This window comes from Devosia sp. 67-54, assembly GCF_001899075.1.
GTDB lineage: Bacteria > Pseudomonadota > Alphaproteobacteria > Rhizobiales > Devosiaceae > Devosia_A.
This window is the reverse complement of sequence record NZ_MKVA01000002.1, coordinates 249550-307220: the sequence shown is the minus strand read 5'-3', so window position 1 is coordinate 307220 and position 57671 is coordinate 249550. Positions and strand designations below refer to the sequence as shown.

At 69.3% G+C, this 57671-nt stretch carries 52 protein-coding genes (1 of these 52 running past the window's edge); 25 read left to right on the top strand and 27 right to left on the bottom strand.

Annotated elements, in window-relative coordinates; translation table 11 throughout:
• From iolD to iolB, 3 genes are all read left to right on the top strand, one after another.
• A protein-coding gene (gene iolD / locus BGO82_RS02210) for a 3D-(3,5/4)-trihydroxycyclohexane-1,2-dione acylhydrolase (decyclizing) (protein WP_291303907.1) crosses the window boundary here: on the top strand, positions 1-512 show its end. 1330 nt of this gene lie to the left of the window's left edge; only the last 512 of its 1842 coding nucleotides appear in the window; the start codon falls outside the window, past its left edge; the stop codon is at positions 510-512.
• Positions 513-659: 147 nt separating this feature from the next.
• The gene (gene iolE, locus BGO82_RS02205) at positions 660-1577 is read left to right on the top strand and encodes a myo-inosose-2 dehydratase (protein ID WP_291303906.1); all 918 of its coding nucleotides are present in this window, start codon (positions 660-662) and stop codon (positions 1575-1577) included.
• Positions 1570-2364 carry a 5-deoxy-glucuronate isomerase gene (gene iolB, locus BGO82_RS02200; RefSeq protein ID WP_291303905.1) on the top strand — a complete coding sequence of 265 codons (795 nt, stop codon included), beginning with the start codon at positions 1570-1572 and terminating at the stop codon, positions 2362-2364. Before iolE ends, iolB begins: the two co-directional genes overlap by 8 nt.
• A gap of 147 nt (positions 2365-2511) precedes the next feature.
• Here the strand turns inward: iolB and iolG are convergent, their stop codons facing one another.
• The 7 genes from iolG to BGO82_RS02165 form a co-directional block, all read right to left on the bottom strand.
• A complete protein-coding gene (gene iolG, locus BGO82_RS02195; RefSeq protein WP_291303904.1) occupies positions 2512-3516 on the bottom strand; it encodes an inositol 2-dehydrogenase in 1005 nt (334 codons plus the stop codon).
• Positions 3517-3567: 51 nt separating this feature from the next.
• A complete protein-coding gene (locus BGO82_RS02190) occupies positions 3568-4344 on the bottom strand; it encodes a TIM barrel protein (RefSeq protein WP_291303985.1) in 777 nt (258 codons plus the stop codon).
• Positions 4345-4503: 159 nt separating this feature from the next.
• Positions 4504-5748: a DNA polymerase IV gene (gene dinB / locus BGO82_RS02185; protein WP_291303903.1), complete on the bottom strand. Its 1245-nt coding sequence runs from the start codon at positions 5746-5748 to the stop codon at positions 4504-4506.
• Between the two features lie 66 nt (positions 5749-5814).
• Positions 5815-6396, bottom strand: coding sequence for an AAA family ATPase (locus tag BGO82_RS02180; RefSeq protein ID WP_291303902.1), 582 nt, complete (start codon positions 6394-6396; stop codon positions 5815-5817).
• The gene (locus tag BGO82_RS02175) at positions 6393-7148 is read right to left on the bottom strand and encodes a glutamine amidotransferase (RefSeq protein ID WP_291303901.1); all 756 of its coding nucleotides are present in this window, start codon (positions 7146-7148) and stop codon (positions 6393-6395) included. The genes BGO82_RS02180 and BGO82_RS02175 overlap by 4 nt, the downstream gene beginning before the upstream one ends.
• The gene (locus BGO82_RS02170) at positions 7145-8158 is read right to left on the bottom strand and encodes a LacI family DNA-binding transcriptional regulator (protein ID WP_291303900.1); all 1014 of its coding nucleotides are present in this window, start codon (positions 8156-8158) and stop codon (positions 7145-7147) included. The genes BGO82_RS02175 and BGO82_RS02170 overlap by 4 nt, the downstream gene beginning before the upstream one ends.
• 11 nt (positions 8159-8169) lie before the next feature.
• On the bottom strand, positions 8170-10026 hold the full coding sequence (locus tag BGO82_RS02165; protein ID WP_291303899.1) for an adenine deaminase C-terminal domain-containing protein: 1857 nt from the start codon (positions 10024-10026) through the stop codon (positions 8170-8172).
• A 109-nt stretch (positions 10027-10135) separates the two neighbouring features.
• Between BGO82_RS02165 and BGO82_RS02160 the strand changes: the two genes are divergently transcribed.
• The 6 genes from BGO82_RS02160 to BGO82_RS02135 all read left to right on the top strand — a co-directional run bounded on the left by BGO82_RS02160 (position 10136) and on the right by BGO82_RS02135 (position 17203).
• Entirely contained in the window at positions 10136-11488 is a 1353-nt protein-coding gene (locus BGO82_RS02160; protein ID WP_291303898.1) for an amidohydrolase, read from the top strand.
• Complete coding sequence (locus BGO82_RS02155; RefSeq protein ID WP_291303897.1) at positions 11485-12441, top strand: nucleoside hydrolase; 957 nt, start codon at positions 11485-11487, stop codon at positions 12439-12441. Before BGO82_RS02160 ends, BGO82_RS02155 begins: the two co-directional genes overlap by 4 nt.
• Positions 12442-12458: 17 nt before the next feature.
• Positions 12459-13517, top strand: coding sequence for a BMP family ABC transporter substrate-binding protein (locus tag BGO82_RS02150; RefSeq protein ID WP_291303896.1), 1059 nt, complete (start codon positions 12459-12461; stop codon positions 13515-13517).
• A gap of 70 nt (positions 13518-13587) precedes the next feature.
• Complete coding sequence (locus BGO82_RS02145; protein WP_291303895.1) at positions 13588-15129, top strand: ABC transporter ATP-binding protein; 1542 nt, start codon at positions 13588-13590, stop codon at positions 15127-15129.
• On the top strand, positions 15126-16259 hold the full coding sequence (locus BGO82_RS02140; RefSeq protein WP_291303894.1) for an ABC transporter permease: 1134 nt from the start codon (positions 15126-15128) through the stop codon (positions 16257-16259). The genes BGO82_RS02145 and BGO82_RS02140 overlap by 4 nt, the downstream gene beginning before the upstream one ends.
• Entirely contained in the window at positions 16256-17203 is a 948-nt protein-coding gene (locus BGO82_RS02135; protein ID WP_291303893.1) for an ABC transporter permease, read from the top strand. The genes BGO82_RS02140 and BGO82_RS02135 overlap by 4 nt, the downstream gene beginning before the upstream one ends.
• A 356-nt stretch (positions 17204-17559) precedes the next feature.
• Here the strand turns inward: BGO82_RS02135 and BGO82_RS02130 are convergent, their stop codons facing one another.
• The 8 genes from BGO82_RS02130 to BGO82_RS02095 form a co-directional block, all read right to left on the bottom strand.
• Entirely contained in the window at positions 17560-18126 is a 567-nt protein-coding gene (locus BGO82_RS02130) for a nucleoside 2-deoxyribosyltransferase (RefSeq protein WP_291303892.1), read from the bottom strand.
• Positions 18123-19985, bottom strand: a complete 1863-nt coding sequence (locus BGO82_RS02125; protein ID WP_291303984.1) for an adenine deaminase C-terminal domain-containing protein — start codon at positions 19983-19985, stop codon at positions 18123-18125. The genes BGO82_RS02130 and BGO82_RS02125 overlap by 4 nt, the downstream gene beginning before the upstream one ends.
• Before the next feature lie 87 nt (positions 19986-20072).
• A complete protein-coding gene (locus BGO82_RS02120; protein ID WP_291303891.1) occupies positions 20073-20645 on the bottom strand; it encodes a hypothetical protein in 573 nt (190 codons plus the stop codon).
• Positions 20646-20748: 103 nt separating this feature from the next.
• Positions 20749-21933 (bottom strand): hypothetical protein, encoded by a 1185-nt coding sequence (locus BGO82_RS02115; RefSeq protein ID WP_291303890.1) that lies wholly within the window; start codon positions 21931-21933, stop codon positions 20749-20751.
• The gene (locus BGO82_RS02110) at positions 21930-23132 is read right to left on the bottom strand and encodes an OpgC domain-containing protein (RefSeq protein ID WP_291303889.1); all 1203 of its coding nucleotides are present in this window, start codon (positions 23130-23132) and stop codon (positions 21930-21932) included. The genes BGO82_RS02115 and BGO82_RS02110 overlap by 4 nt, the downstream gene beginning before the upstream one ends.
• Positions 23119-24873: a glucans biosynthesis glucosyltransferase MdoH gene (mdoH, locus tag BGO82_RS02105; protein WP_291303983.1), complete on the bottom strand. Its 1755-nt coding sequence runs from the start codon at positions 24871-24873 to the stop codon at positions 23119-23121. The genes BGO82_RS02110 and mdoH overlap by 14 nt, the downstream gene beginning before the upstream one ends.
• Positions 24874-24906: 33 nt before the next feature.
• Positions 24907-25059: a hypothetical protein gene (locus BGO82_RS02100; RefSeq protein ID WP_291303888.1), complete on the bottom strand. Its 153-nt coding sequence runs from the start codon at positions 25057-25059 to the stop codon at positions 24907-24909.
• On the bottom strand, positions 25056-26609 hold the full coding sequence (locus tag BGO82_RS02095) for a glucan biosynthesis protein G (RefSeq protein WP_291303887.1): 1554 nt from the start codon (positions 26607-26609) through the stop codon (positions 25056-25058). The genes BGO82_RS02100 and BGO82_RS02095 overlap by 4 nt, the downstream gene beginning before the upstream one ends.
• A gap of 409 nt (positions 26610-27018) precedes the next feature.
• Between BGO82_RS02095 and BGO82_RS02090 the strand changes: the two genes are divergently transcribed.
• From BGO82_RS02090 to BGO82_RS02075, 4 genes are read left to right on the top strand one after another with little or no spacing between them, the layout of a single operon-like run.
• Complete coding sequence (locus BGO82_RS02090) at positions 27019-28194, top strand: Gfo/Idh/MocA family oxidoreductase (protein WP_291303886.1); 1176 nt, start codon at positions 27019-27021, stop codon at positions 28192-28194.
• Positions 28195-28201: 7 nt separating this feature from the next.
• Positions 28202-29374, top strand: a complete 1173-nt coding sequence (locus BGO82_RS02085) for a dihydrodipicolinate synthase family protein (protein WP_291303885.1) — start codon at positions 28202-28204, stop codon at positions 29372-29374.
• The gene (locus tag BGO82_RS02080) at positions 29371-30180 is read left to right on the top strand and encodes a sugar phosphate isomerase/epimerase family protein (RefSeq protein ID WP_291303884.1); all 810 of its coding nucleotides are present in this window, start codon (positions 29371-29373) and stop codon (positions 30178-30180) included. The genes BGO82_RS02085 and BGO82_RS02080 overlap by 4 nt, the downstream gene beginning before the upstream one ends.
• Positions 30181-30209: 29 nt before the next feature.
• Entirely contained in the window at positions 30210-30854 is a 645-nt protein-coding gene (locus BGO82_RS02075) for a TetR/AcrR family transcriptional regulator (RefSeq protein WP_291303883.1), read from the top strand.
• Positions 30855-30976: 122 nt separating this feature from the next.
• On the opposite strand, the gene BGO82_RS02070 is transcribed toward BGO82_RS02075, so the two are convergent.
• From BGO82_RS02070 to BGO82_RS02060, 3 genes are all read right to left on the bottom strand, one after another.
• A complete protein-coding gene (locus BGO82_RS02070; RefSeq protein WP_291303882.1) occupies positions 30977-31756 on the bottom strand; it encodes an SDR family NAD(P)-dependent oxidoreductase in 780 nt (259 codons plus the stop codon).
• 172 nt (positions 31757-31928) lie between these two features.
• A complete protein-coding gene (uxuA, locus tag BGO82_RS02065; RefSeq protein ID WP_291303881.1) occupies positions 31929-33107 on the bottom strand; it encodes a mannonate dehydratase in 1179 nt (392 codons plus the stop codon).
• 23 nt (positions 33108-33130) lie between these two features.
• Complete coding sequence (locus tag BGO82_RS02060; RefSeq protein WP_291303880.1) at positions 33131-33841, bottom strand: GntR family transcriptional regulator; 711 nt, start codon at positions 33839-33841, stop codon at positions 33131-33133.
• Between the two features lie 131 nt (positions 33842-33972).
• On the opposite strand from BGO82_RS02060, the gene BGO82_RS02055 reads away from it, so the two are divergent.
• The 4 genes from BGO82_RS02055 (at position 33973) to BGO82_RS02040 (ending at position 38049) form a co-directional block, all read left to right on the top strand.
• Complete coding sequence (locus BGO82_RS02055; RefSeq protein ID WP_291303982.1) at positions 33973-35163, top strand: extracellular solute-binding protein; 1191 nt, start codon at positions 33973-33975, stop codon at positions 35161-35163.
• 95 nt (positions 35164-35258) lie between these two features.
• Positions 35259-36323, top strand: coding sequence for an ABC transporter ATP-binding protein (locus BGO82_RS02050; protein WP_291303981.1), 1065 nt, complete (start codon positions 35259-35261; stop codon positions 36321-36323).
• Complete coding sequence (locus BGO82_RS02045; RefSeq protein WP_291303879.1) at positions 36320-37210, top strand: sugar ABC transporter permease; 891 nt, start codon at positions 36320-36322, stop codon at positions 37208-37210. The genes BGO82_RS02050 and BGO82_RS02045 overlap by 4 nt, the downstream gene beginning before the upstream one ends.
• Complete coding sequence (locus tag BGO82_RS02040) at positions 37207-38049, top strand: ABC transporter permease subunit (RefSeq protein WP_291303878.1); 843 nt, start codon at positions 37207-37209, stop codon at positions 38047-38049. The genes BGO82_RS02045 and BGO82_RS02040 overlap by 4 nt, the downstream gene beginning before the upstream one ends.
• A gap of 138 nt (positions 38050-38187) precedes the next feature.
• On the opposite strand, the gene BGO82_RS02035 is transcribed toward BGO82_RS02040, so the two are convergent.
• Positions 38188-39042 (bottom strand): MurR/RpiR family transcriptional regulator, encoded by an 855-nt coding sequence (locus tag BGO82_RS02035; RefSeq protein ID WP_291303877.1) that lies wholly within the window; start codon positions 39040-39042, stop codon positions 38188-38190.
• Between the two features lie 111 nt (positions 39043-39153).
• Here BGO82_RS02035 and murQ point away from each other — a divergent pair, with 111 nt between their 5' ends.
• The 7 genes from murQ (at position 39154) to BGO82_RS02000 (ending at position 47583) form a co-directional block, all read left to right on the top strand.
• A complete protein-coding gene (murQ, locus tag BGO82_RS02030) occupies positions 39154-40092 on the top strand; it encodes an N-acetylmuramic acid 6-phosphate etherase (protein ID WP_291303876.1) in 939 nt (312 codons plus the stop codon).
• Positions 40093-40191: 99 nt separating this feature from the next.
• The gene (locus tag BGO82_RS02025; RefSeq protein WP_291303875.1) at positions 40192-41712 is read left to right on the top strand and encodes an ABC transporter substrate-binding protein; all 1521 of its coding nucleotides are present in this window, start codon (positions 40192-40194) and stop codon (positions 41710-41712) included.
• A 235-nt stretch (positions 41713-41947) separates the two neighbouring features.
• Positions 41948-42907 (top strand): ABC transporter permease, encoded by a 960-nt coding sequence (locus BGO82_RS02020; protein WP_291303874.1) that lies wholly within the window; start codon positions 41948-41950, stop codon positions 42905-42907.
• Positions 42907-43746 carry an ABC transporter permease gene (locus BGO82_RS02015; protein ID WP_291303980.1) on the top strand — a complete coding sequence of 280 codons (840 nt, stop codon included), beginning with the start codon at positions 42907-42909 and terminating at the stop codon, positions 43744-43746. The genes BGO82_RS02020 and BGO82_RS02015 overlap by 1 nt, the downstream gene beginning before the upstream one ends.
• Positions 43743-45470: an ABC transporter ATP-binding protein gene (locus tag BGO82_RS02010; protein WP_291303873.1), complete on the top strand. Its 1728-nt coding sequence runs from the start codon at positions 43743-43745 to the stop codon at positions 45468-45470. The genes BGO82_RS02015 and BGO82_RS02010 overlap by 4 nt, the downstream gene beginning before the upstream one ends.
• A complete protein-coding gene (locus tag BGO82_RS02005; protein WP_291303872.1) occupies positions 45467-46456 on the top strand; it encodes a serine hydrolase domain-containing protein in 990 nt (329 codons plus the stop codon). Before BGO82_RS02010 ends, BGO82_RS02005 begins: the two co-directional genes overlap by 4 nt.
• Before the next feature lie 5 nt (positions 46457-46461).
• Positions 46462-47583 carry an anhydro-N-acetylmuramic acid kinase gene (locus BGO82_RS02000; RefSeq protein ID WP_291303871.1) on the top strand — a complete coding sequence of 374 codons (1122 nt, stop codon included), beginning with the start codon at positions 46462-46464 and terminating at the stop codon, positions 47581-47583.
• Positions 47584-47866: 283 nt separating this feature from the next.
• Here the strand turns inward: BGO82_RS02000 and BGO82_RS01995 are convergent, their stop codons facing one another.
• The 8 genes from BGO82_RS01995 to BGO82_RS01960 all read right to left on the bottom strand — a co-directional run bounded on the left by BGO82_RS01995 (position 47867) and on the right by BGO82_RS01960 (position 56375).
• Entirely contained in the window at positions 47867-48292 is a 426-nt protein-coding gene (locus BGO82_RS01995) for a GNAT family N-acetyltransferase (protein ID WP_291303870.1), read from the bottom strand.
• On the bottom strand, positions 48289-49395 hold the full coding sequence (locus BGO82_RS01990; RefSeq protein WP_291303869.1) for a mandelate racemase/muconate lactonizing enzyme family protein: 1107 nt from the start codon (positions 49393-49395) through the stop codon (positions 48289-48291). The genes BGO82_RS01995 and BGO82_RS01990 overlap by 4 nt, the downstream gene beginning before the upstream one ends.
• Positions 49396-49450: 55 nt before the next feature.
• Positions 49451-50293, bottom strand: a complete 843-nt coding sequence (locus BGO82_RS01985; protein ID WP_291303868.1) for a carbohydrate ABC transporter permease — start codon at positions 50291-50293, stop codon at positions 49451-49453.
• A 470-nt stretch (positions 50294-50763) separates the two neighbouring features.
• The gene (locus BGO82_RS01980; protein ID WP_291303867.1) at positions 50764-51654 is read right to left on the bottom strand and encodes a sugar ABC transporter permease; all 891 of its coding nucleotides are present in this window, start codon (positions 51652-51654) and stop codon (positions 50764-50766) included.
• 122 nt (positions 51655-51776) lie between these two features.
• A complete protein-coding gene (locus BGO82_RS01975; RefSeq protein WP_291303866.1) occupies positions 51777-52661 on the bottom strand; it encodes an amidohydrolase family protein in 885 nt (294 codons plus the stop codon).
• Between the two features lie 165 nt (positions 52662-52826).
• Complete coding sequence (locus BGO82_RS01970; protein WP_291303865.1) at positions 52827-54065, bottom strand: sugar ABC transporter substrate-binding protein; 1239 nt, start codon at positions 54063-54065, stop codon at positions 52827-52829.
• Between the two features lie 16 nt (positions 54066-54081).
• On the bottom strand, positions 54082-55023 hold the full coding sequence (locus BGO82_RS01965; RefSeq protein ID WP_291303864.1) for a carbohydrate kinase family protein: 942 nt from the start codon (positions 55021-55023) through the stop codon (positions 54082-54084).
• Positions 55020-56375, bottom strand: coding sequence for a 6-phospho-beta-glucosidase (locus BGO82_RS01960; protein ID WP_291303863.1), 1356 nt, complete (start codon positions 56373-56375; stop codon positions 55020-55022). Before BGO82_RS01960 ends, BGO82_RS01965 begins: the two co-directional genes overlap by 4 nt.
• A gap of 132 nt (positions 56376-56507) precedes the next feature.
• On the opposite strand from BGO82_RS01960, the gene BGO82_RS01955 reads away from it, so the two are divergent.
• On the top strand, positions 56508-57263 hold the full coding sequence (locus tag BGO82_RS01955; RefSeq protein WP_291303862.1) for a GntR family transcriptional regulator: 756 nt from the start codon (positions 56508-56510) through the stop codon (positions 57261-57263).
• The last annotated feature ends 408 nt before the right edge of the window (positions 57264-57671 follow it).

The window sequence follows — 57671 nt, the reverse complement described above, 5'->3', positions numbered from 1 at the left end:
TGGGCTACGAGATCGCCGGCGGCCTCGGCGTCAAGCTCGCCAGGCCCGACGACGACGTCATCGTCATGGTCGGCGACGGCAGCTACATGATGATGAATTCCGAGCTCGCAACCTCGGTGATGCTGGGCAGAAAGCTCACCGTGGTGCTGCTCGACAATCGCGGCTTCGGCTGCATCAACCGGCTGCAGATGGCCACCGGCGGCGCCAATTTCAACAATCTGCTCAAGGACGCCTGGCACGAGGTGATGCCCGAGATCGACTTCGTCAAGCACGCCGAATCGATGGGCGCCGTGGCCCGCAAGGCCGCCTCCATCGCCGAGCTCGAATCCCACCTCAAGGCCGCCGAGGCCGACGACCGCACCTCGGTGATCGTCATCGACACCGACCCGCTGATCTCCACCGAAGCCGGCGGCCATTGGTGGGACGTGGCCGTCCCCGAAGTGAGCCCGCGGCCGCAGGTGAACGCGGCGCGCAAGCAATATGAGGACGCGGTGAAGGGGCAGAAGCTGTAATCTCGGCGACTTCGCCAGTTCCACGGTGTCATCCCCGCGAAAGCGGGGACCCAACCCACCGCTGGCACAAAACGATAAATGGATCCCCGCTTTCGCGGGGATGACATCTGAGCTGGGATCAGTGCAGATGAACACAGGGACGAAAAGATGAAAGCCAAACTGGGCATGTCGCCCATCGCCTGGTGGAACGACGATCTGGTGGAACTGAGCGACGACGTGTCGCTGGAGGAATGCCTGCGCCAGTCGCGCTCGGCCGGCTTCACCGGCATGGAAAAGGGCCGCCGCTTCCCCGACGACCCGGCGGTGATGCTGCCCATCCTGCGCGCCGCCGACGTGACGCTGTGCGGCGGCTGGTTCTCGGGCACGCTGGTCGACGAGGAGCTGGCGGCCAACAAGGACCGCATCGCCCCGATGATCGAGCTGTTCAAGGCGGTGAACGCCCCCTGCATCGTCTATGGCGAGGTCGGCCGCTCCATCCAGGGCGACCGCAGCAAGCCGCTCGCGACCAAGCCGAAGCTCAGCGACGACGAGATGCGGGCCTACGCCCGGAAGGTCACCGCCTTCGGCGAATGGGCCGCCGAGCAGGGCATGCCGCTGAGCTACCACCACCACATGGCGGCCGTGGTCGAGACCGAGCCCGAGCTCGACGCCTTCATGCGCTATTCCGGTCCCGGCATTCCGCTGCTGCTCGATGCCGGCCATCTGGCCTTTGCCGGCGGCGACGTGCTGCGCGCCATCGACCACCACCACGCCCGCATCAACCACGTGCACGTCAAGGACATCCGCCGCCCGGTGATCGACGCGCTCGACCGCACCAGACAGAGCTTCCTCGACGCCGTGGCGCTCGGCGCCTTCACCGTGCCCGGCGACGGCTCGCTCGATTTCGGCGCCATCGTCCAACGCTTCGCCGATCACGGCTATGAAGGCTGGTTCGTGGTCGAGGCCGAGCAGGACCCCAAGAAGAATCCGCCGCTCCGCATGGCGCAGGTCGGCCACAAGGAGCTGATGCGGGTGATGACCGCCGCCGGCTACGAGGTCGAAACCCAGGGGTTCCCCAATGGCTGAGCTGCGCCTCCGTCCCACCCGCGGCGACGGCGAGCGCCGCCACCACGTCACCCCGCAATCGGCCGGCTGGACCTATGTCGGCTTCGATCTGTGGGAGCTCGAGCCGCCCGACTTCGTCAGGGGCGGCAGGGACGACCGCGAGGTCTGCCTGGTGTTCGTCAGCGGCAAGGGCAAGGTCGCCGTCGACGGCAGGGAGCTCGGCGAGCTGGGCCAGCGCATGTCGCCCTTCGACGGCGCCCCCTGGGCGATCTACGTGCCCGCCGGCGCCGAATGGAACGTCACCGCCACCACCGACCTGACGCTGGCCGTGTGCACCGCCCCCGGCGGCGGCTCCTATCCGGCACGAATCATTCCGCCCGGCACCCACGCGCAGATCACGCGCGGCAAGGGCAGTAACACCCGCTACGTCACCGACATCCTGCCCGAGGGCGATCCGGCCCATTCGCTGCTGGTGGTGGAGGTGATCACCCCGGGCGGCAACACCTCGTCCTACCCGCCGCACAAGCACGACACCGACAACCTGCCGCACGAATCGCTGCTCGAGGAAACCTACTACCACCGTCTCAACCCGCCGCAGGGCTTTGCCCTGCAGCGCGTCTACACCGACGACCGCGCACTTGACGAAGCGCTCGCGGTCGAGGACGGCGACGTGACGCTGGTGCCGCGCGGCTACCACCCCGTCGCCACCGTGCACGGCTACGACCTCTACTACCTCAACACCATGGCCGGCCCGAAGCGCACCTGGAAATTCCACAACGCCAAAGAGCATGAGTGGCTGCTGAAATAGAACAATCCGGCCCCTCACCCGCCTCGCTACGCGAGGCACCCTCTCCCCGGAGGGGAGAGGGGAGTGCCGACCGATGCTCGATGCTTCCTCCCCTCTCCCCTCCGGGGAGAGGGTGGCGCGTAGCGCCGGTGAGGGCCATATGGGCCCCTACCCCAGCACCTCGCTCACCTTCACCGCCCGTCCCTCCTTCACCGACGTCACCGCCGCGTCGGCCAGCGCCAGCGCGATCAGCCCGTCCTCGCCGCTCGGCGACGCCTTGGCCTTGCCGCCGATGGCGTCGATGAAGGTCGCGATCTCGTTGGCATAGGCCTGCGTGTAGCGCGTCATGAAGAAATCGTAGAGCGGCGGCCGGGTGTAGCCGCGGGCGTTGGCAACCTCGATCGACACCGCGCGCTGGTTCTCCGCCGCCACCGAGCCGACCGAGCCGTGCACCTCGATGCGCTGGTCGTAGCCATAGGTGGCGCGGCGCGAATTGGAGATGGTGGCGTGCTTGCCGGTCGCCGTCGACAGCATCACTGAAACGCTGTCGTAGTCGCCGGCCTCGCCGATCGCCGGGTCGACCAGCACCGAGGCCTGCGCCGATACCGTCTCGATCTCCTCGCCCAGCAGGAACCGCGCCATGTCGAAATCGTGGATGGTCATGTCGCGGAAGATGCCGCCCGAGCGCTTGACGTACTCGATCGGCGGCGCCCCGGGATCGCGCGACACGATGGTCACCATCTCCACCTCGCCGATCTCGCCGGCGTCGATCGCCTTGCGCACCGCCATGAAATGCGGATCGAACCGGCGGTTGAACCCGACCATCAGCGTCGTCTTGTTGGCGGCCACCACCTTGAGGCAGTCCTTCACCCGCCTGACGCTGAGGTCGATCGGCTTTTCGCAGAAGATCGCCTTGCCGGCCGTGCTGAACTGCTCGATCAGGTCGGCATGCGTGTCGGTGGGCGTGCAGATCACCACCGCATCGATGTCCTTAGCAGCGGCGATGGCCTCGATGCTGCGCACCTCGCAGCCATACTGGCTGGCGATCGCCTGCGCCGCCGGCGCCATGGCGTCGGCGACGGCGACCAGCCTGGCCGCGGGGTTGGAGGTGATCGCCTTGGCATGAACCTTGCCGATGCGGCCGGCGCCCAAGAGGGCGAAACGGATGGTCATGATCTCAACTCTTTCGGTCGGTGGAGCGTGGATTTCCTGCGGCGGTGCCGGCTATGACAGCCAGGCGCGGATGAACTGCATGCTGTCGGCGATGGCGCGCGCCGGATCGGGCAGCGTCCGCAGCTCCGCCGCGAACGGCTCGAACGAGATCGGCCCGCCATAGCCGGCGGCGCGCAGCGCCTTGAGCTGCGCGATGTTGCCCAGCCGGTCCTTCGGCCCGACCAGCACCCGGTGGCTGTCGCGCATGTCGGATACCGGCAGCGCCGCATCCTCGACGCCCGAAATGTGCACCAGCCCGGTGCGCTCGGGAAACAGCGCCTCCTCGCCGGCCAGATGATGGTGGAACGTGTCGTGCGTCAGCCGGAACACATCGCGCCCGCCCGCGGCATCGATCGCCGCCACCGCCTCGCTCTTCTTGCGCAGCGAGCAGGCGTCGAAGCCGAGGCATTCGACCAGCCCGACGATCCCCGCGGCTGCGAAAATCGGCTTCAGCCCGCGTAGCGCCTCGATGGCGTTCGGCACCCGCTCGCTCTCGCCCCGGCCGCTGCCGTCATTGGCCGCGACTAGCACCAGCGCCTCGGCCCCGCACGCCCGGCAATACTCCGCCAGCGCCGTCGCTTCGGCGGCGCGCGCCGCGCTCCAATGGTTGAACTTCTGCAGCGCATTGATGCTGAGAATGCGGATGCCCGCGGCGGCCGCCAGCCGCTTCACCTCCGCCGGCTCGGGCAGCGGCTGCCCGGCGAGGTCGTTGCGGATCTCGACGTCCGCCAGCCCCAGCCGCCGCGCCAGCGCGAAGAACTCGGCCAGCGGCAGATGCGGCGCCACCATGTGATTGAGCGCGAAACGCAGGCTGTGCTCGGCCAAGGCGACCCTCTCCCGCCGCCCTGCGGCGGCGCCGGGGCAGTCTCTTCGCTGCTCGATGAAACATCGGTTCCGTGCGTTGTCAACTCGGAATGTTCGTTCCAAATCGCCTTGGGACGCGCGCCGCTACAAATCCTTCTCGGCCAGCGCCCGGAAGGCGTCGGGCACGCTGTGCCGCGCCTCGAACACCACCGCGCCATAGCCGATCGCCGCCCACCCGAAGCGGTCGCGGATGCGGTCGATGGCGCGATCGGCGCTCCAGCGCGCCGCGCCGGTCCGCGTCCCCGGCCGCCGCACCTCGTCTCCGCCGCCGAAGCTGAGCTCGAGCTGCAGCAGCGGCTGTCGTTCGAGCTGCGACACCGAGATGGCGAGCAGCGTGATCACCCCCTCGTCCGGATGGTCGCCGAGCACCCCCATCGCCAGCTCCTCCGCCACCTCCGACAGCGTGGTGGTCGCCGCGATCGGCGCCGGCAGCGTCGCCGCCCGGGTGACCGCGGTGAAATCGGCGAAGCGCACCCGCACCGTCACCGTCCGCCCGGCCAGCGCCTTGGCCCGGAGCCGCGAACCGATACGGTCGGCGAGGTGCCGCAGCGTCGGCCGCACCACCTTCAGGGTCGCGGGCTTCCGCCCCAGCGCCGATTGCGCTCCCGCCGAATGCGCCCGGCGCTGCGTCACGATCTCGCGCGGGTCGCGGTTCCACGCCAGCGCCGCCAGCTTGTCGCCCGCCGCCGGCCCCAGCAGCCGCTGCAGCGCATGCACCGAAGTCTGCGCCAATTGCCCGATGGTGAGCACCCCCTGCTCGGCCAGCCGCGCCTTGGTCGCCGGCCCGACGCCCCACATCAGCTCGACCGGCAATCCGTGCAGGAAGTCGAGCTCGCGCTCCGGCTCGATCACCACCAGCCCGTCGGGCTTGGCCACCTGCGAGCCGATCTTGGCCAGGTGCTTGGTGCGCGCCACCCCCACCGAGATCGGCAGCCCGACCTCCGCCTTCACCCGCGCCCGCACCTGCCGCGCGATTTCGGTCGGCGGTCCGAACAGATGCTCGGTGCCCGCCACGTCGGCGAACGCCTCGTCGATCGAGATGCGCTCGACCAGCGGCGTGTAGTCGTCGAGGATCTTGATCGCCGCATCGCCCAGCGCCTGGTAGCGGTCGAAATGCCCGCTGACGAACACCAGCTCGGGGCAAAGCTGCTTGGCCTGCCGCCCGCCCATGCCGCCGCGCACCCCGAAGCGCTTGGCCTCGTACGACGCCGCCAGCACCACCCCGCCGCCGACCGCGATCGGCCGGCCGCGCAGGCGCGGATCGAGCATCTGCTCGACCGACGCATAGAACGCATCGAGGTCGGCATGAAGGATGGTCGCGGCACCCATCGAAGCCTCGCGCTGAACGAGAACATAAAGAGAACATTCAGCGCGGGAGTCAAGTGGGCGGAGACGCTAGCTCAGCTTCCCCGCCTGCAGCGCGTCGACGATCCAGTCGCGGTATTTCTGCTCCTTGCCGGGGATCTCGGGGATCACCCGCGAGGCCTCCTCGATGAACCAGCGGTAGTCGCGGCCCATCTCGGCGCCGCGCCGCGTGTGCATGTCGAGCGCGAAGTCCGGAATCTCGGCCTGCCGCTCGCCCAGCGCCACCGACTGCTTGGCCCAGTTGACCATGTCGTCGGTGGTGCGGTCCTTCTGCCCCGAGCCCAGCACCCGGATGGCGTGCGCCGCAAACAGGAAGCGGTCGTGCTGCGGCCGGGGATAGCGCTGGTGCTGTTGGAACAGCGTTTCAACCAGCACCGGCGCGTCGAGATTGCCGTAGCCCACGTCCTCCACCGCGATGACGCACAGGCGCGACCACAGCATCGCCTCCATCTCCGGGCTGGTGAGATACATCTCCCAGCCGAGCAGCAGCGCATTCTCGACCAGCCCGCGCCGGATCGACTTCTGCAGCGCCGAGATCACCTCGTCGGCGGCGAAGCCATGCTCGGTGGTGGTGCGCTGCCACGGATCCGGCGGCTGCTTGACGGCGATCATCTGAAACTCCCTGCCCAATCGCAAATGCCGGCCCATAGCGGCGCGTAGCCGGGCCAGTCGAGAAACGGCGGCGGCGCCCAGTGCGGCGCAAGGTCCGAGGTGAACGCCACCGAGCGGCCCTTGCCGAACGTCCCCGCCACCAGCAGCGGATCGTCGCCGACCCGCGCGATCAGGCTGGCCCCGGGCCGCGCCACCACCTGGTTGTAGCCGAGCAGCGCCGGCCACGCCCCCGACGGCACGCCGGCAAGGATGGGATGGCCGGCATCGGCCACCACCGGCGCGGCGCCCTCCGGCTTTTCCATGCGGTCGTCGTGGCGGTGCAGCGTCACCGGCAGCACCGCCTCCACCGCGCTGCCGGCATACTGGCCCTTGGCGTCGATCCCCTGGAAGGTCAGGTAGCCGCCCGCCATCACCAGCCCGCCGCCGGCCCGCACATACTCCGCCAGCAGATCGAGGCGGTTGGGCAGCACCTTGCTGCGATTGAACGTCTCGGGGTGCAGCAGCAGCGTGTTGGCGCCGATGTCGCTCAGCAGAACGACGTTGTACTGCCGCAGCGCCTCGAGGCTTCCCGGAAAGTCGCGCGCCGCGTTGTGCGACGGCAGATGCTCGACGCTCCAGCCATTGCCCGCGAGCGCCGCCCGCACCCAGTGGATGCCCTCATTGTATTCGGTGGTGGTGAAGCTGTCGAAGCCCTTCACATGGATCGAATGCGTGGTCCACGATTCCCCCGCGATCAGGATGCGCTTGCTCAAAGTCTCCCCCTTGCTCTTGGACTGGCGACGGACTCGCGTTCGATCAGCGTCACCGGCAGCCGCGTCAGCTTTGGCGCCGGCTTGCGCTGCATCAGCGCATACAGCGCCTGGAAGCCGTGCCGGCCGAGCGCCTCGATCGGCTGCTGGATGGCCGTCAGCGCCGGCGTCAGCATGGCGCCGAGCGGCGTATCGTCGAAGCTGACGAGGCTCATGTCGCGCGGCACCGCCACGCCGGCGCGGCGCAGCCCGCGCATCGCGCCGATGGCGAGATAGTCGGACGAGGCGAAGAGCGCCGTCGGCGGCGTCCGCGCCGCCGCCATCGCCACCACCGCCTGCTCGGCGAGATCGGGCGAGAAGCTGCCGCGATGCAGATGCTGTCCCTCGACGCCGAGCCCCGCCTCGCGCAGCGCCGCGGCATAGCCGGCGAAGCGCTCCTCCGAGGTGAACAGCCCCAGCGGCCCGCCGAGGAAGGCGATGGCCCGGTGCCCGCGCGCGATCAGATGCTGCGTGGCGCGCCGCGCCCCCTCGGTGTTCTCGACGAACACCCGCGGCACCTTGACGCCGGGAATGTCCTCGTCGAGCAGCACCACGTTGCGCCGCTTGCCGATCTCCGCCGCCAGCGAGCCGTCGTCGGGCGTGTTGGTCAGCATGATCAGCCCGTCGACATGATGGTCGCGCAGCCGGTTGAGCGAGGCGATCTCGCGGCCGCGGTCCGAGCGCGTCGAGGAAATGAAGATGGTGTAGCCGTGCCGGTCCGCCTCGTCCTCCACCGCCGAGGCCAGCTCGGCAAAGAACGGCTCGCGGATTTCCGGCACCACGAGGCCGATGGCGTCGGTCTTGCCCGTCGACAGTCGCCGCGCCAGCAGGTTCGGGCGATAATCGTGCTTGGCGATGGCGGCGTCGATGCGCGCCGAGGTGGCGGCCGGCAGCTCGATGCGGTTGTTGAGATAGCGCGACACCGTGGTCTTGCTGACCCCCGCCGCGAGCGCCACGTCGTGAATGGTCGCCACGCCCGCCCCCGCTACCAGACCACCGGGTGCGTCTCACCCGTCGCCACGTTGACGAAGCCCTCGGGCGCCAGCGGCGTCGGCGCCACCAGCACCCAGGTCCAGGGCGAGCAGGTGAGCGTCGCCGCCATCAGCCGCTCGGGAAAGCCCGGATACCAGCGCGGCCGGTAGGTCGGCTCGTACATCCAGTCGACCTTCTCCGCGGCGCGGTAGAGTTGCTGCATCTCCGCATCGAGCACCTCGGGCGGCCGCGCCGTCATCAGCCCGCCGACCTCGAAGCGCACCGTCGCCGCGACCTTGCCGCCATGCACCAGCGCCCAGCCGCCCTGCTGCTCGATCAGCGCGTTGACCGCCATCGCCATCGCCGCATCCGACGAGCCGACGCACCAGATGTTGTGCTTGTCGTGCCCCACCGAACAGGCGAGCGCGCTGTCGGCGTCGCGCGGCCCGCAGCCGCGCCAGAACATCTTCGACACCTTCCCCTCGCCCGAGAAGCGATCGACGATGGCGAATTTGGTGAGGTTTTCGCTTTGCAGCCGCTGCACCGCGCCGTCCGCGACCGGCAGCGTCATCTCGTAGAACACCGGGTGCCAGTGGAACGGCCGGATCACCGCCGCCTGCATCGTCTCGCGCCCCGGCGCCGCCGCAATGCGGAAATCGTCGGCACTGATGCGGCGCTTGATGTTGACCGTGTGCGTCGCCCACGACGGATAGTCGATCTTCGGCGCCGGCCCGGTGTAGCGCGTCCCCTCCGACGCCGGCCTGCCGTCGGCCCACACCTTGGCGATCTTCACCCCCGGCACGTCGCTCAAGAGCACGATGTCGGCATAGCGGCCCGGCGCGATCGAGCCGACATAGGGCGTCAGCCGCATGTGCCGCGCCGGATTGATGGTCACGCACTGGATCGCCGTTTCAGGCGGCAGCCCGGCGGCGATGGCGGTACGGACATTGTGGTCCATGCCGCCATCCTTGAGCGTGTTGCTGGCCGACCGGTCGTCGGTGGTGAGGGCGACCTGCGACCAGTCTGTCAGGCCCCGCTCCAGCAGCCCCGTGATGATCTCGGTCATGGTGTAGATGCGGATCTCGACGAACAGCCCATGGCTGAGCTTGGTCCACGCCTCCTCCGCCGACACCATTTCGTGGTCGGAGGCGAGGCCAGCCGCCGCGAAGGCGCTGATCTCGCCCACCGAGGTAAGGCCCGAAGCATGCCCCTCGACCACGCCGCGTCCGGCGAGCGTCGCGCCGATCATTCCCCACAGCCGGTCGTGCGAGGCGTTCTCGGGGTTCCACACCGCCGGCCAGTCCATCACCTCGTCGAGCCCGGTGACCATGACGCTTTCGGCCATGAAGCCCGCCTGCGCCGGCCCGTCGTAATAGCCCCCGCCCCACTCCCACGCCGTCGGCGGCACCGCCGAGCCGGGCTGCGGAAAGATCTTCAGCGGCGAGCCCGCCCGCCGCGCCATCGTCCAGAAGGCGAGATTGTGCACGCCGTCGACATTGGAGAATTCGTGGCTCGCTTCGCATGTCCAGGTATTGCCGCGCGGGATCGCCAGCGCCGCCTCGTATTCCGGCGTCAGATGCGAGCTCTCGATGTGCTTGTGCACCTCGCCGAAGCCGGGCACCGCCGAAAGGTCGGGCTCGTGCACGCGCTCGCGCACCTCGCCCGCATAGGCGCCGGCCGGCCCCACCCAGGCGATGCGCCGGCCGTGCATCACGATCTCCTGGTCCTCGAGCCAGCTGCGCGTATGCACGTCGAGCAGACGGCCGACGCGCAGCGCCCGGTCGGCCGGCTTCCTGCCGAGCGCCACCAGCGTCAGCTCCTGCCGGATGGCGACTTCGCCGGCGCCGGAAATGAGGAGGTCGTCGGTCATGATTGACGCTGCTGCAAGGCTCACCGGGGGACGCAGCCCAAAGGATTTGACAAGCCCATAATGAGTGTTTTTAGTTGGCTCTGTAAACCGGTTTACTAACTGGGGTGTTATGGGGTCCTCGCTTTTCCACGGCGGCACGGTGCTGACTGTGGACCAGGACGATCGGGTGCTCGCGGGCGGCTGGGTTGCCGTGCGCGACGGCCGCATCACCGCCACCGGCAGCCGCGACACCACGCCCGCCGCCGCCGGATTCGACGAGGCCGTCGACCTCGGCGGCCATGTGCTGATGCCGGGGCTGGTCAACGCCCACACCCACGCCGCCATGGTGCTGTTCCGCGGCCGCTCCGAAGGCCGGAGCCTGCTCACCATGGACGGCTGGTACAACTCCATCCGCGAGCCCGAGCTGTCGCTGGTCGCCTCCGACATCGGCCCCGCCGTCGCCCTGAGCTGCGCCGAGATGGCGCTGAGCGGCACCACCACCTTCTGCGACCAGTACTTCTTCGCCGAGGAGATCGCCGCGGCCGTCAAGGACGCCGGCCTCCGCGCTGTCATCGCCTACGGCATCGTGCAGCTGGGCGACGTCGAGCGCGGCCAGCGCGAGCTTGCCGCCGCCACCGCCTTCCTCGAGCGGCAGCGCTCCGCCGACGGCCGCGTCATCCCCTGGTTCGGCCCGCACGCGCCCTATGTCGACAACACCGAGGAGCTGCTGCTCGAGGAAGTGGCGGTGGCCCGCGAGCACGGCGCCGGCCTGCACCTGCATATGGCGGCCGGCCCCGAGGACAACGAGCTGACCCTCGCCCGCTACGGCCTCACCGCCACCGAGGCGCTGGAGCGCGCCGGCTTCTTTTCCGGCAAGGTGCACGCCGCCCACTGCCTCGATCTCAGCGACAGCGACATCGCCATCTTCGCCGCCCATCCCGAAACGTCGGTGGCCTATTGCGCCACCGCCGGCCTCCGCTCCGGCCGCGCCGGCATCTGCCCCGCCGTGCGCTTGCGCGACAAGGGCGTCACCGTGGCGCTCGGCACCGACAATGTCGCCGCCAACAATTCCTACGACATGGTGGCCGAGATGCGCGTCGCCGGCCTCGTCGCCTCGCATCGCGAGGGCCGCGCCCAGCCGCTGTCGAGCCGCGAGCTGGTGCGCATGGCGACCATCGACGGCGCCCGCGCCCTCGGCCTCGGGCACGAGATCGGCAGCCTCGAGCCTGGCAAGGCCGCCGACCTCGTCGCGGTCGACCTCGGCGGCCCCGGCTATTCCGAGACGCCCGACATCGAGACCCTGCTGGTCTATTCCGGCAGCGGCCGCGACGTGCGGCATGTGTGGATCGCCGGCGAGCCGATCGTGCGCGACCGCGAGCTGGTGCGCCGGCCCTTCGCCGACATCCGCGCCGACTATTCGAAAACCTACGCGGCCTTCTGGGCCCGCGTCGACGACAACAAGAAGACCAGGGACGTAGCGTGACCAGACCCTTCATTTTCGACAGCGATGGCGGCGTCGACGACGCCCAGGCGCTGATCCTGCTGGTGGCCAACGGCCGCGCGCCGGACATCATCACCACCGTGTTCGGCAATGTCGGGCGCGACCAGGCGACCACCAATCTGCTCGCCGTCGCCGCGCATCTGGGCCTCGACGTGCCGGTGCATCGCGGCGCCGACCGGCCGCTGACGCAGCCGATCATCGATGCCACCGATGTGCACGGCAATGACGGCCTCGGCGGCGCCGCGCGCCCGAAGACGCAGGCCGAGCCCGCCTCCGACGACGCCGTCGGCGTCCTCATCCGCACCTTCCGCGACGCCGCCGCCAGGGGCGGCAAGGCCGACATCCTGATGATCGGCCCGCTCACCAATCTGGCGCTGGCGCTGCGCCTTGCCCCCGACATCACCGCCGGCATCGGCACGCTGACCATCATGGGCGGCACCGTCTACGGCCGCGGCAACACCACGCCGGCCGCCGAATTCAACATCTACGCCGATCCCGAGGCCGCCCACATCGTGCTCACCGCCGGCGTCGACACCATCGTCGTGCCGTGGGAGGCGTGCGTCGCCCACTACATGGACGGCGCCCGCGTCGATGCGCTGTTCGACAGGACCCCGCCTTCGGCGATCCGCGATTTCTCGGCGGCGCTGGTCAACCATTATCGCGGCGTGCGCCGCAAGCGGCAGGCGCCCGACAACATGCTCTACGTCGATCCGCTGGCCGCCGCGGTGGTCGTCGATCCGGCGATCGTCACGAAATCGGTGACCGCCTCCTCGAGCGTCGAGCTCGCGCCCGGCCTCACCCGCGGCATGACCCTGGTCGATCCGAGCGGCCGCCTCGGCACCCCCAGAATTACGTTCGTGGAACAGGTCGATCTTGCTAAGGTCGATGCCTTCTACGCCCGTTCCGTTGCCTACGTGCCTACCAAGAAGACCTAATGCCAACAGGAGTGCGCATGTCTTTCCTCTCATCCCTCAGCAAGGCCGCCGCCGGGCTCGTGCTCGCCGGCGGCATGACGGCGGCTGTCGCCGTCCCGCAGGCTTTCGCCGCCGACTACAGCAAGGACAACCCGCTCAAGGTCGTCCTCGTGCTGCACGGCAATCTCGGCGACAAGAGCTTCTTCGATAGCGCCGCCGCCGGCCTGAAGCAGGCCGCCGCCGACCTGCCCGTCACCGTCAAGATCATCGAGGCCGGCAACGACAAGTCGAAATGGCAGCCCGCCCTCGCCGACGCCACCGACGGCGACTACGACGTGGTGATCGCCGGCACCTTCGACATGCAGCCCTATGTTTCCGACATCGCGCCGCAATATCCCGACAAGAAATTCATTATCTTCGACGACGCGCCCGACTACGCCAAATGCGACTGCAAGAACGTCCTGGGCATCAACTACCAGACCTCGACCGCCGGCTATCTCGCCGGCTGGGCCGCCGCCAAGATTTCCAAGTCCGGCATCATCGGTGAAGTCGTCGGCATGGACTTCCCCACCGTCACCGACTTCAAGGTCGGCTTCGACCAGGGCGCCAAGGCCGCCAGGCCCGACATCAAGATCCTGAGCGAAGTGTCGGGCACCTTCTCCGACCCCGCCAAGGGCAAGGAGATCGCGCTGGCCCAGCTCGGCCAGGGCGCCGACATAATCTTCCCGATCGCCGGCGGCACCGGCATCGGCAGCCTGCAGGCGGTGCGTGACGCGGGCGGCGGCAAGCTTGCCGTCGGCGTCGATTCCGACCAGTACGAGATCTTCAAGGCCACCGACCCGGCCCAGGCCGCGGTGATCTTCACCTCGGTCGAAAAGAAGGTCGGCCAGTCGCTCTATCTCGCCCTCAAGAACACCATCGCCGGCACCCAGGAATACGGCAAGGCCGAGCTGCTCGGCCTTGCCGACGGCGCCGTCGGTATCGCCGAGAACGAGAACTACAAAAAGCTCGTGCCCGCCGACGTGCAGGCCGAGGTCGACGGCATCGCCAAGAAGATCGCCGCCGGCGAGATCAAGGTCGACACCGTGATGAAGTAAGCCTTAAGGCTTTCGCGTATCGGCGCCGCGGCCGAGGCTGCGGCGCCCTCCATCGGGGGACGGGGCAACAGTGGCGTTCATCGAAGCACGCGGGATCGGCCGGGTCTATCCGGGGGGCGTCGTCGCCAATGACGGGGTCGACCTCAGCGTCGAAAAGGGCGAAGTCCACGCCGTGGTCGGCGAGAACGGCGCCGGCAAATCCACCCTCATGAAGATCCTGTTTGGCATCGAGCGGCCCGACGCCGGCACGCTGTCGCTCGACGGCCGGCAGGTGCATTTCGACGGCCCGCGCGACGCCATCGACGCCGGCATCGGCATGGTGTTCCAGCACTTCTCGCTGGTCCCCTCCTTCTCCGTCTACGAGAACGTCGCCCTCGGCTCCGAGCCGCGCAAGGGCATCCGGTTCGACCGCGAGGCGGCCATCGCCCGCGTCCGCGGCCTCAGCGAACAATTCCGCCTCAACGTCGACCCCATGCCGCCGGTGCGCACCTTGCCCGTCGGCCAGCAGCAGCGCGTCGAAATCCTCAAGGCGCTCTACCGCAACGCCCGCGTGCTGATCCTCGACGAGCCCACCGCGGTGCTGGCGCCGCAGGAAGTGGCCGAGCTCTTCGTCGCCATCCGCTCGCTCATCGAGCAGGGCTGCACCGTCATCTTCATCGCCCACAAGCTGCCCGAGGTGCTGGAGATTTCCGACACCATCACGGTGATGCGCCAGGGCCGCACCGTCGGCACCGTGAAGGCGAAGGACGTCACCGAGCACGAGCTCGCCACCATGATGGTCGGCCGCGAGGTGGCGCTGCGCGTCGACCGCGCCCCGCGCGCCGCCGGCGCCGAGGTCTGCACCGTCAGCAACCTCCGCCTCGTCAATGCGCGCGGCGCCGATGTGTGCCGGGATTTGTCGCTCGGCGTCAGGGCCGGCGAAATCCTCGGCCTCGTCGGCGTCGAGGGCAACGGCCAGGCCGAGGTGATGGAAGCCATCGCCGGGCTGCGCCACGTCGCCGACGGCCGCATCGTCGTCGCCGACCAGGACATCGTGCCGTTGAGCGTGCTCCGGCGCCGCGGCATCGGCATCGCCTCCATCCCCGAGGACCGCATCGCCGAAGGCCTCGCCACCGGCGCCAGCGTCGCCGAGAACATCGTCGCCACCCGCCTCAAGGACCGCCGCTACGTGCGCAACGGCCTGCTCGACCTCAAGGCGATCAAGGCCAACGCCGTGCGGCTGATCGAGCAGTTCTCGATCCGCGTCAACGGCCCGGCCGTCCCCGTCGGCACCCTCTCGGGCGGCAACATGCAGAAGGTGGTGGTGGCGCGCGAGCTGAGCGAGCAGCCGAAACTGCTTCTGGTCAGCCAGCCGACCCGCGGCGTCGACCTCGGCGCCACCCAGTTCATCTGGAAGACCATCGCGGCGGCGCGCGACGCCGGCGCCGCGGTGCTGCTGAGCTCGGCCGACCTCGGCGAGCTGCTCGCCCTCTCCGACCGCCTGCTGGTGTTCTATCGCGGCCGCATCGTCGCCGCCTTCCACAACCGCGAGGGCCTCAGCCCCGAAACGCTCGGCACCTACATGCTCGGCCTCTCCGAGCAGTCGCCCGAAGAATTGCGAGCCGGCCTATGACCACCGACGCCACGCCGACGGCCCCTGCCGCCCTGCCCGCCGCCACCGCCGCCGGCAACATGAAGCCGCCGACGCGGCTGTCGATCGCCGGCCGCGAGCTCGGCCGCGCCGCCATCGCCGTGATCATCGCCATGATCGCGACGCTGCTGATCGTGTTCTTCGTCTCGAAATCGCCGGTCGACGCGCTGATGACGCTGCTCACCGCGCCGTTCAGCCGCGTGCGCACCTTCGGGCTCTGGGTCGACGACGTCGCCAAGCTGACCATGACTGGCCTCGCCTTCTCGCTGGTGTTCCAGGCGCGGCAATTCGCGCTCGGCGTGCAGGGTCAGCTCTATGTCGGCGCCCTCGCCGCCACTTACGTCGCGCTCTCGCCCATCGGCCAGACCTGGGCCGGCCTGCCCCTCGGCGTCCTCGCCGCCATGATCGCCGGCGGCATCTACGGCTTCCTGCCCGGCATCGCCAAGGCCAGGCTCGGCGCCAACGAGATCGTCTCGACGCTGATGCTCAACTACATCGCCATCGAGCTCTGCAATTTCCTCGTGCGCGTCTCGCTGGTGCCGCCCGGCAGCGGCCTGCTGACCACCGACAAATTCCCCAAGACCTCGCTCTATCCGGTGCTGGTCGCCAACACCCGCATCGACCTCGGGCTGATCTTCGCCATCCTGTGCGTGCTGGGCACCTGGTTCGCGCTCTACCGCACCTCCTGGGGGCTGAAGCTCCGCCTCGTCGGCCACAATGCCCGCTTCGCCGAATATGCCGGCATCAAGGCCAATGCCATCATGGTGTCGGCGATGACCGTCGCCGGCGCGCTCGGCGGCCTGCTCGGCTCGATGTTCGTGCAGGGCCAGGCCTTCGGGCAGTTGACCGTGCTGTTCGAGGGCGGCTTCGCCTTCGAGGGCATCCTCATCGCCATCGTCGCCCGCAACCGCCCGCTGGCGGTGCCGGTGGTGGCGATGTTCTACGCCTATCTCAGGCAGGGCGCGCAGTTGATGAACATCCGCACCGACGTGCCGGCCGAAGTGATCAGCGTCGTCGCCGCCCTCATCATCCTGCTCGTCGCCAGCCAGTTCGGCCTGCCCGCCTGGCTCAAGCGCAACGTACTCGGCACCCGCAGGGGAGCGACCCGATGAACGAGTTCCTGCTCACCGTGTTTTCGGCCGCCTTCCTCGCGACCGTCATCCGCACCTCGACGCCGCTGCTGCTGGCGACGCTGGGCGGCCTCATCTCCGACCTCAGCGGCGCCCTCAACGTCGCGCTCGACGGCATCATGCTGATCGGCTGCCTCACCGCGGTGATCGTCTCGCACTATGCGCCCTGGTATGTCGGCGTCCTCGCCGGCATCGGCGCCGGCGCCGCGGTCGGGCTGGTCATGGCCTTCTTCCATCTGCGCATGAAGGCCGACATCATCATCGTCGGCTTCGCCATCGGCGCGCTGGCGACCGGCGGCACCGTGTTCGCGCTGTCGCTCGCCACCGGCGGCGACAAGGGCACCTCGATCAATCTGCCCTCGGGCGCCGTCCCCGCGGTCGATCTGAGCTTTCTCGGCGCCATCCCCGGCATCGGCCCGGCGCTGGTCGCCATCTTCTCCGGCCATTCGCTGCTGAGCTGGGTCGCGGCCTTCCTGGTCTTTGCCATCTGGTACTTCCTCTACCGCACCCCCTGGGGCCTGTGGCTGCGCGCCGTCGGCGAATATCCCGCCGCCCCGGAAGCGGCGGGCATTCCGGTCAACGCCGTGCGCTTCTGGAGCCTGATCGTTTCGGGCGCGCTCGCCGGCCTCGGCGGCGCCCAGCTCGCGATGTTCAACTTCATCGGCTTCACCGCCAACATGACCGCCGGCCGCGGCTTCATCGCGCTCGGCGCCGTGCTGCTCGGCGCCCGCCACCCGGTGGGCGTGATGTTCGCGGCGCTGCTGTTCGGCGCCTTCGACGGCCTCACCAACGTGCTGCCCGGCCACTACCCCTGGATCCCGCCCGAGCTGATCCGCATGATCCCCTTCGCGGTCACCATCCTCGCGCTGCTGCTGTTCTCCTACCGCGCCCAGCGCGCCCTCGCCCTGCGCGGCGTCAAGGCCTAGCGCAATGCCTCAGTCGGGACTCCTCTCCCGTTTACGGGGGAGGGGGACCAGCGAAGCTGGTGGAGGGGGCGGCCCCCCGCTCAGCGCAAGCGGCCGCCCCTCTGTCGGCTTCGCCGCCACCTCCTCCCATGCCTGCGGCGTAGGGGAGGATCCGACTGCGGACTTTCAGCTTTCCCGTGATCTCTCAGTCAGCCTCACCTCGCCCCTCAGGGGAGAGAGCCTGCCCCGGACCCGATCCGGGGTCGGCGCCTTGGCGAGCGCAGCGAGCCTAGAAGCCGGGTGAGGGGTGCGATCCATCAGTTCGAGCGATGCTTCCCGCAACACGCAAGGTTCAGCACCGATACTACAATTTGGTTCTACTCCCGCGCCGCCAGCAGCCTGAGGCACATCTCGAACGCCGTGGTGTCGGTGTACACCCGCTCCGGCGCCGCGGCGTGCACGATCACCTGCCCGCCGCGCCGCTCGATGCCGCCCTGCATCATCAGATTGTCGGCCATGTCGACGTCCTCGACCGCCAGCCCGTCGGCGCCGCGCAGCCGGCCCGACGCATCGGCCTGCACCGCGCCCTTGTAGTAGTTGATCGTGCGCGTGCGGTGGTCGTCCGCCACATTGGTGTAGCCATAGGCGAGCTTGCCCTGCGCGCACATATAGCCGAGCTCGTAGCAGGTGCCGGTGTCGGCGTTGATGCCGTGATACGGCGTGAGGTTGGCGATGATGGCGTCGGCCGCATCCATCATCTTTTCGTCGATCTCGCTGATCGCCCGCCCGAACAGCCGCTTGGTCGGCTGCGGCGGCACCACGAAATCCCCCGGCGACACCGGGATCAGCCCCGCCGCGCGGGTGAGCGCGATCTTGATGTCGAGCTGCTCGCGCGCATTGGGCAGGAACACCTCCGGCCCCGCCAGGTACACCTTGCGGCTCATGCCCACACCACCTTGTGCGTCTCCCCGGTCTGCACGTTGACGAAGCCCTCGGGCGCCGCCTTGGACGGCGCCACCAGCACCCAGCGCCACGGGCTGCAGGTGAGCGTCGCGAATTTGAGGAATTCCGGAAAGCCCGGCTTCCACAGGTTGAGCGCCGACGGCTGGTACATCCATTCGACCTTGCCCGCCGCCCGATAGAACGCCTGCATCTCGTCGTCGAACGCCTCCGCCGGCCGCGCCGTCATCAGCCCCGCGATCTCGAGCCGCACCTCGGCGACGAGCTTGCCGCGATGCACCAGCGCCCAGCCGCCCTGCATCGCCTCGAGCCGGTTGACCGCCATCGCCATCGCCGCGTCCGACGAGCCGACGGCCCAGATATTGTGGCTGTCATGCGCCACCGAACAGGCGAGCGCGGTGTCCGGGTCGGCCGGCCCGCAGCCGGTCCAGAACATCGCGGCCACCGCGCCGTCGCCGCGATAGCGGTCGACCAGCGCCCATTTGGTGATCATCCGCGCCGTGTCGCGCTGCACCTCGCCGTCCGCGACCGGCAGCTCCTCGACCAGGAAATCCTCGTTCCAGTGGAACGGCCTGAGCACCGCCGCCTGCATGGTCGCGCGCCCCGGCTCGGCCTTGATGGCGAAATCTTTCGCGCTGAGCTCGCGCCCGACCTTGACGGTGCGGCTCGCCCAGTCCGGCCAGCCGATCCGCACCTCGGGGCCCACATAGCGCGTGCCCTCGCCGACCCGCCGGCCGTCGGCATAGACCCCGGCGATCCTGAACGTCTCCACATCGTCGAGCAGCACCAGGTCTGCGTATCGCCCCGGCGCCACCGACCCCACCCACTGCTCGATCCGCATGTGCCGCGCCGGATTGATGGTGGCGCACTGGATGGCGATCTCGGGCTTGAGCCCGTACTGGATGGCGTGCCGCACATTGTGGTCCGACGCTCCCAGCTCCAGCGTCTCCGACGCCGAGCGGTCGTCGGTGGTGAAGGCGACATCCTGCCAGTCCGGCAGGCCGCGCGCGAGCAGCCCCGGAATGATCGCGTCGTAGGAGAACGGCCTGAGCTCGGTGAAGATGCCACGCTCCAGCCGGTCCCACGCCTCCTCCAGCGCCCACACCTCATGGTCCGAGCTCAGCCCCGCCGCGGCGAAGGCCGAGATGTCGTGCGCATCGGTGAGGCCCGAGCCGTGCCCCTCGACCACCGCGCGGCCGGCCAGCGTCGCCCCGATCAGTCCCCACATCCGGGCGTAGCCGGGATTGTCCGGGTTCCACACCGCCGGCCAGTCCATCACCTCGTCGAGGCTGGTGACGTCGAGATGCTGCGAAACGAACCGCTGCTGCTCGTCGTGGCCGTAGGACCCGCCGCTCTCCTCCCAGGCGCTCGGCGGCACTGCCGAGCCGGGCTGGATGAACACCTTCAGCGGCGAGCCGGCGCGCCGCGCCTTCTGCCAGAACTCGATGTTGCGCGACCCGTTGACGTTGGCGAATTCGTGGCTCGCCTCGCACGTCCAGGTATTGCCGCGCGGCAGCACCAGCTCGGCCTCGAACTCCGGCGTGATGTGGGTGGATTCGATGTGCTTGTGCACCTCGCCCAGCCCCGGCACCGCACTCAGCCCCGGATGGCGCACCCGCTCGCGCACCGTGCCGCGATACGAGCCGACCGGCCCGACATAGGCGATCCGCCGCCCGGCGACGATGATCTCCTGCTCCGCCATCCAGCTGCGCGAATACACCGACAGCAGCCGCCCCACCTCGATGGCGAGATCGGCCGGACGCCTGCCGAGCGCCACCAGCACCAGATGCTGCCGGATGGCGATCTCCGCCTCGGCGTCGAGGATCAAATCATCGGTGTCGATCTTGCGCTCCCCCGAGCTGGTAAACCGGTTTACTAACTCTGCCGCGCGCGCCTCTCGCAGACAAGCCGGAAAATGCCGGAGGCCGCCTCAGCCGACGCGCGCGGCGGTGAGCTTGATCGAGCGCTTGCGCGTGTTGGAATCGGTCGGATCGACCCGGATCGCGTCGGGGAAGCCGAGCTCGACATCCACCGTGGCGTCGGCCGCCGGCACCGTCTCCGGCAGCGGCAGGGTGAAACGCTGCGGCGTCCCCGGCAGCACCCGCACCGTGCCCGCCTTGCGGCCATTGACCGTCACCACCACCGGCTGTCCGCGCGGTCCGGCGAAATCCACCGCCACCATCTCGAGCGTCAGCGTCCGCTCGCGCACCGGCCCGTCGAGCCGGAAGCGCAGCCGCGCGCTTTCGCCCACCGCATGCAGCCCGTCGCCGGCCGGCCCTTCCCAGCCGCAGACGCGCAGCGGCGTGATCGCATGCTCATAGCCCGAGCGGAACGGAATCTCGGTGCCGGCCGAATAGGTGCCCGGCACCGGCTCGTTGAGGCAGGTGGTGCTGCGGTCGAGATAATACGCCCGATAGTCCGCCGGCACGTGCGGATGCAGCGCCACCCAGGCGACGCCCAGCTCGAACAGCGCCACCAGCGCCGCCACGCCATAGAGCAGCACTCCACTGCGGGCGCCGCGACCGCCAGGCCCGAAGTCAGGCCCCCCTCCCCCTCGCGGGGAGGGGACGGGGGTGGGGGCCACAGCCACCTGTTCATGTACCGCGCTAGACAAGGCTCAGCGCCCCGCTGATCCAGCCGATGGTGACGAAATAGTCGGCGGCGAGGAACCCCAGCAGCGCCGCCGCGAACACGATGCGGTTGGCGCCGAGGATCTTGGCCCCCTCGATGGCGAGCGGCGCCAGCGCCGCGGTGAAGCGCAGCGTCGAGGCCATGCCGGCGAACAGCGGGATCGTCAGCGCGATCAGGCTGAACGTGCCGCCCGCCCATTTGCGCCGCCAGAACAGCACGCCGATCAGCACGAAGCCGGTGATCACCGCCGCCGCCAGCTGTTGCGGCGCGGTCGGCGTCCAGCCGCCCTTGGGCATGCTGGCCAGCGCCTCCCACAGGAACTGCAGCGGGTTGCCATAGGCCCGCGCCCAGGCGCGCTGCACGTGCACGAACGCCAGCCCGTCGCCGATCCACCAATTGAGGAACGCCATGTAGACGAACGCCCCGAGCGGCGCCAGCAGCAGCCCCAGCACCACGTCCGGCCGCCGCAGCAGATCCGGCACGAAGCGGCGCAGCGGCCTGCCGGCGGCGCGATGCTCGGCGAACAATTGCACCAGCATCGCCACCGCCATCATCACCCCGACGATGCGCGTCGCCGACAGCAGCCCGGCCACCAGCCCGGCGACCAGATAGTTCCGCCGCTCGAGCGCCAGCAGCACGCCGGTGGTGAGCAGGATGAACGCCGCCTCGCTCATGAAGGTGGTGAAGTAGACCGACCATGGCCCCGCCAGCAGGTACGCCGAGAACAGCGTATAGGCCCGCAGGTTGCGCCCCAGCAGCGGCCAGGCGAGCACCGCCGTCGCATACGACATGGCGATCGAAAGGCCGGTGGCGAGCGTCATCGTCGGCCATTGCGTCAGCCAGCGCACGGCGCCGACGAACACCGGCATCAGCGGAAAGAACGCCCAGTTCCCTGCCGCGTTCATCCCCGGCGTCGGAAACGGATGGTAGCCGTGCTCGGCGATGTAGACGTACCAGCCGCAATCCCAGCGGCAGAGCCCCATCGGAAAGCCCGCGAGCGTCTCGTCGGGCACCGCCGCGGCATAGGCGAAATAGCGGATGACGAGGCCGGCCACCACGAACGCCGCCGGGATCAGCGCGATCGTCACCGCCAGCGGCAGCCTCAGCCCGAACGGCCGGCGGAGAGCGGCAACCGCCGCATCGGTCTCGAGCACGCTCATGGCAGCCGGCTCACGGCCAGGTCGCCCGCCGCCGACAGGCGCAGGCGCGCCGCCGGACGCTTGCCCGGCTTCAGCCGGTCGAGCACGTCGGCCAGCGCCAGCATGATCAGGATGCCGGCAAGGAACAGCACGCCGTCGTTGAACGGGTCCTGCCCGATCGCCGCCTTGATCGCCTGCAGCACCATGTCGAGCACCGAGCCGGTGGCGAACACCGGCAGCCCGTGCCGGCCGAGCAGCGTCAGCGGTGCCGCGGCCGGGCTCTCGGCAATGCTGCGCACCACCGGCATCGAGCTCAGCACATAGGCCAGCGCCAGCGCGTGCAGCAGCCGCGGCAGCGCCAGCAGGCTCTTGTCGAACCACACGAAATAGTCGGGAAAGCCGAGATGGCTGAGCGGCGCCAGCACTTGGTCGCGCCCGAACGTGCCGAGCCAGTCGAGCTTCATCCAGAAGCCGACCACCACCACCAGCACCGCCGCGGCGATGAACAGCGTGCTGTCGTACGGCACCAGCGCCCGACGCTCGCGCATGGCGACGCCCGAGAACAGCCCGACGACGAAGATCAGCTGCCAGCTCAGCGGGTTGAAGAACCAGCCGCCCGGATTGGGATAGTTCGGCAGGTTGAGGTGCCACTGCCCGGCCGCCGCCCAGAGCAGGATCGAGCCGACGATCACCGGCCAGGGATGCCGCCGCCCCACGATCAGCAGCGCCGGCGCCGCCAGCAGCAGCACGAGATAGAGCGGCAGGATGTTGAAATAGCCGAGCTGGTGCGTCAGCAGCGGCAGCCCGATCATCGCCGCCAGCGGCCGCTCGAACAGCGGCGGGATGTTGTTGGTGCCGAGCGGCGCGGTGATGCCGAACCACAGCGCCGCCGCCGCGAACACCGCCAGCGCCAGCGCCGTGGTGGTGACGTGCACGAGATACAGCGTCCGCGCCCGCGCCCACACCCGCGCGATCCCCGGCCACAGCGGCCCGTCGCCCCTCAGCTGCGGCGAATAGGCGATGCCCGCCGCGATCCCCGACATCAGCACGAAGGCTTCCGCCGCATCGGAAAAGCCGTAGTTCCGGCTGGTGAAATTCTCGTACAGCGTGCCCGGCGCGTGATCGATGAAGATCATCAGCAGCGCCAGGCCCCGGAACATGTCGAGCCGCTGGTCGCGCTGCGCCGGCGCCGTGCCGAGGCGCCGCTCAGCCGAGGACATTGGCGGCCTCCCGCTCCGGCAGATGCGGCCCCATGCTGTCGGCCGCGCCGGTCCAGCGCGCCTGCACCGCCTGCCATTCGAGCAGCACCGGCGCCGGCGCGGTCTCGTGCGGCGCCTGCCACAGCACCTTGAGCACGCCCGCCGGCAGGCTGGTGACCGAGATCAGCAGCGGCGCGAGGATCATCGGCAGCGCCACCGGCAGGCTCCAGATCACCAGCGTCGGGCTGGCCCAGATCACCACCGCCAGCGCCACCCCGCCGCAGCAGCTGATCCACCAGGCGCTGGCCCAGGCCTGGCGCAGCGTCAGCACGCTGCCGGTGCGGTTGCTCGCCGGCCAGCCGCCGTCGAACCCCGACAGCACGCGCAGCACGGCGCGCACCTGGAACATCAGCACGATCGGCGCGGTCAGCGTCGACACCACCAGCTCGGCCAGCACCGACAGCAGCAGCAGCGCCCCGCCCTTGAGGCCGGCTGTGCGCCCGGCCGCGATATGGCTCAGCGCGATCAGCAGCTTGGGCAGCACCAGCAGCGCCGTGACCGAGCCGATCAGTCCCCAGCCGACCCAGCCCGGCGGCACCGAATTGCGCCCGATGCGCGCCATGTCGGCCGCCGCGATGGACACGATCAGCAGCACCAGCCACACCGGCGGCATCAGGTAGTTGAAGATGCCCTGCAGGAGCGTGATGCGGTTCCACGCATGCAGGTTCGGCGCCAGCAGCACCCGCATGTGCTGCAGATTGCCCTGGCACCAGCGCTGGTCGCGCTTGGCGAAATCGATGAGATTGTCCGGCCCCTCCTCGAACGAGCCGCCGATCCCGGGGTCGAGCCGCACCTCGTAGCCGGCACGCGACAGCAGCGCCGCCTCGACATAGTCGTGGCTGAGGATCTGTCCGCCGAAGGGCGGCTTGCCGCTGAGCTCGGGCAGGCCGCAGCTTTGCGCGAAGGCCTCGACGCGAAAGATTGCATTGTGCCCCCAATACGGCCCGTCCCGGCCCTGCAGCAGCGCCGTGCCGCGCGCGAACACCGGGGTGTAGAGATTGGCCGAGAACTGCAGCACCCGGCCGAAGATCGAATGCGCGTTGACGATCAGCGGCAGCGATTGCAGCAGCCCGAGGTCGGGCGTCGCGTCCATCCGCGCGATCATGCCAGCGATGGCGTCGGCCTCCATCAGGCTGTCGGCGTCGAGCACCAGCGCGTAGTCGTAGGCGCCGCCCGAGCGGCGGATGAAATCCTCGACATTGCCGGCCTTGCGGCCGCTGTTGCGGTCGCGGCGGCGGTAGAAGATCTGCTCGCGCGCCGCGCATTCGGTGAGCAGCGTCTCGAACCACAGCGCCTCGCGCGCCGCCGCCTCCAGCGACTGGCTGTCGGACAGAATGAAGATGTCGATGTGCTGGTGCGCGCCGGTCGCGGTGAGCCGCGCGCTCATCGCCGCGACGCGCGCGAACGTGGAGGGCGGGTCCTCATGGTAGATCGGCATCAGCAGCGCCGTGCGCCGCCCCGCCTGCATCCGCCGCGGCCCCGGCCCCCCGGCGCCGTCGGGCCGCAATGGCAACAGCCCCAGCACCCCCGACATGGTGCCCCAGGCGAGCCAGAACATGCAGAGGCTCGACAAGACCAGCCGGATGCTGTCGAGCGACGTCCAGCCGTCGGCGCGCGCCAGCAGCACGAACAGCCACGCCGCCAGCAGCGCCGCGAGGCCGCTCGCGGCGAACGCCACCCATCTGAGCGTGAGCGCCATCAGGCGACGATCCTTATGGGGTGCGGCGGCACCGCCTCACCCCCGCCGCAGGCGGACGAGCTGGAAGAGCCGCAGCACGCCGCCCCATTCGAGCCGGCGCTCGAGCACCTGCCGCGGCATCGCCAGCGGCGCATCGGGCAGGTCGCGCTGGCGCAGATGGTCGACCGGAAAATTGCTGTCGTGCTTCATGCCGCCCGCCATTGATAGAGCCAGGTTTCCGTCAATTGCTGGCCGCCGCCGACCAGATAGGCGCGCAGCTCGATCGGCGCCTTGCTGTCGATCTCGGCATCGATCGCCAGTCGCATGGCGCCATCGTCGGGCAGCTTGGTCACCGACGAAAACACGATCTTGCCGTCGCCCCCGGTCAGGGTTGCCACGGCATCGACGTCTTCCGCCTGCAGCTCCGCCAGACTCCCGCCGGCGAAATCGACGACGAATTTGCGCAGCGTCTGCTTGTTCTCAACGCCGGACACGCCACCCTGGCCGCCTCGCGTGGCTGCGACATAAGCGACCGCCCCCTTGGGGTCGGGGCTGAGGTCGCCCCACGACAGCCGGTAGCGGAATTCGGCGCTGTCGCCGGCCTTGTACTTGGTCTCGGGCACCCAGAAGGCGATGATGTTGTCGTCGGTCTCGAGCTTGGCCGGCACCTCGATCAGCCGCACCGCGCCCTTGCCCCAATCGCCGAGCGGCTCGACCAGCATCGATGGCCGCAAATCGTAGCGCGCCCCCGGATCCTCGTACGAGGCGAAATCGCGCGCCCGCTGCATCAGCCCGAACGCCTTGGGATTGGTGGCGCCGAAATAGGAATTGCCCAGCGTCGGCGGATTGTTGAGCGCCCGCCAGGCGATCTCGCCGGTGCCGGCGTCGAGCAGCAGCCCGTCGCTGTCGTGCACCTCCGGGCGGTAGTCGTCGAACTGGCTTCGGTTGGCCTCGGAATAAAGGTACATCGAGGTCAGCGGCGCCACTCCCATTTCCGGGATGTCGGTGCGGAAGAAATAGCGCGCCGTGACCTCGAACACCGTCTGCTGCCGGTCGGCATTGGCCGGATCGAGCACGAATTTGAACGCCCCGGTGAGGCTCTGCCCCTCGAGCGCCGCATAGAGCGTCAGCGGCTTCCCCCACTCCGCCCGCTCGACATAGAACTGCGAGAACCGCGGGAAATCCTCGGGGCCGCTGAGCCAGGAATTGACCACCGCGCCACGGGCGCTGCCGCCATAGGCGTTGCCGCGCCCGAGCGCCCGGAAATAGCTGGCGCCCAGGAACGCCACGATCTCGTCCATCTGGTCGGACGCCAGCATCGGCCCGTCGATGCGGAAGCCGGCGACCCCCGGCAGCGTGATCGCCGCCATTTCCTTTTCCACCGCCGGGTCGTGATAGTCGAAATCGGCGGCACTGAAGGCGATCGGCCTGGCGCTGCCGTCCGCCGCCTCGAACATCTCCACCGGCTGCTGGAACAGCCAGCCCAGATGGAACGGCTGGATGAAGTAGCCGAAGCCGTCCGACAGCGCGACCGATTTGTCGTTGCGCGCCTGGATCAGCCGGTAGCTGTCGTAGTTGAGCGCCTTCAGCACCGGCGGCAGCGGCGCCGCGTCCGCGACGAACGGCGCGGCCGCCAGCGTGCGCATGCGCTCGCTCAGGGCATCGAAGGAAAACGCGGCGGGCGCCGTGTCCTCGGCAAAACTCGGGGGAGTGAGCGCCGTGGTCGACAACATCGCCGCGAGGCCCGCCAGCGCCCCCATGACCTGGCGCCGAGACAGCACAACCCCACCGGACTTCAAGACGCTAACCTCCGACACGCGAACGCAAAATATCCTCGGCAACGCGCAAGGAAATTTGTGGTTCACGCACACCAGCCATGCATTTTCCGCAATGCGGGTGTGAGCTTTTCCATGCTTGAGCGGCCGCTGAGTCGCCTCCCCTCGCCACCGCCCCGACGCGGTCCGGCGGGCGTTCTGTTGCACCATTCTAACTCACCGTTCTAGCAATTTCGTCCGTTGCCGATCCGGGCCTCCGCATACGGAACTGCCCGGTTGCGATATCCACGCAATCCTCCAGCAATATCAGCCTTCGGCGTCGGCACCCGGTAATCCGGCTTGACGCCGGTTCCGTCCGTTTGTAACTATCCGGTTACAACTTGGGAGGAGCACAATGGCCGTTCGGCGTCTTGGCATCATCATGCACGGCATCACCGGCCGGATGGGGCTCAACCAGCATCTGGTGCGCTCCATCGTCGCCATCCGGCAGCAGGGCGGCGTCACTCTGCCCGATAACGATCGCGTGATGCCCGACCCCATCCTCGTCGGCCGCAATGCCGAAAAGATCGAGGCCATCGCCCGCCAATACGGCATCGAGCGCTGGACCACCGACCTCGGCGCCGCCCTCGCCAACCCCGACGACACCCTGTTCTTCGACGCCGGCTCCACCCAGATGCGCACCGATCTGCTCAAGCGCGCCATGCAGGCCGGCAAGCACGTCTATTGCGAAAAGCCCATCGCCGAGACGCTGGCCGACGCCCTGTCGCTGGCCGAAATGGCGGAAAAGCTGAAGCTGCGCAACGGCGTGGTGCAGGACAAGCTGTTCCTGCCCGGCCTGCGCAAGATCAAATTGCTCAAGGACAGCGGCTTTTTCGGCCGCATCCTCTCGGTCCGCGGCGAGTTCGGCTATTGGGTGTTCGAGGGCGATTGGGGCGTCGCCGCCCAGCGCCCCTCCTGGAACTACCGCAAGGCCGAAGGCGGCGGCATCATCCTCGATATGCTGCCGCACTGGCGCTACGTGCTCGACAATTTGTTCGGCGAGGTGCAGGCGGTGAGCTGCCTCGGCGCCACCCACATCCCCGAGCGCGTCGACGAGAAGGGCATGGCCTACCGCGCCGACGCCGACGACGCCGCCTACGCCACCTTCGAGCTCGCCGGCGGCATCGTCGCCCACATCAATTCCTCCTGGGCGGTGCGGGTGAAGCGCGACGACCTCGTGACCTTCCAGGTCGACGGCACGCACGGCTCCGCCGTCGCCGGGCTGCAGCGCTGCTGGACGCAGCATCGCGTCAATACCCCCAAGCCCGTGTGGAACCCCGACGTGCCGCAGACCATCGCCTTCAACGACACCTGGGAGGAAGTGCCGACCACCACGACGTTCGAGAACGGCTTCAAGCAGCAATGGGAGGACTTCATCCGCCACCTCGTCGCCGGCACGCCATGGACCTTCACCCTGCGCGAGGGCGCCAAGGGCGTGCAGCTCGCCGAGCTGGCGCTGCAGAGCTGGCAGGAGCGCCGCTGGATCGACGTTCCGGCGCTGACCCCCGCCAAGACCTCGATCCCGGCCTGAGCCAGCAATGCCCGAACTCACTCTTCCGCGCGCCGACGGCAGCCTCGAACGCTACGCCCTCCGCAACACCCCGCTGCCCGTCGCCACCGGCAGCGCCCGCCCCGCCTTCAATCGCATCGCCTACGCCGCCGCGCATGTGGTGATCGACCCGCTGGCCGCCACCGATCCGTGGCTTGAAAGCCGCATCGACTGGGACGCCACCATCGCCTTCCGCTCGCATCTGTGGGACCTCGGCCTCGGCGTCGCCGAGGCCATGGACACCGCGCAGCGCGGCATGGGCCTCGACTGGCCCGGCGCGCAGCTTCTCATCCGCCACGCGCTCGCCGCCGCCAGGGCACGGCCCGACGCCCTCATCGCCTGCGGCGTCGGCACTGACCATCTGGCCCCCTCACCCACCGTCACCCTCGACGACGTCATCCGCGCCTACGAGGAGCAGTTCGCCTTCGTCGAAGGCCTCGGCGGCCGCGTCATCCTGATGGCGAGCCGCGCCCTCGTTGCCGCCGCCAAGGGCCCCGACGACTACGTCAGGGTCTACGACCGCCTGCTGCGCCAGGCGAAGGAGCCGGTGATCCTGCACTGGCTGGGCGAGATGTTCGACCCCGCCCTCGCCGGCTATTGGGGCCACGCCGATCACGACCTCGCCATGAACGTCGCCGTCGACGTGATCAACGCCAACGCCGGCAAGGTCGACGGCATCAAGATCTCGCTGCTCTCCGCCGACAAGGAGATCGCCATGCGCCGCCGCCTCGCGCCGTCGGTGCGCATGTACACCGGCGACGACTTCAACTACGCCGAGCTGATCGCCGGTGACGACAAGGGCTATTCGCACGCTTTGCTCGGCATCTTCGATGCCATCGCGCCGGCGGCCTCGGCGGCGCTCGCGGCCCTCGCCCGAAACGACCGCGCCGAATTCGACGCCATCCTCGCCCCCACCGTGCCGCTGTCGCGCCTGATCTTTGCCGCCCCCACCCGCTTCTACAAGACTGGAATCGTGTTCCTTGCCTGGCTCAACGGCTTCCAGCAGCACTTCCTGATGCTGGGCGGCCAGCAGAGCGCCCGCTCGCTGCTGCATTTCGCCGAGATCTTCCGCCTCGCCGACGCCGCCCGCATGCTGGCCGATCCCGAGCGCGCCGCGCGTCGCATGCAGCATCTGCTCGCGGTCGGAGGCATCGAGCCATGAGCCACACGACCGATCTGTCGATCAACCTCGCCACCATCCGCGCCCAATGCGATCTGCGCGCCGCCTGCGAGGCCTGCGCCAGGCACGGCATCGCCTGGGTCGCCCCCTGGCGCGACCAGCTCGCCGCCACCGGCCTCGCCGAAGCGGCGCGCATTCTCGCCGGCAACGGCCTCAAGGCCACCGGCCTCTGCCGCGGCGGCATGTTCACCACCGCCCCCGACGCCCTCGACGACAACAGGCGCGCCATCGACGAAGCCGCCGCCATTGGCGCCACTCATCTGGTGCTGGTGGTCGGCGGCCTGCCGGCCGGCTCGCGCGACCTCGCCGCGGCGCGCCGGCGCGTCGCCGACGGCCTCGCCGCACTGCTGCCCTACGCCCGCGCCGCCGGCATGCCGCTCGCCATCGAGCCGCTGCATCCGATGTACGCCCCCGACCGCGCCTGCGTGAACACCCTCGCCCAGGCCCTCGACCTCTGCGACGCGCTCGGCGACGGCGTCGGCGTGGTGCTCGACACCTACCACCTCTGGTGGGACCCCGAGCTCTGGCCGCAGATCGCCCGCGCCGGCCGCGACGGCCGCATCCTCGCCCACCACATCTCCGATTTCCTCGTCCCCACCCGCGACCTGCTCAACGATCGCGGCATGATGGGCGACGGCGTCATCGACTTCCCCGCCTTCCGCCGCGCCGTCGCCGCCGCCGGCTTCGGCGGGCCGCAGGAGGTCGAGATCTTCTCGACCGAGTGGGCACAGAAGCCGGGAGAGGCCGTCATCGCCACTTGCATCGAACGGTTCAATTCGGTCTGCTGACGCGACACACCAGACGGCTGGGGGCCACAGTGGCGAAGCGGCCAGGCGCAAGCATACGCGATCCGGAACGGACCAAGGCCTCGATCCTCGCGGCGGCGACGCGCGAATTCACCGAGAAGGGCTTTGGCGGCGCCCGCATCGACGCCATCGCCCGCCGCGCCCGCATCAACAAGCGCATGCTCTACCATTATTTCGGCGGCAAGGAGCTGCTCTACCTCGCCGTCCTCGAAGAGAGTTACGCCGCCATCCGCGCCGCCGAGGCCGGGCTCGACCTCGGCCACCGCCCGCCGCGCGAGGCCATGCGCGAGCTGGTGCTGTTCACCTGGCGCTACTTCCTCGCCCACCCCGAATTCCTCAGCCTGCTCGGCACCGAGAACCTGATGCGCGGCCGCTTCGTGAGAAAGTCCGAGCGCGCCGTGATCATGAACTCGCCCATCATCGACGAGCTGCGCGACGTGCTCGTCCGCGGCAGCCGCGACGGCGTGTTCCGCGCCGGGCTCGACCCGCTCGATGCCTACATCACCATCGCCGCCCTCGGCTTCTTCTACCTCTCCAACCGCTGGACCCTCTCGGCCGCCTTCGCCCGCGACCTGATGGACAAGGCCGAGCTCGAGCGCTGGGAAGCCCACATCGTCGACGTCATGCTGAGCTACCTCACCCCGCCCCGCGCCTGAGCCGGCAGCACCATGCCGCAGTCGAGCTGACTGCACCACCGGTCCCAGCGGCTCTATCGCCCCCCTCCCCCCTGCGGGGAGGGGCCGGGGGTGGGGGCCGCAATCACCAGTCTACCCGGCCCTCACACCAGCAGCGACTGCGCCCCGTCGATCCAGATCGGTGTTCCACTCAGATGCCGCGACCGGTTGCTGGCGAGGAACAGCGCCAGCTCCGCCACCTCGCGCGCCGTGCCCGCCGCGCCGTCGGTCAGCGGCACCGTGCCCTTGGGATATTTCGCCGGCACCTTCGCCCGCGCCGTGGCCCGCCTTTTGGTGTTGTCGCCGATCTCGGTGCCGATGGCGCCCGGACAGATGACGTTGACCCTGATCTTGTGCCGCGCCAGTTCCAGCGCCAGCATCTGCCCCAGCGCCAGCTGTCCGGCCTTGGTGGTCGAATAGGCGCTGGCGCCCGCACTGGTGAAGGTGCGCGTGCCGTTGATCGACGAGGTGATGGCGATCGAGCCGCCGCGCGGCTTCATCAGCGGCACCGCGTGATGCACCGTCAGATACGTGCCGCGCAGATTGATGCGGATGGTCTCGTCCCACTCCGCCGGCTTCAGCTCCTCGATCGGCGCCCACACGCCGTTGATGCCGGCATTGGCGAGCACGAAATCGAGCCGGCCGAACCGCCGCCCGATGCGCCGGAACAGATTGGTCATCGCCCGGTCGTCGGCCACGTCCGCGGCCACCGCCAGCGCCGTGCGCCCCAGCCGCTCGATCGATGCGGCGACCTTGTCGATCTCCCCGGCCGTGCGGCTGACCAGCACCACGTCGGCGCCCTCTTCGGCCAGCCGCAGCGCCGTCGCCGCCCCGATGCCCGAGCCGGCGCCCGTTACCAATGCCACCTGGTTCTCGAGTTCCATCGCGCGCCTCCACTGTGCCGCGCAACTCGAATGGCGCCCGAGCGGAGTTGGTTCCGTGACCGCGCCGCTGAGGCGGGCACTGTCGTGTTCTCGCGGCTCCATCGCCCCCCTCCCCCCTGCGGGGAGGGGCCGGGGGTGGGGGCCACGCCCACCGGCCTGCGATAGTTCGAGCTTACGCCCCGAGCGCCGCGATGATGCCGCGCAGCTCCGCCAGCCCGCGCAGCCGGCCGGTCACCGGATAGCCCGGCGCGCCCTGCCGGCCGAAATCGCCGATCATCTTCTGCCCGTGGTCGGGGCGGAACACGATGCTCTCGCCCGGCGCCCGCCGGCCGTCCTCGGCCAGCAGCTCCTTCAGCACCGCCACCATGTCGACATCGCCCTCGAGATGCGCTGCCTCGTAAAAGCTGCGCGGATCGGCCTCGCGCCTGGTGGCGCGCAGATGCGCAAAGCCGATGCGCGAGGCGAAGCGGCGGGCGATCGCCGGCAGATCGTTGTCGGCGCGCACCCCGAGGCTCCCGGTGCAAAAGCACATGCCGTTGGCCGCCGACGGCACCGCCGTGAAGATCGCCGCATAATCGTCCGCCGTCGAGGCGACGCGCGGCAGCCCGAACAGCGGCCGCGGCGGATCGTCGGGATGCAGCGTCAGCGTCACCCCCAGCGCCTCGGCCGCCGGCGTCACAGCCTCGAGGAACTCGATCAGATGCTGCCGCAGCCGGCCCGCATCGATGTCGCGATACTGCTCCAGCTTGTCGCGGAACTGCGCGATGGTCAGCGGCTCGGTGGTCGAGCCCGGCAGCGCCGAGGCGATGTTGCGCACCAGCGCCGCCCGCTCGTCCTCGCTCATACTGGCGAACAGCGTTCTTGCCGCCGCCTGCTCGGCCGGCGTGTATTCGCGCTCGGCCCCCGGCCGCTCGAGGATGCACAGATCGAACACCGCCATCTTGGCCTGGTCGAAGCGCATCGCCGTCGAGCCCGTCGGGGTCTCGTAGTCGAGGTCGGTGCGGCACCAGTCGACCACCGGCATGAAATTGTAGCAGATGATCCTGATGCCCGCCCTTCCGGCCGCTTCGAGACTCGCGATCCACGCCTCGATCTCGGCCTTCGCCGCTCCGCCCCGGCGCTTCACCGCGTCGGGAATGGGGATCGACTCGATCACCGACCAGCTCAGCGGCACCCGGCCGGCCGGGGTCGTCTCGATCAGGTTCTTGCGCTCGGCCACCAGCGCCTCGGTCCACACCGCGCCGATCGGCGTCTCGTGCAGCGCCGTCACCACATCGGTCGCCCCCGCCTGCCGGACCTCGTCCAGCGTCACGTCGGAATTCGGCCCGAACCAGCGCCATCCCTGCCGCATGCTTGCTCCTCGGCGTTTGCCGCCTAAACGAAATAATCGGGAAATTGCGACTGCAGCGAGCTGATGTCGGGCAGCACCGCCTGCAGATGCGTGCGCATCGCGCCCAGCGCCGCCGCCGGATCGTGCGCCGCGATGGCGTCGCGGATGATCTTGTGCTCGGCCAGCGCCTGCGTCGCCCCGAGGAACGGCACTGTCAGCCAGCGCGCCCGGTCGATATGGATCTTGGCCGGCCGCAGATAGCTCCACACGCCCCGCAGCTTGGCCATGGCGGCGATGGCTTCGTGGAACGCCTCGTCGGACGCCATGAAGCGGTCGACATGGCTGCGGTCGCGATAGCGCGTCTGCTCGGCGATGATGTCGTCCAGCACCTCGATGTCGCCCGCCGTCCCGATCCGCGCCGCCTCCTGCACCGTGGCGCCTTCCAGCGCCTGCCGGATCACCACCGCTTCGGGGATCAGCGCCAGGTCCAGCCGCGACACGAACGTGCCCTGCTGCGGCAGCACGTCGACCAGCCGCTCTTCGCTCAGCCGGATCACCGCCTCGCGCACCGGCGTGCGGCTCACCCCGTATTGGTCGGCCAGCATCTGCTCGCCCAGCGCCGTGCCGGGCTTGAGGCTCATCTTGACGATCTGCTGCTGCAAATCGCGGTAGATCGCATTGGCGCTGGTGGCACGCTCGCGCCGGTGCAGCCGCGGCCGCGTCGTCACTCCCAGCTTTGTGCGCGATTCCGCCAAGTGGCGATTCTCCTCACCATCGCCTACCGAGCATTTGCTATTGCAAATAGCAACTAGTGTACTAGTATGCAAGCGCGTAAGGGCGCCGTCCGGCATTTTGCGGTCGCGTCCCGCAAAGGGAGGACATTATGATCAGATTCACACGCCGCCAGACCCTGGCGGGTCTCGGCGCCTTGGCCGCTCTGCCGGCCGCAACCCGTGCCTTCGGCGCCAGCCCGGCGCTGCCCAGCGCCCCGGTCGCGCTCAACATCATCGACGTCGCCGGCAATCTGGCGCTGACGCAGAAGGCGATGGAGGCCTATGCGGCCGCCAATCCCAAGCTGGTCTCGGCCATCACCTTCAACAAGGCGACCTCGCCCGAGCTGCCCGGCAAGATCAAGGCCGAGCAGGATGCCGGCCGTCTCGACATCGACATGGTGCTGTCCGGCACCGACGCGCTCAGCGCCGGCATCGCGCAGGACCTCTGGGTCAAGCTGGTCCCCGATCATGCCGACGCGCTGCCCAAGCTCGACGACATCTACCTGCCGGCCGCCAACAAGATGCAGGCGCTGAGCCAGGGCTACGGCGTCACCGTCACCTACTATCCCTCGGGCCCGCTGCTCGAATACATGCCCGACCAGGTGGCCGAGGCCGACGTGCCCAAGACCGCCCAGGCCCTGCTCGACTGGGCCAAGGCCAACCCCAACAAATTCATCTACGCCCGCCCGGCCAATTCCGGCCCCGGCCGCACCTTCATCATGGGCCTGCCCTACATCCTGGGCGACAAGGACCCGATGGATCCCGAGAAGGGCTGGGACAAGACCTGGGCCTATCTGCAGGAGCTCGGCAAGTACATCGAGTACTACACCACCGGCACCGGCGCGCTGATGAAGGAGCTCGGCGAGGGCACCCGCGCCATGACCGTCACCACCACCGGCTGGGACATCAACCCGCGCGTCCTCGGCACCGTGCCGGAGGAGGCCAAGGTCGGCAAGATCGACGGCTTCCACTGGGTCGCCGACGCCCACTACATGATCGTCCCCAAGGGCATCAGCGACGACAAGCTCGCCGTGCTGCTCAACCTGATGAGCTACATGCTGACGCCCGAGGCGCAGGCCTACACCTACGACGAGGGCTATTTCTATCCCGGCCCGGCGGTCAAGGATGTGCCGATCACCATGGCCCCGCAGGAGAGCCAGGACGCCATCAAGCAGTTCGGCCGCCCCGAATATGCCGACTGGATCGCCAACAACCCGATCGAGGTGCCGCTCGACCCGCTGACCATGGTCAAGGCCTTCGACCTCTGGGACAAGAAGATCGGCGGCGACCAGATCAAGAAGTAATTGCTTCTCTGCCGACGGGGGTGGCGCGGCGCTCCGTGCCGCCCCCGACATCGAGCTTGCGAACCATCCTGTCCCGCGACAAGGTATCTTTCATCGTGCACAGCGCCTCGTCGCCGTTCCAGCAGATCCGCCTCGATCGCGTCAGCCGCGCCTTCGGCAGCTTCAACGCGCTGCGCGAAGTGTCGCTCGACATCGGCCGCGGCGAGTTCATCGCCCTGCTCGGCCCTTCCGGCTGCGGCAAGTCCACCGCCCTCAACTGCATCGCCGGCCTGCTCGCCATCACTGGCGGCGCCATCTCGCTCGATGACAGGCGCATCGACGAATTGAAGCCCGAGGATCGCGGCTTCGGCATGGTGTTCCAGAACTACGCTTTGTTCCCGCACATGAAGGTGCGCGACAATGTCGGCTTCGGCCTGAAGATGCGCGGCGTGCCCCGCGCCGACGCCGACCGCCGCATCGATGCCGCCCTCGAGCTGGTGCGCCTCGGCAACCAGGGCGACAAGCTGCCCGGCCAGCTCTCCGGCGGCCAGCAGCAGCGCGTCGCCATCGCCCGCGCCATCGTCATCGAGCCGGCTTTGGTGCTGATGGACGAGCCGCTCAGCAATCTCGACGCCAAGCTGCGCCTCGAAATGCGCGCCGAAATCCGCCGCATCCACAACCAGCTCGGCGCCACCACCATCTACGTCACCCACGACCAGGACGAAGCGCTGTCGCTCGCCGACCGCGTCGTGGTCATGCGCGACGGCCAGATCCGCCAGGTCGGCCGCCCGGAAGAGCTCTACGACAGCCCGGCCAGCCTCGACGTCGCCGAATTCATGGGCTTCCGCAACCGCATTGCCGGCACCGTCACCGCCATCGACAACGGCCGCGCCACCATCGCCGTCGGCGACGCCCGCCTCGTCGGCCGCGCCGGCGCCGGCCTCGGGCCCGGCGATGCGGCCATGCTGGTGGCCCGGCCCGACGATCTGGCGCTCGCCGCCGCCGGCCTCGGCGCCACCGTCGAGAGCGTCGAATATCGCGGCCGCGAATTCGTCGGCCTCGCCCGCACCGGCGACGACAGCGAGCTGGTGTTCCACTCCGACACCCGGCTCGACACCGGCGCCACCGTGACCCTCGCGCCCGATCCGGCCCGCGCCCTCGTCTTCAGGGCCGCGTCGTGAGCACCCCCGACGCCCCGGTCTCGCTCCGCCGCCGCCTCGCCCTCCGCGGCCTCGACGGCACCACGCTGCTGATCGCTCCGGCGCTGCTGTTTTTGCTGGCGGTGTTCGTCTATCCCTTCCTCTACGGCCTGTGGCTGAGCTTTGCCCCCAAGGCCGGCCCGTGGTTCAGCAACTACGCCGCCTTCTTCTCCGATCCGTTCCAGTACAACACCATCTGGACCACGCTGGCGCTGGCCCTGCCGGTGACCGTCATCAGCCTGCTGGTCGCCATCCCGGTCGCCTTCCGCGTCCGCCTGATGCGGCGGCAGCGGCTGCTGACCACCATCCTCGTGCTGCCGATCACGCTCGGCACCGTGCTCATCGCTCAGGGCCTGCTCAACTATCTCGGCCCGCAGGGCTGGTTCAGCCGCACCCTGATGTTCCTGCATCTGACCGGCGGCCCGGTGCGGCTCACCCACAATTACTGGGGCGTGTTCGCCTCGATCCTCATCACCGGCTTCCCCTTCACCTTCCTGCTCACCCTCAGCTACGTCACCGGCATCGATCCGGCGCTGGAGCAGGCCGGCGCGACGCTCGGCGCCAGCGCCTGGCAGCGCTTCCGCCACATCTTCCTGCCGCTGCTGGTGCCCGGCCTCGCCATCTCGTTCCTGCTGTCCTTCGTGCAGAGCTTTGCGGTGTTTCCCTCCGCCGTGCTGGTCGGCGCGCCGGCCGGGCCGACCCGCGTCATCTCCATCGCCGCCTACCAGGCCGCGTTCGAGAAATACGACTACTCCATGGCCTCGGCCATCGCCATGATCATGGCCGCCGTGCAGCTCGTCGTGGTCGTCCTCGTGCTCGCCGGAAGAAACATGTTCTACCGGGGCTCCACCTCGGGAGGCAAGGGATGATCCGCGACACCAGCATCGGCGCCCGCCTGTGGACCACCGCGGTCTGGGTGGTGGTCGGCTTCTTCGTGCTCAACCTGCTCGCCATGATCGCCACCGTGATCATCGACAGCTTCGCCACGCGCTGGCTCGGCACCTGGCTGCCGGTCGGGCTCACCACCAAATGGTACAGCTCCGCCTGGAGCGAGTTCCAGCTCGGCCAGGTGCTGGTCGTCACCTTCGAGATCGTCTTCACCGTCGTGCTGCTCGCCGGCCTGCTCGGCGTCACCGCCGCCTACGCCATGGCGCGCCGCGACTTTCCCGGCAAGCGGGTGGTGATGCTGCTGTTCCTGCTGCCGCTCCTGGTGCCGCCCATCACCTACGGCATTCCCATGGCCACCGTGCTCTACCAGTCGGGCGTCGGCGGCACCTTCTGGGGCGTGGTGCTGGCCAACCTCGTGCCCACCGTGCCCTTCGTGGTGCTGGTGATGATCCCCTTCATCGAGCAGATCGACCCCAAGGTCGAGGCCGCCGCCCGCGTCTTCGGCGCCGGCACCTTCCGCCTGTTCCTCTACGTGCTGCTGCCCATGCTGCTTCCCGGCATCCTCGCCGCGCTGCTCCTCGTGCTGGTGCGCACCATCGCCATGTTCGAGCTCACCTTCCTCGCCGCCGGCCCGACCAGCCAGACGCTGGTGGTGGTGCTCTACTACTCGGTATTCGCCCCCGGCGTGCGCGCCGTGCAGTCGGTCGACGCCATGGCGGTGATCTACATGGTCACCACGCTGGTCTGGCTGCTGCTCGCCCTCCGCTTCGTCAACCCCACCCAGATCGTCGCCCGCGCCCGCACGCAACAGGCCAACTAGCCCCGCCCATCGCCGACATAGCAGTCGGCCCCCTCCCCCTTGCGGGGAGGGGCCGGGGGTGGGGGCCACACGCACTAGCGACTCAGCTTTCCTCCCAAGCACGGACCAGCGTTCGAGGCGCACCGGCCGCACGTCCCCTCACCGCCCCGGATGCGTCACGTCCCGTGTCCGCTGCAGCGCCACCAGGGTCTCGTCGTAGCGCGTCCGCGCCAGCCCCAGGAACAGGCAGTCGACCACCGCCAGCTGCGCGATGCGGCTGACCATGGCGCCGGCCCTGAGCGTACTCTCGCGCGCATGCGTGATGATCGTCTCGTGCGCCATGCGGCTCAGCGCCGAGTCCGGCGTGCCGGTGATCGCCACCGTGCGCGCGCCGTTCTCCTTGGCAATCTCGAGATAGCGCACCGTGTCCGCCGTGGCGCCCGAATGCGAGAACGCCAGCGCCACCGTGTCGGGCGGCGACAGCAGCGCCGCCGTCCACGCCTCGTGCGTGTCCGACATCAGGAAGGCGTTGCGCCCGATGCGGAACAGCTTGTGGTGCAGATCCTGCGCCACGAACTGGCTGGCGCCGATGCCGAACAGCAGGATGCGCTGCGCCGTGTCGAGCGCCATGACGATCCGCCCCAGCGCCTTGAAATCCAGCGCCGCCACCGTCTCCTCGATCGCCAGCATTTCGAGCGACGCCACCTTGGCCGCCATGTCCTCGAGGCTGTCCGACTGCGCGATCTCGGCGCCCAGCGTCAGCGCCGAGCCGAAGCGCGCCGATTCCTTGCCGATCTCGGTGGCCAGCGCCATCCGCAGCTCGGCATAGCCGGATAGTCCCAGCGCCCGGCAGAACCGCACCACCGAGGCCACCGACGTGTCGCAGCTCGCCGCCAGCTCCGAGATGGTCTGTTCGAGCACGATCGCCGGGTTCTGCCGCAGCGCCTCGGCGATCCGCCGCATGGCCGGCGCCAGCCCGGGCGCCGCCGCCTCGATCCTCGACTGCAGTCCCATGCCGCCCTCGAAACAAAAGTGCAACTTTCTAGCACAGAGCGAAAATCGTTGACACCACCCACCGGACCGATACGCTCGGGCGGCTGAGATTTTCCACCGCCGGGGCCGCGCGTGACCAGTTCGACCGACCATCGCCGGGCCTTGCTGTCGGAGCTCGACACGCTCGTCTCCGAGCGGCGCAATCCCCATTCCATGGGCATCGACCTGATGTCGACGCCCGACATCCTCAAGACCATCAACGCCGAGGACCACCTCGTCCCCGACGCCGTCGGCAAGGTGCTGCCCGAAGTGGCGCGCGCCGTCGACGCCATCGTCGCCGCCTTCGGCAAGGGCGGCCGCCTCGTCTACATCGGCGCCGGCACCTCCGGCCGCCTCGGCGTGCTCGACGCCTCCGAATGCCCGCCGACCTTCGGCACGCCGCCCGGCCTCGTCGTCGGCCTCATCGCCGGCGGCCTCGACGCGCTGGTCAATGCCAGCGAGGGCGCCGAGGACCGCGCCGAAGCCGGCCGCGCCGACCTCGAGCGCATCGGCCTTGCCGCCCGCGACGTCGTCGTCGGCATCGCCGTCAGCGGCCGCACCCCCTACGTCATCGGCGCGCTCGATTATGCCAAAGCCACCGGCGCCGTCGCCGTCGGCCTCACCTGCAATCCCGGCTCGCCCATCGCCCGCATGGCCGACATCTCGATCGCCCCGGTGGTCGGCCCGGAAGTGCTGACCGGCTCCACCCGGCTCAAATCCGGCACGGCGCAGAAGCTCGTGCTCAACATGCTGACCACCGCCAGCATGATCCGCACCGGCAAGAGCTACCAGAACCTGATGGTCGATCTGCACATCAGCAACGCCAAGCTGCTGGCCCGCGCCGTCCGCATCGTCATGCAGGCGACCGGCTGCACCCCCGAGGCCGCCGAGCAGGCGCTCGCCGCCACCGGCAACGACGTCAAGCTCGCCATCCTCGTGACCCTCACCGGCAAGCCGGTCGAGGCGGCGCGGCAGGAGCTCGCGGCGGCCGGCGGCTTCCTCCGCCGCACGCTCGCCGGCGACGCCGCATGAGCGGCCACCCTTTCCCGCACCCGCATCGCGGGTCCGGGCGAATGACGACCACGCGCCGCACCTAGCTGGCGGCACCAACAACAACGAGGGAACAAACCGATGCACTGGACCAACACCAAACGCCTGCTGGCCGGCCTCGCCGTCGCCACCACGCTCTCCACCGTCGCGCTCGCGCTGCCCGTCGAGGCGGCGAGCCTGCGCATGGCCTGGTCGCAGGACGCGACCGGCCTCGATCCGCACAAGCAGACGGCGTTCTCCTCGCTGCGCCTGCTCGAGCTGATCTACGAGCCGCTGGTGCGCCTCGACGAAAAGCTCAACGTCGTGCCCGCCATCGCCGCGAGCTGGGATTTCGCCGCCGACGGCAAGACGCTGACCTTCAAGCTCGACCCCAAGGCCAAGTTCACCAACGGCGCCCAGGTCACCTCCGCCGACGTGAAGGCCTCCTTCACCCGCATCCTCGACGAGGCGACCGCCGCCGCCGCCCGCTCGAACTTCCTCTCCATCGACACCATCGACACGCCCGATCCGGAGACGGTGGTGTTCCACCTCAAGACCTCCGACGCGCCGATCCTGGTCGCCATGGCCACCGTCAACGCCGCCATCGTGCCCGCCAGCGAGATCACCGCCGGCAGCATCGGCACCAAGGCCATCGGCTCCGGCCCGTTCAAGCTCGACAGCTGGGACCCCAATTCCAAGGAAGTGCTGAGCGCCAATGCCGACTGGGCCGGCGGCAAGCCCGGCCTCGACGGCATCACCATCTCGGTGCTGCCCGACGAGACCGCCATCCTCGCCTCGCTGCGCGCCGGCCAGACCGACTTCGCGCTGCTCAACGACCCGCTGGTCGCCACGCTGGTGCCCGCCGAAGCCAACATGCAGCTCAACCGCGTGCCCGGCCTCGCCTACAACGTGCTGCAGCTCAACCCGTCGCGCAAGCCGATGGACGACCTCAAGGTCCGCCAGGCCATCTCCTGCGCCGTCGACCGCCAGCAGGTCATCGACACCGCGCTCGCCGGCGAGGGCCAGGTCACCGGCCCGCTGACCATGCCGAGCTTCGCCGAGGATCCGAGCACGCTGTTCTGCTACAAGCCCGACCTGGACAAGGCCAAGCAGCTGATGAAGGAGTCGAGCTCGCCCGACGGCTTTACGGCCAGCGTCATCGCCGCCACCGGCGAGCCGCCCTACGCCGCCAACGAGGCGCAGGTGCTGCAGAGCCAGCTCGCCCAGATCGGCGTCAAGCTCGACATCAAGATGATGGAGCTCAAGGTCTATGTCGACACCTGGCTCAAGGGTGATTTCGACATGGCCGTGGCCCTCAATGGCGGCCGTCCCGACCCCTACCCGATGTACAACCGCTACTTCACCAAGGACGGCAATCTGCTCAAGGTCTCCAACTTCGTCGACGATACGCTCGACAGCCTGATGAAGCAGGGCCAGGCCGAAACCGACCCGGCCAAGCGCGTCGACATCTTCCACAAATTCGAGCAGCATCTGGTCGAACAGTCGCCGTGGATCTGGCTGTCGACCGGCTACGGCTACACCGCCCAGCTCAAGACCGTGCACGGCTTCGTCGGCTCCCCCACCGGCACCCTGTTCGGCCTCGCCAAGGTGACCATCGACTAAGCCCGGCAGTCGGGAATCCTCCCCTGTGCCGCAGGCACGGGGGAGGGGACCGCCGCAGGCGGTGGAGGGGGAGCCCCGACCACCGCTGTCCGCACCCCCCTCCCCCCTGCGGGGAGGGGTTGGGGGTGGGGGCCACAACCACCGGCGGCGCAATCTGCCCCCACCCCCGGCCCCTCCCCGCAGGGGGGAGGGGAGCACCAGCCCAAAGGTCGGTGTCACTCAGGAAGCCTGGCTCATGAGCTATGTCGCGCAACGCCTGCTGACGTTTCCGCTGATCCTGCTCGGCGTCTCCATCCTCGTCTTCGTCGCCATCCGCATGATCCCGGGCGATGCCATCACCGCGATGCTCGGCACCGAGGCCGGGCTGCTCACCCCGGCCCAGCGCGCCTCGCTCGCCGCCTATTTCGGCATCGACCAGCCCGTCACCACGCAATATTTCCGCTGGGCCGCCGGTCTGCTGCATGGCGATCTCGGCATCTCCGCCACCTACGGCAAGCCGGTGCTGCAGATCATCCTCGACCGCTTCCCGCTCACCCTCGAGCTGGCGCTGCTGTCGATGCTCATCGCGCTCCTGACCGGCATTCCGCTCGGCGTGCTCGCCGCCACCCGCAACGAGCGCCCGAGCGACCTCATGGTGCGCATCCTCGCCATGCTCGGCCAGTCGACGCCCAGCTTCGTGCTCGGCCTGCTCATCATCTATCTGCTCTCGGTGTGGTTCGGCATCGTCCCCACCATGGGCACCTTCACGCCGCTCAATGTCGATCCGCTGGCCAATCTCGGCCAGATGATCTTTCCCGCCATCACCCTCGGCTTCGCCTTCGCCGCCTCGGTGACGCGCATCTCGCGCTCGGCCATGCTCGACGTGCTGAGCGACGACTACATCCGCACCGCCCGCTCCAAGGGCGCCTCGCAGCGCAGCGTCGTCTGGGGCCATGCATTGCCCAACGCCCTGATCCCGGTGGTGACGCTTTCGGGCGTCGAGTTCGGCTACCTGCTCGGCGGCGCCGTCATCGTCGAGCAGGTCTTCGCCCTGCCCGGCCTCGGCCGCCTGGTGCTCGACGCCATCTCGCAGCGCGATTACGCGCTGGTGCAGGGCACGGTGCTGTTCATCGCCATGAACTTCCTCATCGTCAACCTCATCGTCGATCTGCTCTACGTCGTGCTCGACCCGCGCATCCGTCTCGGGGGCAAATGATGCGCCTGCTCGCCGCCCTGTTCCGCCATCCGAGCGGCCGCATCGGCGCCGCCATCATCCTCGTCTATCTCGTCGCCGCGCTGCTGGGCGCGCTCGGCCTCACCCCGCACAATGCGCTGAAGCAGTTCCCCCTCGACCGGCTGAAGCCGCCCAACGCCACCTATTGGCTGGGCACCGACCTGCTCGGCCGCGACACCTTCAGCCGGCTGATGCTGGGGATCGGCCAGAGCTTCGTCGTCGCCTTCGCCTCGGTCGCCGGCGCCACCCTCGCCGGCACCGTCATCGGCCTCCTTGCCGCCTGGTGGGGCTCCCTGTGGGACGGCGTGCTGATGCGCATCATGGACGTGCTGCTCGCCTTCCCGGCGATTCTCCTGGCGCTGCTGATCATCGCCATCGTCGGCCCCGGCACCTTCACCAGCGTCGCCGCCATCGCCATCGTCTACACCCCGATCTTCGCCCGTGTCGTGCGCGGCCCGGCGCTCAGCCTCAAGCGCCGCGACTTCGTCGACGCCGCCCGCACCTTCGGCAGCTCCGAGCGCTACATCCTCACCCGCCACCTGCTGCTCAACCTCGTCGCCCCGCTCACCGTGCAGGTGACCCTCGCCCTCGCCTGGGCCCTGCTCACCGAAGCCGGGCTCAGCTTTCTCGGCCTCGGTACGCAGCCGCCCGCCCCCTCGCTCGGCCTCATGCTCTCCGAGAGCAAGAACCTCATGCAGCACGCACCCTGGCTGATGTTCTTTCCCGGCCTCACCATCATGGTCGGCATCCTCGGCTTCAACCTCACCGGCGACGCCCTGCGCGACATCCTCGATCCGCGCACCGAACGGAGGACGGCATGACCGCCCTGCTCTCCGTCCGCGATCTGCATGTCGGCTTCGGCCGCGACCCGCGCGCCAACGAGGTGGTGCGCGGCATCGGCTTCGACCTCGCCGCCGGCGAGACCCTCGCCATCGTCGGCGAAAGCGGCTCCGGCAAATCGGTGACGGCGCTGTCGGTCAACCGCCTCGTCGATTTCGGCGGCGGCCGCATCACCGCCGGCGCCATCGTGCTGCAGCGCGGCGACGGCAGCACCCTCGATCTGGCGCAGGCCGAGGAGCACACGCTGCGCCACATCCGCGGCCGCGACATCGGCATGATCTTCCAGGAGCCGATGACCTCGCTCAACCCGGTGCACACCGTCGGCCGGCAGATCGAGGAGGCCTTCCGCCTCAACCGCGGCCTCGGCGGCGACGCCGCCCGCACGGCGGCGCGCGAGGTGCTGGAGCGCGTCCGCATCCCCGACGCCGCCGCGCGCCTCGCCTACTACCCGCACCAGCTCTCGGGCGGCATGCGCCAGCGCGTGATGATCGCCATGGCCCTCGCCAGCTCCCCGCGCCTGCTGATCGCCGACGAGCCCACCACCGCCCTCGACGTCACCGTGCAGGCGCAGATCATGGCGCTCCTCGCCGAGCTGCGCGAGGAGACCGGCATGGCGATGATCTTCATCACCCACGACATCGGCCTCGTCGCCGGCATCGCCGACCGCATCATGGTGATGCAGCGCGGCGTCGCCGTCGAGCAGGCCGACACCGCCGCCGTGCTCGACCACCCGCAGCACGACTACACCAGGCACCTGCTCGAGGCCGTGCCGCATTTCACCGCCGGCCGCGCCACCCGCAACGACGGCACGCGCGGCACCGCAACGGCCCCGCTGGTCACCGTCGACGGCCTCGTCGTCCGCTTCCCGGTCGGCAAGGGCCTTTTCCGCAAGCCCGGCGCCGTGCACGCCGTCGACGGCGTCGATTTCGACCTCGTCGCCGGCGAAACCCTCGCCATCGTCGGCGAGAGCGGCTCCGGCAAATCCACCACCGCCCGCGCCATCCTCGGCCTCGTACAGAAGACCCGCGGCGAGATCGACGCCAGGGCCGGGCGCAGTCGCCGGCCGATCCAGATGGTGTTCCAGGATCCCTTCGCCTCGCTCAACCCGCGGCTCAACGTCGAATCGCTGCTGGCCGAGCCCGCCATCGCCAACGGCCAGCGCAAGGATGCGGCGCTGCGCCGGCGCATGCTGGTCCTGCTCGAGCGTGTCGGCCTGCCGGCGGAGGCGCTGAGCCGCTACCCGCACCAGTTCTCCGGCGGCCAGCGCCAGCGCCTCTGCATCGCCCGCGCCCTGATGCTCAACCCCGACGTGGTGGTGCTCGACGAAGCCGTCTCCGCCCTCGACGTCTCGGTGCAGGCGCAGGTGCTCCAGCTCCTCATCGAGCTGCAGCGCGAATTCGGCCTCGCCTACATCTTCATCTCGCACGACATGGCCGTGGTCGAGCGCATCGCCCACCGCATCGCCGTGATGTTTGCCGGCCAGATCGTCGAGATCGGCGCCGCCGGCGCCGTGCTCGCCGACCCGCAGCACAGCTACACCCGCCGCCTCATCGCCGCCGTCCCCGCCATCGAGCGGCGCAAGGAACACTACACCGTCGACGCCACGCAGGTGCCCTCGCTGGTCCGCCCCGCCGGCTACGAACCGCCGCCCGCCCATTGGCGCGAGGCCGGCCCCGATCACCGCGTCCGCGAGGAGAGCGCATGAGCGTCCACGACACCCTCGAGCGCGCCTTCGCGCCGCTCGCCGCCAGCGTTGCCGCCGGCCGCATTCCCGGCGGCGTCCTCGGCATCGTCGAGGCCGACGGCCGGCGCGCCGTCCGCGCCATCGGCTCGGCGCAGCTCGAGCCCACCCTCCGCCCGATGCACGAGGGCATTTGGTTCGATCTCGCCTCGCTGACCAAGGTGATCTTCACCACCCCGCGCATCCTGCGCGCCGCCGGGACCGGCGCCCTCGACCTCGACGCCCCGCTGGTCAGCGTCATCCCCGATTTCCGCCAGTACAATGTCGACAATTGGGAGCGCAGGATCACCTTCCGCCAGTGCCTCGGCCACCAGACGCCGTTTCCCGGCGTGTTCCCGCTCTACACCTACGGCACCGACCCGAACCTGCTGCGCGCCTTCCTGTTGCAGCATGAGTGGCCCGCCGGCCCCGCCGTCTATTCCGACATCAATTTCATCCTCCTCGGCATCGCCCTCGAACGCCTCGCCAACACCACCATCCGCGACATGGACCCCGGCCCCGGCTTCGCCTGGTCCGCCGCGCCGGCCAATGCCGCCGCCACCGAGCGCTGCGCCTGGCGCGGCCGCGTCGTCTCGGGCGAGGTGCACGACGAGAACTGCTTCGCCCTGCAGGGCTCCGGCCATGCCGGCCTGTTCGGCACCGCCGCGTCGGTGCTCGACTACGCCGGAACGCTGCTCCAGGGCGGCCCGGTCGTCGACCTCATGCGCACCCCGCTCGGCCCCCGCCGCACCCATGGCTGGGAGCGGCCCTACGAAGGCTGGTCCGGCGGCGAGCGCTGCACCCCCGACACCATCGGGCACACCGGCTTCACCGGCACCGGCCTCTGGCTCGATTTCGCCCGCGGCCGCGCCTGGACCCTGCTCACCAACCGCGTCCACCCCTCCCGCTTTTCCGACAGCGGCATCCTCGGCCTGCGCCGCGCGGTGGGCGATCTCGTCAACACGGACTGAACGCAATGGCAAACTCGATCTGGGCCGTCGGCCTGATGACTGGAACGGTGCTCGACGGCAATATCGACGTCGCGCTGCTGCAGACCGACGGCGAGACCGTCGAGCGCTTCGGCCCCTACACCCTCGCCCCCTACCCGCAATCCATCCGCAACACGCTGGAGCAGACGCTGGCCGAGGCGCGCAAATGGAACTTCGAAGGCCCCGACCCCGCGATCTTCGCCGCGGCCGAGGACGCCCTGACCCGCGCCCAGTCCGCCGCCGTGCGCCAGCTCGTCGAAGCCTCCGGCATGCGGATGGCCGACATCGGCGTCGTCGGCTTCCACGGCCAGTCGGTGCTGCACCGCGCGCCGCAGCCCGGCCGCATCGGCGCCACCCGCCAGCTCGGCGATGGCCGGCTGATGCATGAATTGCTCGGCGTACCGGTGGCCTACGATTTCCGCTCCGCCGACGTGCGCGCCGGCGGCCAGGGCGCGCCGCTCGCCGCGCTCTACCACCAGGCGCTCCTGAAAATGCTCGGCGCCACCGACGGCCGCACCGCCGTGCTCAATCTCGGCGGCGTCGCCAACCTCACCTTCTGGGACGGCGCTGACACGCTGATCGCCTTCGACACCGGCCCCGCCAACGCCCCGATCAACGATTTCATCAAGGCCCATGGCCGCGGCGACATGGACCGCGACGGCAAGCTGGCGCTCAGCGGCACGGTCGACGAGGCGCGCCTCGCCCGACTGCTGCAGCACCCCTACCTCGGCGCCCCGTACCCCAAATCGCTCGACCGCTTCGATTTCCTCGCCAGCATGGCCGACGGCCTCGGCCTCGAGGACGGCGCCGCCACCCTCACCGCCTTCACCGCCGGCGCCGTCGGCCGCGCCCTCGACCTGCTGCCGCGCCGCCCCACCCGCCTCATCGTCTGCGGCGGCGGCCGCCACAACCCCGCGATCATGGCCATGCTGAAAACCCGCGCCCACGTGGAAGCCGTCCCCGCCGAAGCCGTCGGCTGGCGCGGCGACGCCATCGAAGCCGAATGCTTCGCCTTCCTCGCCGTCCGCGTCCAGCGCGCCCTCCCCATCAGCCTCCCCACCACCACCGGCGCCCCAAAACCCATGACCGGCGGCGTGCTGGCCGCCTAAACCGAACCCGCAGTCGGCGCTCCTCTCCCGTGCCTCGGCGGTTGGCCGAACGAGCCCTCTTGGCACCTCATTCCCGCGAAGGCAGAACTCCAGACCTGACCCGCGGCGTCCGAAAGCCTGGTCTGGGGAGCCCGCCTTCGACCCCAACCACCGGGTCATTCCCGCGAAAGCGGGAACCTCTGTTGGCGGAGTAGCGAAACGGCCCGGATGCGCCGGGCCGGGCGATGCCCGGCTTATCCCCGCATTGCCGACTGCACATGCAGCACGATGCGTATGTGGCCCCCTACAACCGCTTCTGTAAAAACGTTCTAACTCGCCCCTTCGGAAACTCCGCCAATTCCCCGAACGGCGCATATCCCGCCCGCTGATACGCCCTGAGCGCCACCGGGTTGAACGTATCGATATACGCTCCGTGGCAGCCGCGCGCCCGCGCCTCGGCCTCCGCCGCCGCCAGCATGCGGCCGGCGAGCCCCTGCCCGCGCTGGCCCTCGGCGATCCACAGCCACTGCACATAGAGCCAGCCCCACGCCGTGTAGCCGGAAATGCCGGCGACCAGCGCCCCCGCCGCATCGTGCACCAGCACCGCCAGCGCCTGCCGCCCGGCCGGGCCCACATCGGCATCGTTGTAGGCGGCAAGGCCCGCCCCGATGGCCTCGATCTCGCGCGCCTCGGGCGTCGCCGTCACCGCGATATCGAGCTCGTCCGTCACTCGACCACCCGCGTCTCGAGCCCCGCGAGATACCCCGCGTCGAGCTCCACCCCCAGCCCCGGCGCCTCGGCCGGCCACAGCTCGCCGCCCGCGCCATAGGCGAAGCCGCCGGCCACCGGGTCCACCGCCAGCATGTCGGCGCCGTCGAGGTCGGCGAACACGATGTTCTCGCGCGCGCTGGCGAGATGCACCGCCGCCGCGATGGCGACGCCCGCATCGGTCATGCATCCCACCATGCACGCAATGCCCGCCGCCTCGCCGATGGCGTTGATGCCGAGCGCCATGTGGATGCCGCCGGCCTTGGCGAGCTTGATGTTGAAATAGTCGCACGCCCCCGCCGCCACGAGCCGCAGCGCGTCGTGGCTGTCGAACAGCGCCTCGTCCGCCATGATCGGGATGGCGCTGCCGCGCCTGAGCTCGGCCAGCCCCTCCACGTCCCACTTCACCACCGGCTGCTCTACCAGCTCGGGGGCGAACTGCGGCAGCGCCGCGAGCGCCGCCCGCGCCACGGTGCGGCTCCAGCCCTGGTTGGCGTCGATGCGCAGCGGAAACCCCGCCCCCACCGCCGCCCGGATCGCCCGCATGCGAGCAAGGTCAGTCGCAAGGTCGGTGCCGAGCTTCACCTTGATCACCCGGAACCCGCGCGCCTTGAACCCCGCGGCGCGCTCCGCCATCATTTCGGGCGTGTCGATCCCCACCGTATTGTCGGTGACGATGGCGCGCCGCCGCCCGCCGAGCAGCGCGAACAGCGGCAGCCCGCCGGCCTTCCCCAGCCCGTCCCACAGCGCGATCTCCAGCGCCGAGCGCAGCGTCGTGTTGTTGGGGAGAAGCTTCAGCATCTGCTGTGCCCGTCCGGCGATGTCGTGCGCCTCGCTGCCGAGCAGCGCCTGCGCCAGCCCCGGCGCCGCCGCCCACACGCTGTCGGGCGTCTCGCCCGTCACCGGCGTGAAGATGTTGCCCTCGCCCACCCCGACGATGCCGTCGTCGCTATGCACCCGCACGAACAGCGATTGCGAGATCGTCGTCGTGCCGATCGCCACCTTGAACGGCACCTTCATCGGCATCGGCGCGCGATAGAGCTCGATCCTGGTAATGCGTCCCATCGGCGACTCCTGTTTCGCCGCGCACCCTACTCGAAACCGGCTCCGGCGACAGGCCCTATCGCCCGCCGAATCCGCCCGTCGTGATCCCCGAAATGAACGAGCGGTTGCCCAGCGCGAACACCACCAGCATCGGCACGATGGCCAGCACGCTGCCCGTCATCAGCAGCGGCCAGTCGGTGTTGAACTGTCCCTGCAGCGACGCCAGCGCCACCGTCGTCACCTGCATGTTCGGGCTGCTGGTGGTGATCAGCGGCCAGAGGAAATTGTTCCATTGCGCGACGAAGGTGAAGATCGCCAGTGCCCCCAGCGCCGGCAGCGACAGCGGCAGCACCACCCCGGCATAGATCTGCGCATGGTTGGCCCCGTCGATCCGCGCCGCCTCGATCAGCTCGGTCGGGATGGTCTTCATGTATTGCCGCAGGAGGAACGTGCCGAAGCTCGAAAACGCATAGGGCAGGATCAGCCCCTGATAGGTATTCATCCAGCCGAGATTGCGCACCAGGATGAAATTGGGGATCAGCGTCACCTGCGACGGCACCATCAGCGCCGCGAGGTAGGTCAAAAACAGCGCCTCGCGTCCGCGAAAGCGCAGGCAGGCGAACGCATACGCCGCCATCGAGCAGACGATGAGCTGCAGCACCGTGACGCTGGTGGCGACGATCACGCTGTTGTCGATCGCCTGCCCGAACGGAATGGTCGAAAAGATGCGCGCATAATTGCCCGGCTGCGGATTGGCGCTCAGCAGCGTCGGCGGAAACCGGAACACCTCGGCCGACGGCTTCAGCGACGTCGAGATCATCCAGATGAACGGCCCACACATCAGCAGCGCGCCGCCCAGCAGCAGCACGAAGATCACCCAGTCCGCCACCGTCGGCGCCGTGCGCCCGCTAGCCCGCATCCCGCCACCCCTCCCGGCGTCGGGCGCACAACCGCAAGACACATGCTGGCGGCCCCCACCCCCCAGCCCCTCCCCGCAAGGGGGAGGGGAGCCTGACTGCACCACCGTGGTTGCGGCTCCATCGCCCCCCTCCCCCCTGCGGGGAGGGGCGGGGGGTGGGGGCCACACCCATCAACGCAACCATGTCATCCGCAAGCACCAGCGCGGCAGTCGGGCCCCCCTCCCCCTTGCCGGGAGGGGTGGAGGTGGGGGCCACACCCATCAACGCGACCATGTCATCCGCAACCGCCAGCCCGGCAGTCGGCCCCCTCTCCCCCCTGCGGGGAGGGGTGGGGGTGGGGGCCACACCCATCAACGCGACCATGTCATCCGCAACCGCCAGCCCGGCAGTCGGCCCCCCCTCCCCCTTGCGGGGAGGGGTGGGGGTGGGGGCCACGCGCACCGCCCTTGCTGCCCTGTCGCGCATCCCGCTAGTCATAATGCACCCAGCGGTCCTGCAGCCGGTACTGCACCAGCGTCAGCGTCAGCACGATCAGGAACAGCACCATCGCCGCGGCGCTGGCGATCCCCATCTGGTAGAACATGAATCCATTCTGGTAGATGAAGAACACCAGCGTGTTGGTGGCGTTCGACGGCCCCGCTTTGGTCATCACATAGACCAGCTCGAACACCTGGAAGCTGCCGATGATCGAGATGATCAGAACGAAGAACGTCATCGGCGACAGCAACGGCAGCGTGATGTGCCACAGTCGCCGCATCCCCGTCGCCCCGTCGAGCGCCGACGCCTCGTAGATGTCCTGCCTTATGTTCTGCAGCCCGGCGAGGAACAGCACCATCGCATAGCCGAGCCCCTGCCACACCGACACCGCGATCACCGCCGGCATCGCCCATTTGCTCGACACCAGCCATTTCGGCAGGTCGGTCACCCCGAACAGCGACAGGCCCATGTTGATGAGCCCGAAATTGGAGTTGAACAGCCACGCCCACACCAGCCCCGCCGCCACCGTGCTGGTCACCACCGGCAGGAAATACACCACCCGGAAGAACGCCTGCCCCGGCACCCCGCGATTGAGCCCCAGCGCGCACAGCAGTCCCAGCAGCATCTGCAGCGGCACCGCCAGCAGCACGTAATAGCCGGTATTGCCCAGCACCTGCCGGAAGATCGGGTCGTTCCACAGCGCCACGTAATTGTCGAGCAGCGCCAGCTTCGGCGGGTTGAACAGGTCCCAATGCGTGAACGAGATGAAGAACGCCGCGATCACCGGCAGCGCGGTGAACACCGCGAACAGCACCAGGCTCGGTGTCAGGAACAGCCAGGCGGCGCGTTCCTCGCCGCGCGCCATCGCGCTCAGGCGCGGCACGAGGGCACCCGCCACATGCTGCCACCGCGCGCCGATGTATCAGTCGGCCTCCCCTCCCCCTTGCGGGGAGGGGCCGGGGGTGGGGGCCACACCCGCCACGGTTTCAGCCGCGCCCCCGCCATCTACTTCTCGAACCCGAAGATCCGCGCCGCGTTGCGGTAGAAGATCTGGTCCTGCTCGTCGGCGGTGAGCCCCATCTTGTCGAACGCCGCCTTCCAGCGCGCCACGTCGCCCTTCAGCCGCCGATGGTCGGAATCCGAGCCGTAGAGGAGCTTGCGCGGCGAGATTTCCTTGCCGATATAGCCGCCCTCGACGATGTGGTTGTGCACCACGTCGCCGCCCGAAATATCGAAGTAGAGCCGCGGCCGCCAGCGCGCCACCGCGCATGCGGTGCGATAATCCGGCCAGCCGAGATGCGCCCCGATGATGAACAGCTCGGGGAAATAGAACGCGATCGTATCGAGATAGATCGGCTGCATGCGGGCGCTCGAAAACCCGAATTTCTCGCGCGAGATGTTCTTCTTGAGCCCATTCACCAGCGCCTCTTCGGCGTCGCTCCCCGCCGCCGGCGGCGCCTTCCAGGCATCTTCCTTGCCGCCCTCGAGATAGTCGGCCGGCCCGCCCTGGATGCCGGTATGGAACAAGATTCTGAGCCCTCGCGCCGCCGCCGCCTCGTAATACGGCATGTAGTCGGGATGGTCGTAGTTCTTGGAAACGCCGATGGTCTTGATGCCGTGGAAGCCGCGTTGGTAGAAATCCTCCACCGTGCTCACCGGGTCCTTGTCGAGCTCCAGCCGCCCCATGGCGATCACGAAGTCCGGCCGCGCCTCCAGCGCCCGGCTCAGCATCTCGTTGCCGCGCCGGCCCGGATTGGCGAGCAGCGCCACCTTCTCGACGCCCACCTCCTGGCAATGCTCCCACAGCACCTCGAGGAACCCCTCCTCGGCGCTGCGGGTGAAGAGCTTGTCCCAGAAGCCGTAATGGACGTGGCTGTCGATAATGCGCATCTAGTACTCCGATATCCTGCTCAACCGCATCTGCGGCTCATCGCCCCCCCTCGCGGGGAGGGGCCGGGGGTGGGGGCCGCGCGCACCGCGGCCCGCAAACCCATTTGCCCCCGCGCTCGCCGGGACAACCGCTGGCGCAGCCGTCCCGGCGATCGGGAGGACCCCTTACTTCGCCTTCAGCGCGGCGTTGACCTGGTCCTTGATGGCGCCCAGCGCATCCGCCGCCGTCGCCTCGCCGTTCCACACCTTGTCCAGCGCCGGCTGGATCAGCTTGTTGGTGATGTCGACATAGGTCGGGAATTGCGGGAACACCTTGCCCGTCTCGGTCTCGGACAGGAACACGTCGGCGAACGGCGCCTTGAACGCGGCCTTCACCGCGTCGTTGCCGATCATCGCCGGCACCGCCGGCGAGCCGCCGGCCGAGGTGAAGGCGATCTGCCCCTCGGGTCCGCACAGATACTGCATGAAGTCCCAGGCCGCGTCCTTGACCTTGGAATTGGCGTTCATCGCGAAGCCGGCGCCGCCCGCTTCATTGGCGTGGATGCCCGTCGGCCCGGCCGGCAGCGGCGCCACCGCCCATTTGAACGTCGCCTTGTCGTAGCTGCCGAGACGCGAGGCGTTGGTGATCGCCATCGAAGCCTGGTCGGCGGTGAACATCGAGGCGGTGCCGCCCATCTGGTCGGCCTCCTGAAAGTTCGGCGTCACCTTGTCCTTGTTGATGAGGTCGCCCAGGAACTGGATCGCCTTGACCCCAGCATCGTCGGCCAGCGTGAATGTCGTCGGCTGCACCGGATCGTCGAACACGCTGCCGCCGTCCTGATACACCCACATCGGCCAGGCATTGGATTCGAGCACGATTCCATAACGCGTCACGCGGCCGCCATCGGTCACCGTCAGCTTCTTGGCGGCGTCTTCGAGGTCGGCCCATTTCCAGTTGGCGTCCGGATATTTGACCCCGGCTTTGTCGAAGTCGTCCTTGTTGTAGTAGAGCACGTTGGTCGCGTTGTCGCGCGGGATCGAATACAGCTTGCCGTTGAGCGAATGGATCCTGAGCGAATCCTTGACGTACTCGTTGATCGGGAACTTGGTCTTTTCGATCCACGGCCCGAGGTCTTCCAGCGTGTTGCGCGCCGCATAGCTCGGCACGTTGGTGATGAAGAACACGTCCGGCCCGCCGCCCGCGGCGAGCTGCGCGTCGAGCTTGGTGAAATAGCCCGACCACGGCGCGTTCTGCAGCTCGATATGCACATCCGGATGCTTGGCCATGTAGTCGTTGGCGATCTTTTCGAACGGCGGCACCTCCGGCGGGTCGCCCCAGAACGCGAACACCAGGTTGGTGTCGGCGAAGGCAGGCGTTGCGGCGCTGAGCGCAAGTCCCAGCACGGCAGACCAAAGTCTCTTCATGATAGTTCTCCCTTCTTCATGCTACGTGCATCGGGCTCACGCCGCCCGATCCTGGTTGAAACGCCTGGGCGACGAACGCCTTGAGCGCGTCCGCCGTGGGGTTGGCGCTGCTGCCGGCGCCCATCGTCGACAGCGTGCCGCAGGCCACCGCGTTGCGCAGCCGCGCCGCCACCGGCAGCTCGGCGATGGCGCCCGCGAGATATCCCGCCGCGAACGCATCGCCCGCCCCCACCGTGTCGACTACCGCGACGCGCGGCGCCGTCTCGTCGTAGCGCCGTCCCGCCATCCATGCCGATACGCCGGTGCTGCCGCGCTTGATCAGCACCGCCGGCGCCATTTCGGCCAGCACCGCCAGCGCCGCCTCGGCGCTGTCCGTATGGGTCAGGCGCATCGCCTCCGCCTCGTTGGGCGAGAACACGTCGCACAGCCCGATGAACGCGCGCACCCCGGGCGTGGCGAGCGTCACCGCATCGCCGTTGCAATCGCCGAACACCTGCGCGCCGCCCGCCTTGGCCGCGCCGATGAAGGCCAGCCAGTCCGGCGTATAGCGGAAGCTCTGCAGCAGCCAGCGCGGCCGCAGCGTCTCGAGCAGGCGCGCCTTGGGCGGCACCACCTCGGTGCCGCGATAGGTGATGAAGCCGCGCTCCTCGCTGTCGGCGAACGCCGCCGTCACCATCGCCGCCGGCCGCCCGAGCCGGTGGAACGCCACCGGGTCGAGCCCCTCCTCCGCCGCCGTGTCGAGCACGATGCGGCTGAACAGGTCCGTGCCGAAATCGCACGCCCAGGCCGTGCGCAATCCCAGCCGCGTCAGCCCCAGCGCCATGTTGTAGCAGCCGCCCGGCCGCGTCGTGAGGCCGCTGGCGATCACCTCGCGCCCCAGCGCCGGCATGCCGTCGAGCCCGGCAAAGATCAGGTCGCAATAGGCCTCGCCGGCCACCAGCACGTCGTAGCGGCTCATGCCCAGCCCTCCGTGTAGCGGGGGTAGGCGGCGATGAAATCGTCGACCAGCGCTTCGGCCAGCGAGTACGACAGCACCAGCGGATGCGCCACCAGCGCATCGATGGCCAGCAGCCGGTCCCGCGTCAGGATCGCCTTCGCCGCCAGCCGCTCGTACTGCTTGACGCTCTGGATCAGGTACGATTGCGCGTCCGGCATCATGCCCACCGGCACCGGGCGGATGCCGTCGGCATCCACCACGCAGCTCACCTCCACCACGTCGTCGTCCTCGAGGTCGGCGATGGCGCCGCGGTTGACCACGTTGAGCCCGGTGCGGATGCGGCCATTGCCCTCGAGCGCCTCCATCAGGCTCAGCGCCACGCCGGCATAGCCCTCGCCGTCGTCCGCGGCGGCGGGCGTGTCCTCCTCCGCCGCCTCGATCTGCGTGGCATGCGCCATGTAGCTGCCCGAGCGCCGGTGCTCGTAGTCGAAATACGCCTCCAGCGCCCGCTCCGGGTGCCGCGCCGCATCGATGCGGCCGAGCTCGGCCAGCAGCTGCCGGTTGAGCTCCAGCACCTCCTCGCCGCGTGTCGGCCCGTTGCCGTGCCCGCCCAGCGCCTTGTCGATGTAGTAGTAGTAATAGAGGTATTCGTTGATCCACATGCCCTGCCGCCGCACCACGCGCGGCTCGAACACCCGCAAATTGGTGCCGGCGAGGAACGCATCGTCGGCCAGCGCTTCGGCCAGCCGGTCGACGCCGTCCACCCGCGCCTCGCGCGTGAACGACAGATGGTTGAGCCCGAACAGGTCGGCCTCGACCGCCTGCGGGTCGAGGCCGAGGCGGTGGGCGACCGCATTCTGCGCCCCGTTGGCGCTGTCGCAGATGCCGACGCAGCGCGTGATCCCGGCATCGCTCAGCGCCTGGCTGACCAGCCCGGCCGGATTGGTGAAATTGAACAGCCACGCGTCCGGGCTGATCTCCCGCAGCCGCCGCGCATAATCGAGAATGGTGGGGATCGAGCGCAGCGCCATGGCGAAGCCGCAGGCGCCGGTGGTCTCCTGCCCCAGCACGCCATGCTTGTGCGCGATCTTCTCGTCGGTGACGCGGCCCTCGGCGCCGCCCGGCCGCACCGTCGTCACCACGTGGCTCACCCCGGTGAACGCCGCGTCGGCCGATGTGGTGGTGGTGATCTGCACGCCCGAGCCGTCGCGCCGCGCCAGCTCCGTGCACAGCGCCCCGATCAGCCCGAGCTGCGCCGCGTCGGTGTCCATCAGCGCGATTTCGGTGAGCTTCAGCCGCGCCGCGCGCTTCAGCGCCGACTGCACGAACAGCGGCGCCCGCACGCCCCCTCCGCCGATGATGGCAAGCTTCATCGTCGCTCTCTCCCGCAACTGGTTATATCCAGTCATATCGAGTTGGTATAGACAGGAAAGCCACATTTTTTGCCGCCTGCCGGGCACGCGGCGATGCTATGCAAGCCCCGAACGGAGGATCGACGGCGCCCGATGAACAGCGTCAGCCGCGAGGACATGCGACCGCTCTACAAGCAGGTGAAGGACCGCCTGCTCGAGCTGCTCGCCGACGGCAGCGTGCCGCCCATGGGCAAGCTCGCCTCCGAGCGCGAGCTGGTCGAACGCTATGGCGTCAGCCGCATCACCGTGCGCCAGGCGATGCGCGAGCTGGTGGCCGAGGGGCATCTGCGCAGCCATCCCGGCAAGGGCTTTTACGCCACCGGCCGCTCCAGCACCGAAGCCTTCGAACTCGAGCTGCTGCGCAGCTTCACCGCCACCGCGCTGCAGCACGGCCTCACCCCCGGCGCCCGCCTGCTCTCCGGCCGCACCATCCCCGCCGACGACCGCCTCGCCACGGCGCTGCATGTCCGCATCGGCGAGCCGGTGATCGCTTTGAAGCGCCTGCGCCTGCTCGACGGCCAGCCCGTCGCCATCGCCGAAGACTGGATCGAGGCGCGCAAGACCCCCGGCCTCCTCGCCCTCGACTGGGCCGGCGGCAACCGCTCGCTCTACGACGAATTGCGCCACCGCTACGGCCTCGCCCCCGAGGTCGGCGAAACCGTGCTCTCCTCCCGCCTCGCCACCGCCGAGGAAGCCCGCCTGCTCGACCTGCGCCGTCCCGCCGCCATCCTCACCGTCGAGCAGATCGCCCACGCCCGCGACGGCAGCCCCATCAACGCCACCCGCTCCCTCCACCACCCCGCCCGCTACCCCCTGCGCCTCGCCCAGGGCCGCCGTGCGTCTCCCTGACGCGCAGTCAGCACGACCTCCCCGCGCAGCGGCCGGGTGAGGGGCCGTCGCACCATCTCTCAGTCGGGACTCCTCTCCCGTTTACGGGGGAGGGGGACCACGCGCTAGCGTGGTGGAGGGGGCGGCCCCACCCACCAACGCAAGCGGCCGCCCCGTCTCACCTCCGACGAGCGTTGCCCCCACCCCCGCCCCTCCCCGCAAGGGGGAGGGGGGCGATAGAGCCGCATTCTCCGGCATTTCAGTCAGGCCCCCCTCCCCCTTGCGGGGAGGGGCCGGGGGTGGGGGCCAAGCCCACCGGCCCTAGATAAAACTACGTCCCACTTTTCCCCAGCACCGCCCGCGCCCGCTCCACCACCGGCTTGTCCACCATCCACGACCGTCGCGGCTCCATCGCCCCCCTCCCCCTTG

What these genes read in the sequence shown, in the direction of transcription:
- BGO82_RS02180 (WP_291303902.1), bottom strand. Translation starts at nt 6,396, where the DNA reads ATGATCGCCGTCAAGCAGCCGCCGGATCCGTGGCAGCGCACCACCACC.
- iolB (WP_291303905.1), top strand. Translation starts at nt 1,570, where the DNA reads ATGGCTGAGCTGCGCCTCCGTCCCACCCGCGGCGACGGCGAGCGCCGC.
- BGO82_RS02115 (WP_291303890.1), bottom strand. Translation starts at nt 21,933, where the DNA reads ATGAGCGTGCTCGAGACCGATGCGGCGGTTGCCGCTCTCCGCCGGCCG.
- dinB (WP_291303903.1), bottom strand. Translation starts at nt 5,748, where the DNA reads ATGGGTGCCGCGACCATCCTTCATGCCGACCTCGATGCGTTCTATGCG.
- iolE (WP_291303906.1), top strand. Translation starts at nt 660, where the DNA reads ATGAAAGCCAAACTGGGCATGTCGCCCATCGCCTGGTGGAACGACGAT.
- BGO82_RS02150 (WP_291303896.1), top strand. Translation starts at nt 12,459, where the DNA reads ATGTCTTTCCTCTCATCCCTCAGCAAGGCCGCCGCCGGGCTCGTGCTC.
- BGO82_RS01955 (WP_291303862.1), top strand. Translation starts at nt 56,508, where the DNA reads ATGAACAGCGTCAGCCGCGAGGACATGCGACCGCTCTACAAGCAGGTG.
- BGO82_RS02160 (WP_291303898.1), top strand. Translation starts at nt 10,136, where the DNA reads ATGGGGTCCTCGCTTTTCCACGGCGGCACGGTGCTGACTGTGGACCAG.
- BGO82_RS02165 (WP_291303899.1), bottom strand. Translation starts at nt 10,026, where the DNA reads ATGACCGACGACCTCCTCATTTCCGGCGCCGGCGAAGTCGCCATCCGG.
- BGO82_RS02015 (WP_291303980.1), top strand. Translation starts at nt 42,907, where the DNA reads ATGCGCCTGCTCGCCGCCCTGTTCCGCCATCCGAGCGGCCGCATCGGC.
- BGO82_RS01970 (WP_291303865.1), bottom strand. Translation starts at nt 54,065, where the DNA reads ATGAAGAGACTTTGGTCTGCCGTGCTGGGACTTGCGCTCAGCGCCGCA.
- BGO82_RS01965 (WP_291303864.1), bottom strand. Translation starts at nt 55,023, where the DNA reads ATGAGCCGCTACGACGTGCTGGTGGCCGGCGAGGCCTATTGCGACCTG.
- iolG (WP_291303904.1), bottom strand. Translation starts at nt 3,516, where the DNA reads ATGACCATCCGTTTCGCCCTCTTGGGCGCCGGCCGCATCGGCAAGGTT.
- BGO82_RS01975 (WP_291303866.1), bottom strand. Translation starts at nt 52,661, where the DNA reads ATGCGCATTATCGACAGCCACGTCCATTACGGCTTCTGGGACAAGCTC.
- BGO82_RS02080 (WP_291303884.1), top strand. Translation starts at nt 29,371, where the DNA reads ATGAGCCACACGACCGATCTGTCGATCAACCTCGCCACCATCCGCGCC.
- BGO82_RS02100 (WP_291303888.1), bottom strand. Translation starts at nt 25,059, where the DNA reads ATGAAGCACGACAGCAATTTTCCGGTCGACCATCTGCGCCAGCGCGAC.
- BGO82_RS02140 (WP_291303894.1), top strand. Translation starts at nt 15,126, where the DNA reads ATGACCACCGACGCCACGCCGACGGCCCCTGCCGCCCTGCCCGCCGCC.
- BGO82_RS02000 (WP_291303871.1), top strand. Translation starts at nt 46,462, where the DNA reads ATGGCAAACTCGATCTGGGCCGTCGGCCTGATGACTGGAACGGTGCTC.
- BGO82_RS02040 (WP_291303878.1), top strand. Translation starts at nt 37,207, where the DNA reads ATGATCCGCGACACCAGCATCGGCGCCCGCCTGTGGACCACCGCGGTC.
- BGO82_RS02095 (WP_291303887.1), bottom strand. Translation starts at nt 26,609, where the DNA reads ATGGGGGCGCTGGCGGGCCTCGCGGCGATGTTGTCGACCACGGCGCTC.
- BGO82_RS02025 (WP_291303875.1), top strand. Translation starts at nt 40,192, where the DNA reads ATGCACTGGACCAACACCAAACGCCTGCTGGCCGGCCTCGCCGTCGCC.
- BGO82_RS01960 (WP_291303863.1), bottom strand. Translation starts at nt 56,375, where the DNA reads ATGAAGCTTGCCATCATCGGCGGAGGGGGCGTGCGGGCGCCGCTGTTC.
- uxuA (WP_291303881.1), bottom strand. Translation starts at nt 33,107, where the DNA reads ATGCGGCAGGGATGGCGCTGGTTCGGGCCGAATTCCGACGTGACGCTG.
- BGO82_RS02190 (WP_291303985.1), bottom strand. Translation starts at nt 4,344, where the DNA reads ATGGTGGCGCCGCATCTGCCGCTGGCCGAGTTCTTCGCGCTGGCGCGG.
- BGO82_RS01990 (WP_291303869.1), bottom strand. Translation starts at nt 49,395, where the DNA reads ATGGGACGCATTACCAGGATCGAGCTCTATCGCGCGCCGATGCCGATG.
- BGO82_RS02070 (WP_291303882.1), bottom strand. Translation starts at nt 31,756, where the DNA reads ATGGAACTCGAGAACCAGGTGGCATTGGTAACGGGCGCCGGCTCGGGC.
- BGO82_RS02020 (WP_291303874.1), top strand. Translation starts at nt 41,948, where the DNA reads ATGAGCTATGTCGCGCAACGCCTGCTGACGTTTCCGCTGATCCTGCTC.
- BGO82_RS01985 (WP_291303868.1), bottom strand. Translation starts at nt 50,293, where the DNA reads ATGCGGGCTAGCGGGCGCACGGCGCCGACGGTGGCGGACTGGGTGATC.
- BGO82_RS02110 (WP_291303889.1), bottom strand. Translation starts at nt 23,132, where the DNA reads ATGTCCTCGGCTGAGCGGCGCCTCGGCACGGCGCCGGCGCAGCGCGAC.
- BGO82_RS02085 (WP_291303885.1), top strand. Translation starts at nt 28,202, where the DNA reads ATGCCCGAACTCACTCTTCCGCGCGCCGACGGCAGCCTCGAACGCTAC.
- BGO82_RS02005 (WP_291303872.1), top strand. Translation starts at nt 45,467, where the DNA reads ATGAGCGTCCACGACACCCTCGAGCGCGCCTTCGCGCCGCTCGCCGCC.
- BGO82_RS02135 (WP_291303893.1), top strand. Translation starts at nt 16,256, where the DNA reads ATGAACGAGTTCCTGCTCACCGTGTTTTCGGCCGCCTTCCTCGCGACC.
- BGO82_RS02010 (WP_291303873.1), top strand. Translation starts at nt 43,743, where the DNA reads ATGACCGCCCTGCTCTCCGTCCGCGATCTGCATGTCGGCTTCGGCCGC.
- BGO82_RS02035 (WP_291303877.1), bottom strand. Translation starts at nt 39,042, where the DNA reads ATGGGACTGCAGTCGAGGATCGAGGCGGCGGCGCCCGGGCTGGCGCCG.
- BGO82_RS02090 (WP_291303886.1), top strand. Translation starts at nt 27,019, where the DNA reads ATGGCCGTTCGGCGTCTTGGCATCATCATGCACGGCATCACCGGCCGG.
- BGO82_RS02130 (WP_291303892.1), bottom strand. Translation starts at nt 18,126, where the DNA reads ATGAGCCGCAAGGTGTACCTGGCGGGGCCGGAGGTGTTCCTGCCCAAT.